Origin of the sequence: Streptomyces specialis, from assembly GCF_001493375.1 — a bacterium.
Taxonomy (GTDB): Bacteria; Actinomycetota; Actinomycetes; order Streptomycetales; family Streptomycetaceae; genus Streptomyces; species Streptomyces specialis.
On sequence record NZ_LN929895.1, the window covers coordinates 523485 to 580694 of the forward strand.

Genomic DNA, 57210 nt, shown 5'->3' on the forward strand with positions numbered 1-57210 from the left:
GACCGGCGCCGAATCCCCCCTGCCCGGGCGGAAGTCCTTCGTCGTCGTCCGCGAGGGCGGGGCGGGCCCGGGGGCCCCCCCCCCCCCCCCCCCCGCCCCCCCCCGGGCCCCCCCGCCCCCCCCCCCCCCCCATCCCCCCTTCCCACCCGCCGCGTTCACACGGTTCGTCACGGGCGTGGCCGCCGGTCGGCCGGCATAAGGGTCAACGCGACCGCCGCCGCGACGAGGAGCAGGCCGCCCGCCACGGTGATCGGGCTGGTGAGCGTGGCGAGTACGGCCAGGCCGATCGAACCGCCGACCTGCCGTGAGCTGTTGATCACCCCCGAGGCCATGCCCGCCTCGCGGCGGTCCACGCCCGCCGTGGACGCCGTGCCGAGCGGCACGAAGCACATGCCGATGCCGACGCTCGCGATCAGCGTGGGGCCGAGGATGGCCGCCAGGAAGCCGCCGTTCGCGTCGAACGCGGCGCCCATCCACAGGAATCCGAGCGCGGCGAACGTTCCGCCGAGCGTCAGCAGCAGTCGCAGGCCGAACCGGGCGGCGGTCCGCGCCGAGAAGGCCGAGCCGATCACGATGCCGACGCAGAACGGCAGGAACGCGAGGCCGGTCCGCGCCGGTCCGTAGCCGAGGGTCTCGTGCAGGTAGAGCGACGTGTAGTAGAACGCCGCGAACTGGGCCGAGAACAGCAGCATCATGAACAGGTTCGCGGCCAGCACCGGCCGCCGCCGCAGCAGGCCTATGCGCAACAGCGGCTCGGGGGACCGCCGTTCGACCGCCACGAACGCCGCCCGCAGCACGGCCGCCGCGCCCAGCGTGAGCAGGGTCTCCGCCGAGCCCCACGCCACGGTGCCGGTGCGGACGACCCCCAGCCCCAGCGCCGCCGCGCCCGCCGTCACCAGCAGCGCGCCGCCCAGGTCCATCCTCGGTGCCGGGCCCTCGCGCCGGTCCGGTGCCAGCCGCAGGCCCGTGACGAGGGCGAACGCGACGATCGGGACGTTGACGAGCATCACCGCCCGCCCCCCGAACCCCTCCGCCAGCACGCCGCCCGCCAGCACGCCGACCGCGCCGCCCGCCGCCGCCGTCGCGCCCCACAGGCCCAGCGCGCGGCTCAGCGCGGGGCCGGGCGGGAAGCCGGTGGTCAGCAGCGCCAGCGCGACCGGGGTCAGCGCCGCGGCGCCCATGCCCTGCACGGCGCGGGCGGCGATCAGCGCGGCCGGGTTCTGCGCCAGGCCGCCCGCGAGGCTGGCCAGTCCGAAGACGGCGAGCCCGCCGAGCAGCGTGACGCGGCGGCCCGCGATGTCGCCGAGCCGGCCGCCGAGCATCATCAGGCCGCCGAAGGTCAGCGCGTAGGCGTTGACGACCCAGGTCAGGCCCGCGTCGTCGAAGCCGAGATCGGTCCTGACGTCGGGCAGCGCCACGTTCACCACCGAGACGTCGAGCGCGACCATGAACTGCACGGTCAGCACGACGGTCAGCAGTTTTCCGCCCAGCGTCGCCGGGCGTTCGGCCACAGCCATGAGGAGTCCCCCTCGTTCCGGAAGCCATATCACGTACGGCGTACGTAATCTCTTCCCCAGCTCAACACGTACGATGTACGTACGTCAAGCAGCGAGAGGGAGGGGCGTCATGGCCGCACCGCGCAAGTTCAGTGAGGACCGGCTGCGGGCCGCCGCGCTGGCGCTGGTGGACGAGAAGGGGCTCGCGGCCCTGACCATGCGGAACCTGGCCGCCGCGCTCGGCACCGGCGCCATGACGATCTACAACTACGTGGACGGGCGCGACGGTCTCGAACGCCTCCTCGTCGAGGCCGTGATGACCGCCGTCCGCCCGGTGCCCGGCGTCCCGTCCCCGGACTGGCGGGCCGATCTGCGGGCCGTCGCGGAGGCGCACTGGCGGGCGTTCCGCGCGCACCCGGACGTCATCCCGCTCGTCATGACCCGGCGCAGCCTCGACCTGCCGACGCTGGCCGGTGCCGAGGACATGCTCGACGCGCTCGCCCGTGGCGGCCGGTCCGGCGCGCGGCTGCTGATCGCGTTCCGGCTGGTGTCGGGGTTCGTCATGGGGTTCGCCCAGGCGGAGCTGGCCGGACCGTTGTCCATCGCGCCGGAGGAGACGGCCGAGGAGGTCATCGCCCGGGTGCGGGCCCTGCCCGCCGACCGTTTCCCCCGGCTCATCGAGATCGCGGAAGCGGCCCTGGACAGCGGACCCGAGGCGGAGTTCCACGCCGGGCTGGACCTGATCATCACCGGATTGACGAGCGGCTGACCAGCATGTGAGACCGGTGTGTGAGCCTGACCACGTTTCTGTGGTGTTTCCGCGTGTCACGGCCTCCGGGTGGGCATGGCTGGTCGCGGAGACGGGTGACGCGGGGGTCCGCCTCGGTAGAATTCAGCCGATCGTGACCGGTTTATCGGTCACGGAGAGTAAGAGACACGAGGAGCGAGCAGACGTGGGCCTTGTCGTGCAGAAGTACGGCGGCTCCTCCGTTGCCGATGCCGATGGCATCAAGCGCGTCGCCAAGCGGATCGTCGAGGCCAAGAAGAACGGCCACCAGGTGGTCGTCGTGGTCTCCGCGATGGGCGATACGACGGACGAGCTCATCGACCTGGCGAGCCAGGTGTCCCCCGTCGCCTCCGGGCGCGAGATGGACATGCTGCTGACCGCCGGAGAACGCATCTCCATGTCGCTGCTGGCGATGGCCGTGAAAGCCCTGGGCCACGAGGCGCAGTCCTTCACCGGCAGCCAGGCCGGCGTCATCACCGACTCCGTCCACAACAAAGCGCGCATCATCGACGTGACGCCGGGCCGCATCCAGAGCTCCGTGGACGAGGGCAACATCGCGATCGTCGCGGGCTTCCAGGGTGTCTCGCAGGACAAGAAGGACATCACCACCCTCGGCCGGGGCGGCTCCGACACCACGGCCGTGGCGCTCGCCGCCGCGCTCAACGCCGAGGTCTGCGAGATCTACACCGACGTGGACGGCGTGTTCACCGCCGACCCGCGCGTGGTGAAGAAGGCCCGCAAGATCGACTGGATCTCGTTCGAGGACATGCTGGAGCTGGCCAGCTCCGGCTCCAAGGTGCTCCTGCACCGCTGCGTCGAGTACGCCCGGCGCTACAACATCCCCATCCACGTCAGGTCGTCCTTCTCGGGGTTGCAGGGCACCTGGGTCAGCAACGAGCCGCTGGGAGCGAAGCCGGTGGAGCAGGCAATCATCTCGGGTGTCGCCCACGACACCTCCGAGGCCAAGATCACGGTCGTCGGCGTCCCGGACAAGCCGGGCGAGGCCGCGACGATCTTCCGGGCCATCGCGGACACCGGGATCAACATCGACATGATCGTCCAGAACGTGTCCGCCGCCGCGACGGGGCTGACCGACATCTCCTTCACGCTTCCCACCAGCGAGGGGAGCCGGGCGATCGAGGCGCTGGAGAAGCACCGCGACACCATCGGGTTCGACAGCCTCCGGTACGACGACCAGATCGCGAAGATCTCCCTCGTCGGCGCGGGCATGAAGACGAACCCGGGCGTCACGGCCACGTTCTTCGAGGCCCTGTCCGACGCCGGGGTCAACATCGAGCTGATCTCCACCTCCGAGATCCGGATCTCGGTCGTGACCCGCGAGGACGACGTCGCCCAGGCCGTCCGCGCCGTCCACTCGGCGTTCGGACTCGACAGCGAGAGCGACGAGGCCGTCGTCTACGGAGGCACCGGCCGCTGATCACCTGCACCGACCGAATTCGGCCGTATGTGAAGCTTCCGTGACCAACTCGTAGGCCAGAACGGGTTGCTCCCGGTCGATCGGCCGGGAGACCATTTCACTCCCCGCACCGCTTCGTGGAACCAGCGCGGTGCGGGGAGCGTCTTTGTGCCCGCTGCGAGGTCTGCGGCACTCGCATCAGACAGGACATATACGGCAGGCGGTTGGAATGAGATCGAGAGCGACGAACGCCCCCGTCCCGACCGCTCCGTACAACCTTTGCGGGGAAAAGCGTGTCCAACTGGCGTGGCAGAGGTCTTCGAGTTCCCGGCAGCGCTCCCGCGACGCCTTCCGTTCCCCGCGTCGTCGTCCCGAGCAGGAGCCGGGAGCACGCCTGTGACGGCACCGCTGCCCGCGCCCAGGCCGGCCCGTATCCACGCCCCCGCCGCCGAGGATGCGAACGACGCGATGACTGAGGTCGCCGCCGGCACCACGATCGACCACCTGACCGAGACGTACCGCGCGCACTACCGCTCGCTCCTCGGGCTCGCCGCCCTCCTGCTGGACGACACCGCGTCCTGCGAGGACGTGGTGCAGGAGGCGTTCATCCGCGTCCACTCCGCGCGCACCCGGGTCCGCGACCGCGACAAGACGCTCGCGTACCTGCGGCAGACCGTCGTCAACCTCTCCCGCTCCACGCTGCGCCGCCGCATCCTCGGCCTGAAGCTGCTGTCCAAGCCGATGCCGAACATGGCGAGCGCCGAGGAGGGCGCGTACGAGCAGTTGGAGCGCGCCGACCTGATCCAGGCCATGCGCGGGCTCCAGCGCCGCCAGCGCGAGGTGCTCGTCCTGCGGTACTTCGCGGACATGACCGAGGCCGAGGTCGCCAAGGCCCTCGGCATCTCGGCGGGGTCGGTGAAGGCGTACGGCTCGCGAGGCATCGCCGCACTACGGGTGGCCATGGAGGCCGCGCGATGACCGAGCACGAACCCGGCCCGGGGACCCGCCCCGAGCCGGCCCCCGAGTCCGTACCCGAGCCGGTGGCCGACGCCGGGCCGGCGCCGTCCCCGCTGGACGACGAGGAAGCCCTGCGGCAGTTGCTGCGGGACATCGTGGACGACCTCGAACCCTCCGCCGCCTCCCTGGAGCACCTGCGGGCCGCCGTGCCCGCGCGCATGCGGCGCCGCCGCCAGGTGCTGGCCGGCGCCACCGCCTCCGTCGCCGTCGTCGCCGTGGGACTCGTCCTGGTGGTCTCCGCCGTGGCCGACGTCACCGGCGGGGACGACGGGACCACGCTCGACGCGGGCGAGGGACACGCCGCCACCGGCGACCTCGGCCAGTCCGACACCGGCGGCGAACTCGGCGGCTACCCGTCCGGCGGACTCGCCTCCGGCGACGACGCCGAGGCCGGCGGCGACTCCGGCGGCGGCGAGCCCACCGGCGAGGAGGCCGGCGCCGCCGAATCCACGCCCGACGCCTGGGAGACCATGGGCGTCACCTCCCCGTCCTGCGACCGGGGCCAGCTCGGCAGCGTCCAGACGTCGATGTCCCCGCCCGACGCCGAGGGCCGCGTCTACGGCCTGATCCGCGTCTCGAACGTCTCCGACCAGCCCTGCCGCGTCGAGGGCAACGGCGACATGGCCGCGCTGCCGCTCGGCGCCGTCGCGTCCGCCGCCGAGGTGCAGATCGTGGACCGCACCGAGGGCGACGGCGCGCCGCTGCTGCCGCCGCCGGACGAGACCCTCGAACAGCTCGTCCTCCCGCCGGGCGAGGCGTACGAGGTGCGGTTCGCGTTCGTGCCCGACACCGGCGTGGGCAGTTGCGAGGTCGAGGCCCTGCCCGCCGCCGGCTCCGGCGAGGAGCCCCCGCCGCTCGCCGCCGACGACCCCGACACCGCCGTCTCTCCCAACCTGCGCCGCGCCGCGGACGGGGGCGCCACGCTCAGCGACGACAGCGGCTCCGGCGGCGACACCCCCGCCGGATCGGGCGAGGGCGGCGCCACCGAAGGCGGCACCGGGGGAGTCGGCAGCGAGCCGACCGAAGGCCCCACCGAGGAGCCCCCCGGCGACACCGGCGGCACCACCGGCCCCGACGAGGTCGTCCTCCTGCGCTACACCCCGGCCGCCGGCGAGCCGGAGGCGGCCGAGATCCGCCTGGAGGGCGACTGCTCCGGAACGATCTACCGCACGGGTGTGCTGGAGGCCCCCACGGCGTAGCGGTCGCGGCGGCGGAAGTACCGTGGACGCCGTGTACCGGTTCCTCCTGACACCCCGCTGGTGGGCGATCAACCTCTTCGTGATCCTGTCCATCCCCGTCTGCCTCGCGGCGGGCATGTGGCAGCTCGCGCGGTTCGAGGACCAGGTCGATCAGCACAACGAGCAGCGGGAGAAGAGCCGCACGGCCGACGAGGCCCAGGCCCGCCCGCTCGCCGAGTTCCTGCCGCTCACCGCCGAATCGGTCGGCGAACAGGCCGCCGTCACCGGCACCTACGACACCGGGCACCAGCTCCTGGTCCCCGACCGTGAGCTGGAGGGCGAGCGCGGGTTCTACGTGCTGACGCCGCTGCTGCCCTCCGACGGCTCACCGGCCGTGCCCGTCGTCCGGGGCTGGCTGCCCGGCGCGGCCGACGCCGCCGCCGCGCCCGCGCCACCGGCCGGCGAGGTGACCGTCACGGGCGCCGTCCAGGCCGCCGAGTCGCCCAGCGAGGTCCTCACCGCGACCACCGGCCTGCCCAGCGGCCAGCTCGGCGTGATCGGCGCGGCCTCCCTCATCAACGTGCTCCCGTACGACGTCGCGGACGCGTGGATCACCGTCCGCGACGCCGACGAGCCGATGACGGCCGTGCCCGCCACCGCGCCCACCGGCACGGGGCTGGACATGGACGCGTTCCAGAACCTCGGCTACACCGCCGAGTGGTTCGTCTTCGCCGCGTTCGCCGTCTTCATGTGGTTCCGCCTCTTCCGGCGGGAGGTCGAGACCCGGCACGACGCCGAGCTGGGCCTCATCCCCCCGCAGCCGGCGTCGGCTTCGGCGGAAGGTGCCGTTGCGCGAACCGGATCTCCTGCGCCACCTGCTTGATCCGCTCCTCCACGACCAGCGAGCCGTGCCCCGCGTCGTACCGGTACACCTCGTGGACCGCGCCGCGCGCCGCGAGCCGCTCCACGTAGTTCTCGATCTGCCGGATCGGGCAGCGCGGATCGTTCACCCCCGCCGAGATGTAGACCGGCGCCCGCACCTGGTCCACGTACGTGATCGGCGACGACGCCGCCCACCGCTCGGGCACCTCCTCCGGGGTGCCGCCCAGCAGCGTGCGGTCCATCGCCTTCAGGGCCTCCATCTCGTCGTCGTACGCCGCCACGTAGTCCGCGACGGGCACGGCGGCGACGCCCACGGCCCACGAGTCCGGCATCGTGCCGACGCCCAGCAGCGTCAGATAGCCGCCCCACGAGCCGCCGGTCAGCACCAGGCGCTCCGGATCGGCCAGCCCGTACTCCAGGCACCAGTCCCGGACCGCCGCGATGTCCTCCAGCTCGATCAGCCCGACCCGGTGCTTCAGCGCGTCCGTCCACGCCCGGCCGTACCCCGTGGAACCCCGGTAGTTGACGCGGACCACCGCGAAACCGTGATCCAGCCAGGCCGCCGGACCGGCCGCGAAGGCGTCGCTGTCGTGCGCGGTCGGACCGCCGTGGATGTCGAACACCGTGGGGAACGGGCCGTCACCGCCGCCCGGCGGCTTCTGCACCAGCGCGTGCACCGTGCCGCCCGGACCCTCGACCCACACGTCCATCACGGGCACCGAGCCCGGCGCCCGTATCCCCGGCGGGTCCAGCACGATCCGCCCGGCCGTGGACCGCACCTGCGGCGGCTCGGCGGCCGACGACCACAGGTACTCCACCGTGCCGTCGGGGCGGGCCGTCGCGCCCGAGATCGTGCCCGTCGGGGTGTCCAGCCGCACCAGCTCGCCGCCGGACGGATCGTCCCCGGTCAGGTCGTACCGCCAGAGCTGGCTGCGCGCCCGGTGGTCGTGGGCGATCATCAGCCCGCTGCCGTCCGGGAACCACTCGGCGTGCACATCGCCCGGCAGGCTCGACGGCAGCTCCGTCTCCTCGCCGGTCAGCGGGTTCCAGATCATCGGCTGCCAGCGGCCCAGCCGCTGATGCCCGATGAGCAGCCGGGGGTCCCCGGCGACGGGCGCGAAGCCCAGCACCGACAGGCCCAGCTCCTTCGTGCCGCCCTCGGTGTCGTCCAGCTCCGCGACGACACTGCCGTCCAGCCGCGTCACCCGCACCGCCGAGTGCATCGCGTCGCCGTGCTCGGTGTGCTCGATCGCCAGCAGCGTGCTGTCGTGCGACAGGTCACCGACGCCCGCCGACTGCCGGTGCCGGTACACCTCGACCGGCTCGCCGCCCGGCCGCACCACGTGGATCGTGGTCCCGGCCTCGTCGGTCATCCGCCCGACCACGACCGTGCCGTCCCGGCCCATCGCCAGCCCCGCCGGATACGCGGGGTCGAGACCCGGCACCGCCGGCTCGTCGGGGCCGCCGCCGAACGGCTGCCGCATCCACACGCCGAACTCGTCGCCGTCCGTGTCGGAGAACCACCACAGCCACGCGCCGTCCGGGGACAGCGCGCCGTCCACCGTGCCGTTCGGCCGGTCGGTGGCCTGCCGCTGCTCGCCCGTGGACCGGTCCCACGTGTACAGCTCGAACGTGCCCGTCGCGTTCGACACGAAGACGGAACGATCCGGCGCCTCCGGCGCCCAGTGCGGCAGCCCGACGCGCGGCGCCCGGAACCGCTTCTCCCAGTCCGGCATCGACCCCTCGGCCGGGCCGTTCCCCGTCTCGCCCGTCCCGCCCGTCGCGCCCGTCGTGTCAGTCATCGGCCAGCTCCACCTGGATCTCGACCTCGACCGGCGCGTCCAGCGGCAGCACCGCCACCCCGACCGCGCTGCGGGCGTGCCGCCCCCGCTCGCCGAGGACGGCGCCCAGCAGGTCGCTGGCGCCGTTGATCACCTGCGGCTGGCCGGTGAACTCCGGGACCGACGCCACGAAGCCCACCACCTTCACCACCCGCGCGATCCGGTCCAGGTCCCCGGCGACCGACTTCACGGCGGCCAGCGCGTTCAGCGCGCAGCCCCGCGCCAGCTCGTTCGCCTGCTCCGGCGTCCCCTCCGCGCCGACCTTCCCGGTCAGCGGCAGCTTGCCGTCCACCAGCGGGACCTGCCCCGCCGTGTACACGTACCGGCCGGAGCGCACGGCCGGGACATAACTGCCCGCCGGGGTCGCCACGGCGGGCAGCGTCAGACCCAGCTCGCCCAGCTTCGCCTCGACGGCGCTCATGCCGGGGACTTCTCGCGCTTGAGATACGCCACGAGCTGCTCGGGGTTCGGGCCGGGGACGACCTGGACCAACTCCCAGCCGTCGTCCCCCCAGTTGTCCAGGATCTGCTTGGTGGCGTGCACGAGCAGCGGAACGGTCACGTATTCCCACTTCGTCATGGGCCTCACTCTAGCGATCACGCCCGTCCCCGGACCGGCCCCCGGCACCGGCCGCGGAGGCGTTCGCCTAGGCTCGGCGGGGTGAGCAGCAGCAACAGCGCGCGCACCCGGCTGCACGTGGTCAGCGGCAAGGGCGGCACCGGGAAGACCACCGTCGCCGCGGCCCTCGCGCTCGCGCTCGCCGAGCAGGGGCGGCGCACCCTGCTGGTCGAGGTCGAGGGCCGCCAGGGCATCGCCCAGCTCTTCGAGACCGAGGCCCTGCCCTACGAGGAGCGCCGCATCGCCATCGGCCCCGGCGGCGGCGAGGTGTACGCCCTGGCCGTGGACGCCGAACGGGCGCTGCTGGACTACCTCCAGATGTTCTACAAGCTCGGCGGCGCGGGCCGCGCGCTGCGCCGCCTCGGCGCCGTCGACTTCGCCACCACCATCGCCCCCGGCCTGCGCGACGTGCTGCTCACCGGCAAGGTCTGCGAAGCGGTCCGCCGCCGCCCCGATGGCGGCGGGTGGGCGTACGACGCGGTCGTCATGGACGCGCCCCCGACCGGGCGCATCACCCGCTTCCTCGGCGTGAACGATGAGGTCGCCGGGCTCGCCCGGGTCGGACCGATCCACCACCAGGCACAGGCCGTGATGCGGGTGCTGAAGTCGGCCGAGACCGCCGTGCACCTCGTCACGCTGCTGGAGGAGATGCCGGTGCAGGAGACGGCCGACGGCGTCGCGGAGCTGCGCGCCGCCGGGCTGCCGGTCGGCTCGGTCGTCGTCAACATGGTCCGGCCGCCCGTCGCGGACGGCCTCCCGCCGGCCGGGGACCCTTCCGGCTCCGACGCCGACCGGCCGGTGCTGGCCGCCGCCCTGGAACGGGCCGGGCTGCGCGGCACCACGGCCCTGGCCGGGCCGCTGCTCGCCGAGGGCCGCGCCTACGGGCGGCGGCTGGCGCTGGAGGCGGCCCAGCGCGCCGAACTGGCCGGGCTCGGCCTGCCGGTGCGCGAACTGCCGCTGCTGCCCGACGGCGCCGACCTGGCCGGCCTGTACCGGCAGGCGCGCCGCCTGCGCGACCTGGAGTGGTGAGGGCGGTGAGCGATTCGGTGACCGATGTGGCGAGCGGAGGCGCGGAGTTGAGCGAGGACACCCCTGCCGCGGGCGAATCCCCCGTGCTGGCCGTCGATCCGCTGCTGGACGACCCCGGCATCGGCATCGTCGTGTGCTGCGGCGCGGGCGGCGTCGGCAAGACGACCACCGCCGCCGCGCTCGGCGTGCGGGCGGCGGAGCGCGGGCGGCGCGTGGTGGTCCTGACGATCGACCCGGCCCGGCGGCTGGCGCAGTCCATGGGCCTGACCGAGCTGGACAACGTGCCGCGCCCGGTGCCCGGCATCGACCGGTCGGCGGGCGGCGAACTGTTCGCGATGATGCTCGACATGAAGCGGACGTTCGACGAGATCGTGGAGGGCCACGCGGACCCCGCGCGGGCGCGGGCGATCCTGGACAACCCCTTCTACCAGTCCCTGTCGGCCGGTTTCGCGGGCACGCAGGAGTACATGGCGATGGAGAAGCTGGGCCAGCTCGCGGCGCGCGGCGAGTGGGACCTGATCGTGGTGGACACCCCGCCGAGCCGGTCGGCGCTCGACTTCCTCGACGCGCCGCAGCGGCTCGGCTCGTTCCTCGACGGGCGCTTCATCCGCGTGCTGATGGCCCCCGCCAAGGCGGGCGGCCGGGCCGGGCGGAAGGTGATGAGCCTGGGGATGGCCGGGCTGTCGCTGTTCACCGGGACCATCGGCAAGATCCTCGGGACGGCGCTGCTGCGGGACGTGCAGACGTTCGTGGCCGCCATGGACACGATGTTCGGCGGGTTCCGCGCCCGCGCCGACGCCACGTACCGACTGCTCCAGGCGCCGGGCACCGCGTTCCTCGTCGTGTCGGCGCCGGAACGCGACGCGCTGCGGGAGGCCGCGTACTTCGTGGAACGGCTCGCCGCCGACCGCATGCCGCTGGCCGGGATGGTCCTCAACCGCGTCCACACCTCGGGCGCCGCGCGGCTGAGCGCGGAGCGGGCGGAGGCGGCGGCCGAGGTGCTCGACGCGCGGAAGAACCCGGCGCCGGACGGCATGGTGGATCACCCCGCCGGGCAGGATGCCGGTGCCGGTCCCGGTGCCGGTCCTGGTGTCGGCTCCGGCGTCGGGGCGGGCGTCGAGGAGGACGCCGACCGGTTCGCGTCCGCGCTGCTGCGCGTGCACGCCGAGCGCATGCGGCAGATCACGCGCGAGGAGCGCATGCGGGCCCGCTTCACCGCCCTGCACCCGGACGTGCCGGTGGCCGAGGTCGCGGCCCTGGCCGAGGACGTGCACGACCTGGCCGGGCTGCGCGCGATAGGCGACCTGCTGGCGTCGTGAGGCGCGGTGGGGGAGCGGCCGGGGGAGTGGCTGTCTGTGTCGTGGAGTCGTAGCGGAGTATAAGAGACAGGGGGAGCTGAGGGGGCTCGCGGGGGCTCGTTCAGCCGACGTGCGCCAGGTCAGCCGACGTGCGCCAGGTCCTCGAACTTGCCGAAGTCGTCGAAGTCGCCGAACCGGCCGGTGCTGCGTTCGTACTCGGAACGCGCGGTCTCCAGCAGCCGCCGCCAGGACGTGACGGTCGGGCGCCTGCGCAGCAGCGCGCGCCGCTCGCGTTCGGTCATGCCGCCCCAGACACCGAACTCGACGCGGTTGTCCAGGGCGTCCGCGAGGCATTCGGTGCGCACCGGGCATCCGGTGCAGACCGCTTTCGCCCTGTTCTGCGCCGCCCCCTGGACGAACAACTCGTCGGGGTCCGTGGTGCGGCAGGCGGCCTGCGCGCTCCAGTCGGTGATCCAGCTCATGCAGGTGCCGTCCTCTCCCGAAATCGAGGCTCCCCCACGGCGGCAAGTGGCATATTCCGGCTTGCCAGTTGAGGACGTTACGGAAGGGAGGGCAGGCACAACACCCCCAGGGGGTCCATTCTTGGATGGCCCGATCGGACTATGGGCAGCGCGAAGTCACTCTTGTGAGTGACAAAGAGGTGCCTGGTCACCGGGGTGCCGGCGTTTCACGCCTCATCCCCGCGATCTCACTCGTTCGGAGGAGGGCGTACTTGACTCGGCCGAAGCCTTATGTGAACCCGTTAGTAGCTTAGGCGAACGGTTGGCTCCTTGTCCGGCTTTTAAGAACGTAGGCTGTTCGTATGGTGAGAAGGCGTCCGGGCGGCGGAACCAGCGCGGCCCAGCAGGCGGCAAAGCTTCTGGGGGTCAGCGTCCTGTCCGGCGCGGTGCTGGCGGGCCTCGCCCTGCCCGCCGTGGGGGCGCTGGGTCTCGCGGCCCGGGGCACCATGGCGGGCTTCGACGAGATCCCCGCCATGATGGAGCAGCCCCCGCTGAGCCAGAAGACGACGATCCTCGACGCCGAGGGCGGGACGATCGCCGAGGTTTACTCGCGGAACCGGACCGTCGTTCCGCTGGAGGACATGTCCGAGCACGTCCGCGAGGCCATCGTCGCGATCGAGGACGCCCGGTTCTACGAGCACGGCGCCGTCGATCTGCGCGGCATCCTGCGCGCCCTCACCCGGAACGTCGAGGAGGGCGGCGTCGCCGAAGGCGCCTCGACCCTCACCCAGCAGTACGTGAAGAACGTCTTCGTCGAGGCCGCCGGCGAGGACGAGGAGGCCGTGGCCGAGGCGACGACCCAGACCGGCGCCGCGGGCGTGGGCCGCAAGATCCGGGAGATCCAGTACGCGATCCAGGTCGAGCAGGAGCTGACCAAGGACGAGATCCTGGAGAACTACCTCAACATCACCTATTTCGGGCAGCAGGCGTACGGCATCGAGGCCGCCGCCCAGCGGTACTTCTCCAAGCCCGCCGCCGAGCTGGAGCTCCACGAGGCCGCCCTGCTCGCCGGGCTCGTCCAGTCCCCGACCGCGTACGACCCGCTCAACGCCCCCGACGCCGCGCTCGAACGCCGCGACACCGTGCTGACGCGCATGGTCGAGACCGGCGACATCACCCAGTCCGAGGCCGACGAGGCCATGGCCCACGACCTCGGACTCGACGTGAGCGAGCCGCGCAACGGCTGCATCACCGCCGTCAACGACGCGGGCTTCTTCTGCGACTACGTCAAGCAGGAGTTCCTCAGCAACCCGGCCTTCGGCGAGACCCCCGAGGAGCGCAACGCGCTGTGGGCGCTGGGCGGCCTCACCATCCAGACCACGCTCGACCCCGGCGACCAGCAGGCCGCCGCCCAGGCCGCCCGTGACCACGTGTACGAGGACGACGAGGTCGCCGCCGCCGTCGTCCAGGTCGAGCCCGGCACCGGCCACATCCTCTCCATGGCCCAGAGCCGCCCCTACGGCAACGACGCCGAGCAGCACGAGACGGTCATCAACCTGAACGTCTCCCACGACATGGGCGGCAGCACCAGCGGCTTCCAGCCCGGCTCGACGTTCAAACCGTTCACCGCCGCCGCCGCGCTCGAACAGGGCATCTCCCCGGCGCAGCAGTACACCACCGGGTACGAACACTCCGTCCCCTACGCCGACTTCCGCACCTGCGACAACACGCCGTACCCCTCGCCCGACGGCGACCCCGAGTGGACGGTGGTGAACGAGCGCGAGGACGAGACCGGCACCTGGGACATGACCTCCGCCCTCGCCCAGTCCATCAACACGTACTTCGTGGAGCTGGAACGCGAGGTCGGCCTCTGCGAGACCATCACCATGGCCGGCGAGCTGGGCGTCGAGCGCGGCGACGACACCCCGCTGGAGGCCCGCCCCTCCGTCACGCTGGGCGGTCAGGAGACCACCCCGCTGATGATGGCCAACGCGTACGCCACGTTCGCCAACCGGGGCACGTACTGCGAACCGGTCGCCATCACCGCCGTCACCGACGCGGACGGCGTGGAGATGACCGTTCCCGAGTCCGAGTGCACCCGCGTGATGTCCGAGCACACCGCCGACAGCATCAACGTGATGCTCGGCGGCGTGGTCGAGGACGGCACCGGCGCGGCGGTCGGCCTCCAGGACCGGGACAACGCGGGCAAGACCGGCACCACCGACGACCGCGTGGACGTGTGGTTCGTCGGCTACACCCCCGACATCTCGACCGCCGTCCACGTCGGCAGCGACACCGGGCGGCTGCCGATGGAGAACATCTACATCGGCGGACGGTACTTCGAGCAGGCCAGCGGCGCGGGCGTGGCCGGCCCCATCTGGAGCCAGGCCATGACCGGCGCGCTCGCCGACGTCCCGGCATCCAACTTCACCGACGTGGACGTCCCCCGAGGCACCGACCGCCGCGCCCCCGACAATGGCGGCGACGACAACCCCGACACCGACCCGGGCAACGGCGACAACGACACCGGCGGCGACACCGGCGACATCTTCGGCGACGACCCCGGCACGGACACCGGCGGCGACATCTTCGGCGACGGCAACACGGACTTCGACGACTGGCCCGACTTCGACTGGCCGGACGACTGGAACAACGGCAACAGCAACGGCAACACCAACGGCCCATGACCCACCGCCTGCCCGGCCTTCTGCGAACCCGCTGACGGCGGTGAGGCGTTGGCCGCCGTTCCCGGGTATCGACCCGTGCGGGTTGGGCGCGGGCGCGTTGGCTGCCGTTCGGCACGGTCGCACATCCGCTGCCGGCTGCTGTCGGCCACCGTCCCGGCCATGGACCCACGCGGAGGCGGCACCCGCTGACGGCCGTTGGGCGCGGCGCGTTTGTCGCCGTCCCCGTGCGGACTCGGACCCGCCGGCACCTCAGTATCCGGGTCGGTGAAGTGGGCCTGCATGCGCTCGGCGGGGACGCGAGCCGGTCGGCGTCCTCCTCACCGCCCCCGGAGCCTCACCCCGCGTGGCTGCGTCGGCCGCCGCCCGGCGTGGTCGCGTATCCGCTGACGACTGCTGTTGGCCGCCGCCCCGGCCATGGACTCGCGCGGAAGTCCACCCGCTGACGGCTGTTGGGCGCGGGTGGGTTGCTCGCCACTGCCCCGCGCGGCGCGTACCGGCTGACCGCTGCTGGGCGTTGGCCGCCGTTCCCGGGTATCCACCCGCGCGAGGCGCACCCGCTGACGGCTGTGGGGCGTGGCCGGTTTGTCGCCGTCCCCGTGCGGTCTCGACCCCGCCGGCACCTCGGGGTGTGGGGTGGCGAAGCGGGCCCGCACGCACTCGGCGCGGTCGCGAGCCGGCGGCGTCCTCCCCACCGTTCCCCGGCCTCGCCCCGCGCGGGCGCGTCGGCTGCCGTCCGGTGTGGTCGCGCATCCGCTGACGGCCGCCGTTGGCCGCCGCCTCGGCCATGGAACCCGCGCGGCTGCGCACCCGCTGACGGCTGTTGGGCGTTGGCCGCCCTCTCGGGTAACGGTCCGCGTAGTCGCGCACCCGCTGGTGGCTGTTGAGCGTGGCGGGTTTGTCGCCGTCCCCGTGCGGTCTCGAACGCTCGGCGCGGACGGCGAGCCGTTCGGCGTCCTCGCCGCCGCTCCCGGGGGCTCGCCCCGCGCGGCTGCGCTGGGCGCCGTCCCGACCGCTGACCGCTGGTTCGGCCGCGGTCGGCCGTTGACCGTTGAGGGCGGCGGACACACCGTTCCCGGTGGCACGGCAACGTCAGGGCGGCGGAGAGCCGTTGGTCGTTCTCCCCGGAGTCGTCCGCCGTTCCCGTCCGCGCTCCTGGGCGACGGCGAGCGGTGACCGTTGATCCGCCGGGCGGCGTTACTCCGCCAGGGCCCGCTTGACCGACGCCGCGACCCGGCCGCCCTCGGCCCGGCCGGCGACCTTCGGGTTGACGATCTTCATCACGGCACCCATCGCCCGCGGCCCCTCGGCGCCGCCCGCCCGCGCCTCCGCCACGGCCTGCGCGACGAGCGCGTCCCACTCCTCGTCGCCGAGCTGCTGCGGCAGGTACGCCGCCAGCACCTCCCCCTCGGCCCGCTCCCGTTCCGCCTGCTCCGGCCGCCCACCCGTGTCGAACGCCTCGGCCGCCTCCCGCCGCTTCTTCGCCTCCCGCGTGATCACCTTCACGACCTCGTCGTCGGACAGCTCGCGGGCCGCCTTCCCCGCGACCTCCTCCATGGTGATCGCGGCCAGCGTCATCCGCAGAGTGGCGGAACGCAGTTCGTCGCGCTCCTTGATCGCTGCCGTCAGGTCGTTCTGCAGCCGGGACTTGAGGGTCGTGGTCATGGGCCCATTGTGACAGCCGGTACGTACAGGCTCGCCGACTCTGGGACCATGGACCCATGCGCGCCCGATACCGCATTCCCCTCAACGCCGCCCTCACGGTGACCGCGCTCTCCGCCGCCACAGCGGCGTACGCGGCCGGCTACGAGGTCCGCTCGTTCCGCCTGCGCCGCGCGTCCGTCCCGGTCCTGGCCCCGGGCATGAGCCCGCTCCGCGTCCTGCACGTGTCGGACATCCACATGGTGTCGGGGCAGCGGAAGAAACAGCAGTGGCTCCAGTCCCTCGCGGCGCTCCGGCCGGACTTCGTGGTCAACACCGGGGACAACCTCTCCGACCCCGAAGCGGTCCCCGAGGTCCTCGACGCGCTCGGGCCGCTGATGGAGTTCCCCGGCGCGTATGTCTTCGGCTCGAACGACTACTACGCCCCGGTGCCGCGCAACCCCGCCCGTTACCTGGCCGAGCGCGTCTCCGGCCGCCACGGCCTCAACGGCAACGCGGCGCCCCGCAACGTTCCGCGCAACCCCTGGTGGGAGCTGCGCGATGCCTTCGACCAGGCGGGCTGGGCGAACCTCACCAACACCCGCGCCCGCCTCAAGGCGGCCGGCGCCGAGATCGCCCTGACCGGCCTGGACGACCCGCACATCAAACGCGACCGCTACCACGAGGTCACCGGCGGCCCCGACCGCGACGCCGACCTCGCCCTGGCCGTGGTCCACGCGCCCTACCTGCGCGCCCTGGACGCCTTCACGGCGGACGGCTACCCCCTGATCCTGGCCGGCCACACCCACGGCGGCCAGATCTGCGTCCCGTTCTACGGCGCGCTGGTCACGAACTGCGACCTGGACGCGGCCCGCGTGAAGGGCCTCTCCACGCACGAAACGGCAGGCCACCGCACGTACCTCCACGTCTCGGCCGGCTGCGGCACGAACCGCTACACCCCGTTCCGCCTGGCCTGCCCCCCGGAGGCGACCCTGCTGACGCTGACCCCGCGAGAAAGCTGATTTCCCGTACGGCCAACAGGTCGGCTAGAGTAGTGCCCGCTGCACCGGGGTGTGGCGCAGCTTGGCAGCGCGCTTCGTTCGGGACGAAGAGGTCGTGGGTTCAAATCCCGCCACCCCGACACAGGTCAGAGGCCCATTCGCTTAATCGCGAATGGGCTTCTTTCATGCCTGGGGGCCGAACAGAGGCCGAACGGACCTGGTCAGGCCACCGTGTCGCCCTCTTCGTCGGTCTCCGTGTCCTCCCCTTCCTGATCTTCGGCAAAGATGCCATCCCCTCTGCCCCTGGCGCGCGGTGAGACTCGGAGTAGGCACATGACCGACGACAGGCCCGCATGGGCGCGGCGCATCGCTGTCGAACGAGCGGCCCGTGACTGGTCGCAGCGTGACACGGTCAGGGCGCTGCGGGCGCACGCTCCGGCGGAGTTGCCCGCAGAGGGCAGCATGATTCGCCAGTGGAAGCGCTGGGAGTCGGGGCAGATGCCGAACGACTTCTACCAACCGATCATTGCGGCCCTGTTCGGCACCGTAACGCGCGCGCTCTTCCCAGCACCCACGCGGCGGGACGGGAACGCGGAGATCCTGGCAGCGTCCGGCATGGAAACGCTGGAGATCGTGAGCCGTCTCAACCGGTCCGACGTCGACAACGCCACTCTCGATGCCCTGCGAATCACCACGGACCGGCTCGCCTCGGAGTACCCGTTCATGCCGAGCGAGCAGCTCCTCATAGAGGGGCGGCAGTGGCTCCGTCGTGTCGTCGACCTCCACACGAAGAGCCTCACGCTCGCGCAGCACCGCGAGGTGCTGGCACTGTCCGGTTGGCTGGCACTGCTGGTCGGCTGTGTCGAGTACGACGCGGGCGACCGCCACGCTGCTGAGTCGACGCGACAGGCGGCGCTCTCGCTCGCGACCGAGGCTGATCACGCAGAGGTCGCCGGGTGGGCGCATGAGATGCGGGCGTGGTTCGCTCTCACGACCGGCGATTACCGCGGTGTCATCGCAGCGGCGCTGGCCGGAGCCGAGACGGCGGCGCACCACGGCGTTGCCGTGCAGCTCGCAGGCCAGGAGGCCAAGGCGGGGGCGGTTGCTGGAAGGGATGCCGCACCCCGAGAACCTGGACAACCACTTCGTGGTGGACCCTGCCAAGTTCGACTTCTACGCGATGGACTGCTACCGCCTGGTCGGCGAAGACAAACTCGCACGCACGCTCGCCGAAGAGGTGCTGAGAGCGGGAACAGACTTCGACGGCACCGAGCGCTCGCCGATGCGCAATGCTGAAGCCCGCGTCACGCTCGGAGTCACGGCGGCGCGTGAGGGCGACTTGGATCAGGCACTCATCATGGGCGACCGGGCCCTCGAAGGGGACCGTCAGTCGGTGCCGTCGCTCATCATGACCAGCCGCGAACTTGCCGCTGAGATGAAACAGCGGTACGCCGCCGAACCGGCAGCGAGGGATTACTTGGCCCGCTTGCGAACCCTTGGCAGGGAAAAGCCTGGTTTTCTGCCTCAGTAATTGGGCTGCCTCCATACTTGAACCAGACGCTATCTGGCCTGCGGAGATCGCCCCAACCATCTCGTCAAGCTAACTGGTTTGCTTGGCAGTTACCTGCTCAACTATTCGCCAAACTCTGGTGCTCGGGTTGACACCAGGCTCCGAGCTATTGCCCCTGTCGCGAATTTCCGCCCTGACTACCGCTTCCTCAACGCCATCAGCATAGTCGCTAAACCTTAGCCGAGTCTTATCATAATTCGGCAAGTGCTTCCGCACATTGATTAGTGCATTCCTCGTTGTGATGCTCCCCGGATGCTCACAGAAATGCAACAGTAGCCAGTATTCGAAGCAGGGATTGGAGATCGCCAGATTCACATTCCCCCTCTTCGCTTCTGCTACAGCAGTAGATACATCGAAGTCGTCAACATCAAAAACAGCCCAACATTCGTCAAAATCATCACTATTATTTCGGAATGATGAGGCCGCTTTCCTTACGACATGCAGCGGGGACCGCGCATCCGTATCGACCTTGATGGTGACGTTAGGGCTGCGAAAGTGATCCCGCATCCCGTGAAAGTAGTCCTTCTCTGTCTTTACTCCACCGCAGACAATGAGAAGCCTCTTTCGCAACTCTCGGCGAGCCCTGTCGGCTGTTCTCCTCGAAGGAGAGGATCTTCGAAAGTTGGGGCTCACGCAGTATCCCTTCCCCCTGATGCTACGTTCTCGAAGTCTCGTTGATTAATATACGGAACGGCCCCGACGGCTCCGCCGAGATAGCGCTTTTCCCAGTTCAAGCCTGCACGCGGTTTGAAGTCGGTCAAAGGATAGAGCTCCGTACTTCCAGTACTAGCATCCTTCTGCGTGAACCAAATCTCGTCGCGCCGCAGCAACTCTTCGCCACCATGCCTGCCCATGAGAGAAGCATCATGAGTCGTAAAAATCAACTGAGCGCCGGTGCCGTTCGACTCGGCGTTCTGGAAAAGGCGAATCATTTGGGCTAGCAATAGAGGATGAAGGCTTGTATCCAGCTCATCAACAACAAGCGTCCACCCATTTTCCAAAGCTCTCACAACAACACCTGAAATATCAAACCAGGTCTTCGTGCCGCGAGACTCTTGAGAAAGAGTGAAATCCATTGGGGTCTCACCCAGGTGCTTGAATTGCACCAAAATCTCAGACTCCAAGAGATTGCGCAGTCCAGCAGTTAGTTCCGGAGGTGTCCCCCTGTAAAGGATTGCGGTTCGACCACTCCTGTCCCTGCGGATCGTAAGCGATCCATCTTCTACTAGATTCTCAGTATCTTCCTCGAAGTGGAATGTCGAAACATCCTCGGCTCGCGTCTCCTCAATCCCCAGGTCTGCAGCCTTCAAAAGGCTCTGAATCCGCGGAGCCATAGCAGCATCGAGCAAGACTTCGCGAGTGATATGCCGTTGTAGCTGACGACTTTCGTCCTCATCACTCACGAACCATAGAGATTCAGAGAACCAAGCGAATACAGCTGCGGCTTCAGATTGCTTGGCTTTCGCGGCACTAGACAGATAGAGGCTTTTACTGTCCGTGATTTCTTTCAGTAGATTGGCGCGAGCCGAGGCAAAACTCGGACCAAAATAATACTCGTCCCCTTCTCGCTCAAACAGTATCCGCTTCTTCTTTTTAGGAAAGGAGTGAAGCCACTCCTCCACTACCCTCTCTTGAGTCACAGAAAAGCCGTACACATACCGCACACCCTGAACAAGCAAGTCAACGCTAAACGACGATGGCTCATCCTTTGAGGTGTCGTCAAGCAAGAACGGTTCAACGCGGATGCGACCGCGCGTCTTCCAATCGGAATGGTCGAGTACCGCGTCATGCATAAAGCGCAGCCCGCGCAACAGGTTGGACTTGCCTGACGCATTGGCTCCATAAACCGCGGCCACGTTTAGGGCAGGTTCCTGCTGGCCTCCGTAGACGGCCCGCAGGTCGAACTCTTGCGGCTCCTTCAGGGACCTGAAGTTGGCAATCCTGAAGTTGAGCAACATCGTCTTCCTCGTCTCTAGCTGCATCCCCTGCTTGTGAACAAGTGAATTGCACGGATGGCGCTGAAGCCACACTATGACTGCTGGGTGCGTGCGTAAAGATGAACCCGCTCAACGGCAGCCGTCCGAGTGACCTGCCGGCGGTCTGCCGACCTGGCCCACTTCCTCGGAGCGCTCTGGTACGCATCCCCGGCAAGGCTGCCGGGGGCAGGCACGAGGCTCAAGCGCTGACCTGCGCTGACGGGCAACGCTGCGACGGGGCGCTGAACCAACACTCTGGGCTGCCTGACGTCTGAGATGATCCGCTACTGGCCCCTCGGGCATCGGTGCTGTCTGTCCCTGTCGGCAAGAGGCCTTCACAGGCTCCTCTCATCCAAACCGACCCTAGGCGCCACCGCTGCGGTGCCTACCAGCCTCGCCGGGGGCCAAACAGGGGGCCAAAAGCGGCGCCCTGTTGCCGACGGCTATGGACGCCTGTGGACTCTGCCGGAGGCCGTTCGGCCAGGTCGGTGACCGGAGACGCAGGCCACCCGGCGGCTGCTCGCGTTCGGGACGAAGAGGTCGTGGGTTCAATCCCGCCACCCCGACAGAGAAACACCAGGCCAGGGGCCTGACCTGCTAAGGCGGGTCAGGCCCCTGAGTGGTTTCTCGCCCTGTCCGGGGAGCCGTCAGGGATGCGTGTTCGTGTAGCGGCGGACTCACACGACCGGCGCGGGTGGGAACCGAGGCGACCTGGCAGCGCCAGTGGAGCTGAGAACTGCGGCAGCAGTGGGCGAGGATGCTTCGTACACCGCGCGGCCACGCGCTGTATCGAGGTTCATGAGAGCGGCAGCGTCGCTCATGGCGACGATCGGGGCGCATACGGGCGCGCCGTCGCCGGAAGGTCGCGACTGTTCGCCGTCCGGCCCGGCGGGTGGTCGAGCCACCTCTTCGGGGACTGAGGCGACGGGCCGTGAGGCCCCGATGCTGGGACGTGCTGCCGCGGCGGGAACAGGGGGGCCGGTCGGTGCTGTTGCATCGATTGAGGGGACGGTGCTGTGCGGGCGGAGGGTCGTCCGTTCTGGTACGCCTGCCGTGCGCTCGGACCAAGACGTACTTCTGCGGGAGGACTTGTTACATGACTGACCGGCCCTTGACGCTCATGGCGGTGCACGCTCATCCCGACGACGAGGCCACCGGAACCGGCGGGGTCCTCGCGCGGTACGCGGCGGAAGGCATCCGCACGGTTCTCGTGACGTGTACCGACGGCGGTTGTGGTGACGGACCGGGGGGCATCAAACCGGGCGATCCCGGGCACGATCCGGCGGCGGTCGCCCTGGTGCGCCGTAAAGAACTGGAGGCGAGCTGCGAGGTCCTGAAGGTCAGCGACCTGGAGATGCTGGACTACGCCGACTCCGGGATGATGGGCTGGCCGAGCAACGACGCCCCCGGTTCCTTCTGGCGGACCCCCGTGGAGGAAGGCGCGGCCCGGCTCGCGGAGCTCATGCGGCACTACCGGCCCGATGTGGTCGTCACCTACGACGAGAACGGCTTCTACGGCCACCCCGACCACATCCAGGCCCACCGCATCACGATGGCGGCGGTGGAGATGACCGAGCTGACACCGAAGGTGTACTGGACCACGATGCCCCGCTCGGGGATGCGGCGGTTCGAGGAGATCATGCGCGAGTTCTATCCGGACATGCCGGAGCCGGACCCCGCCGAGGCAGCCGCGATGGCCGAGATCGGCCTTCCCGACGACGAGATCACCACGTGGGTGGACACCACCGCGTTCAGCGGTCAGAAGTTCGACGCGCTGGCCGCGCACGCCAGTCAGGGCGAGAACATCTTCTTCCTCCGGATGGGCAAGGAGAGGTTCGGCGAGTTGATGGGCATGGAGACGTTCCTGCGCGTCCAGGACACCACCGGCGCGGCCGTACCCGAGAACGATCTCTTCGCCGGACTGCGCTGACCCACCGCCCGGGGCGGAGCCCGGGAGAGCGGTGGCCGGTACCGGCCGGTGCGGTCCAGCCCGGCGGATTCGGGCTGGATCGCGGGGTGTTGAGCCGTAGACTTCGGCCGTCAACGCCGACGAGGTCCGGCCGACGCGCGTGCTCGCGGGGGAGGAGATCGCATGCAGGACCCTTCGGACCCGGGGGAGATCGCTGAGCCTGAGGAGAACGGCCGGAGCGATACCGCCGACTCACCTGCTGCGGACGATCCGACGTCCGACCCGGACACCGACCCGGCGACGGCGTCGACGGTTCTGGCGGAGGTGCTCCCAGGGGTGGCCGTCGTCGCCGGTGAGGTCCCGCCGGAGCTGAAGCCGGATCTGATCGACTTCGGGATCGTGCCGGCTGCCGACCGCGAGCAAATCTCGGCGATCCTCGCCTCGATCGGGAACGCGGCGACCGTGATCGGCAATCTCGGGAACGCGTTCGTCGGCGTGCGGGGGCTCTACAGGATCGGCGACACGGCACAAGCCCTGCTGAAGAGCGGCGCGACGCTCGCCGTCAAGGACGGCGGGAACCTCGGAACGGTGATGGTTCCCGGCCGCATCCTGCATGCGGCCCGCTTCTACCCCGTGGAAACGGTGAGCAAGGCGCAGACCGCGGCCTCGATCGGGCCGGCGCTGGCCATGGTCGCCCTACAGGTGATGCTGAGCGCGGTCTCGGGTCTCGTCAGGACCAACCTCGCGGTGACAAGCCAGGTGCTCACCACCCTCCGCAAGGAGCAGTGGGCCGAACTGACGGGCCTCGTCGCCGCCATCGATCGCGCTGTCGACCAGGCGCGAGAGATCGAATCGGTCCCGACGTCCCTCTGGGAGGACGTCGCGGGCAGCGGAGCGCTGCTGCAGAAGCAGCTCGAACTCTACCGAGGGAACGTACGCGACCACGTCACGCGGATCGGTCGGTCCGACGCACGCCACCATCGTGAGTATCTGCGGACGAACGCCGAGGCGATCACCTTCGACGCCCACGCCCTCCTGTCCTCTCTCAAGGCTTGGACCGGGTATCACGCGCTCCGGGCCGCGAGGGCGAGAGCGGCTGGGCGCGAAGACGCCGCCGAGGCGCAGTATGCCGAGGTCATCGCCCGTGACACCCGCGCGGAGTTCGACTCCGCTCTCGCCGCGTCGACGAGGCTCATCGACGCGCTGGCGCGGGAGCTGCGGATCACCGCCGAACTCCCCGGCCCCGACGCATGGCAACTGCCGGGGAAGCGGAAGGACGTGAAGGCAGCCCGCGGAATCTCCGCCCGTCTCCTGGAGGCGATCGAGCCTCTTGCCGACGCCCTCCACCCGCCGGCCCCTCCGCTCAAGGCTCCGGGCGTCGTCTGCACACCCCGGTCGCTGGATCTCGCGCCGTACCTGCGCATCCTGCGATGGCTCCTCGCGGACGGCGAGACGCTCCGTGTCCTCGGCTTCCCCGACCAGCTCGACGCCCTCGGTCCCCTTTCCGCGATCGTCGGCGGAGCGAAGGAGAAGCTGGCGGTGGTGAGGGACAGAGCCGCGGCAAGGACACTGGTCGCCGTCACGGACCGCCGCGTCATCACGGCCAGGACGAACGCGTTCCTGGAGCAAGCCGAGATCCGGCAGGACATCCCGCTCGATCACGTGCGATACGTCCGGGCGACGACCACACAGGACAGAGGTGCGCGCTTGGCGATCGACCTCATCACGCGCGACGAGGACATCCGGTGGCTCTTCCCCGCCGACGTGGACACGACTCAGGTGGACGCGCTCGCCGCCGTACTCGCCGAGTCGATGACGATCCCGGACGCCGAACGCGAAGAGCTGCGACGCCGGCACCACGCCGCCATCGAGGCGGGCGAGAAGAGCGAGAGTACTGACACGAGGTCTACCGAACCGACTGACCGGTTCGCGGCCGGGGCTGATGGGGGAACAACCACCGCGTGATCACCGGAGGCCGTGTGGCCTCCGAAGCCGATGCGGCGGACGTGGGCCGGCGTCCCTCACCGCGCGGGGTCGTCCGGGGGTTTGTGGTCGGGGTGGTGGCGGGTGTGCCAGGTGTTCACGAACAGGCGTTCCGCCGGGGTCAGGTCGTTGTGGACGTCCGTCGGGACGTCGTCCACGTACCACGCCGTGCCGGGGGCGTCTCTTATACACATCTCCGAGCCCACGAGACAGGCAGAAATCTCGTATGCCGGCTTCTGCTTGTAAAAAAAAAAAAAAAGAATAGACGATACGTGTTCGTATGTAATTTTGCACGTGCTCTGCTAGATTGGGGAGGGCGGGAACGAGACGGCCGGGGAGGCGTTCTCGCAGGAGTTGATCAGCTCGCTGATGGCGGCGTCACGGCTGGTCGTGGCGATGTCCGCGCGGGCGTTGATCACCGTGGACGAGACGCTGACCTTGACGCTGCCGCAGTTGCGCGGGCTGGTCGTGCTCGACACGAGCGGGCCGGTGCCGCTCTCCGCGCTGGCGCGGGATCTCGGCCTGAGCACCGCCACCGCGCTGCGCATGGTCGCGCGGCTGGAGTCCGCCGGGCTGGTGGAGGGACGGATCGAGCCGGACGCCGGGCCGGAGGTTCTGTTGCGGCTGACGCCCGCGGGGGCCGAACTCGTGGCCGGCTTCTTCGCGCACCGGCGGCGCGAGATCGCCGTGCTGGTCGACCGGCTGCCCGCCGACACCCGGCGCGGACTCGCCGAGGGCCTGCGGGCGTTGACCGCCGTCGCCGACGCCCCGGACCTGCCGACGGTGGCACGGTTCAGCGACGTGCTGGCCGTGCCCGACGGCGGCGGCGACACGGGCGAGCGCGGGTCTTTCTGACCGGGGGAAGGAGCACACGCGTCGTCCCGTCCGTACGTTCCGCGCGGGCGTTCCCGGTCGGCCGCGCCGTCGCGCGGGGTGGGGCCTGGCTCTTATACACATCCCCGAGCCCACGAGACAGGCAGAAATCTCGTATTTCGTCGGCGGAGTCGTATGGGGCCAGTCGCGGGGGGAGGACCTGGGTCACCGTGGCCAGGGTGCGGAGTTCGTCGATCACGATGTCGAAGTCGTGGTCGCCGACGAGGACGAGTGTCTCCATGGCGGGCCGCCTCAGAAGCGCCGGGGCTGGTTGTCGGTGCCGCTGCCTTCCGGGTACGCGCTCGTCGGCACGGGTGGTGCCGTCGTGCCGAGGCGGGGGGCCGCGGTGGACGTGGGCACGACGGTTCCGCGGCCGGGCATGTCCCAGCGCTCGCCGTCGCGCCGGGTCGGGTCGGCGACGACGTACACGCCGCCGGGCGTCGCCGGCGGGGAGGCGGCGGCCGGGGCGGCCGTGGCTCGTTGGTTGATACCGAGATCGCTTGCCATGGGAACTCCCGTGTCGCGGCGGGGCGGGCGGAGCGCGGTTCCGCGGTGAGGGCTGGGACCGACATCCAGTACCCGGACATAAGCCGCGTATTCCCCCGGCGGGTCGTTCCGGGGAACGGGTCTGGCGCGGTCACGTCGGGCCGGTTACGGTGACGCGGTGAACGGTGCGGGGGAGGGCGGGAACACATGTCTGGACGTGGCGGAGAAGAGGGCGGTGGGAAAGTGACGGGGGACCGGGAGTGGGTAACAGGGGAGAGTGCTGAAGGTCAGTCAGTGGAGAGAGTCTTCTACCCCGCCCGCCCAGCTGTCTCGCCACTCGCCTCTCCTCCGCCAGCGTCGTCTGTGTATAAGAGCCAGGCATGGAATCGAACGCCGGCCGGTGGTTCCCGGCCGACTGGCCGGGGCGGATCCGGGCCTTCGTGCGGGGGGAGCTGACGCCCGTGGAGGCGCGCCCGGCCGCCACCGTGATGTTGCTGCGGGACGGGCCGGCCGGTGTCGAGGTGTACCTGTTGCGGCGCCGCGCGTCGATGGCGTTCGCCGGCGGGGCGTACGCGTATCCGGGCGGGGCCGTCGATCCCCGGGACGTGGCGGCGGTCGGCGCCGGGGGCGCGGTCGTCCGGGCGGCGGTCCGGGAGACGTTCGAGGAGGCGGGGGTACTGCTCGCCGGGGACCCGTCCGGCGGGATCGTCGCCGACGTCACGGGCGAGGACTGGGAGGCGGACCGGGCGGCGCTGGTGGCGCGGGAGCTGTCGTTCACCGCGTTCCTGGCCCGGCGCGGGCTGACCGTGCGCACCGACCTGCTCGGGCCGTGGGCGCGGTGGATCACGCCGGAGTTCGAGGAGCGGCGGTATGACGCGGGGTTCTTCGTCGCCGCCCTGCCGCCGGGGCAGCGCGGCCGGAACGCTTCGACCGAGGCGGACCGCGCGGTCTGGATCCCCCCGCGCGAGGCGCTCGCCGGCTACGAGCGCGGTGAGCTGCTGATGCTGCCGCCGACCGTCGCGACGCTGCGCGAGCTGGCGCCCTGCGACACGGTCGCGCGGGCCCTGGCGGCGGCGACCGCGCCCGCCCGCGAGGCGACCGCCGCGCTGCCCGTGATGGCACGGGTCACACTCGTGGGAAACGAGGTGGTGGTGAGCTGGCCGGGGTATGACGAATTCGAACGTCGCGTGCCCGTGGCGGCTCCGGACGGCCCGGGCCAGGCACATACTCGGCATTTCGAGGGGGAGCGGACATCATGAGCGAGTCACTGCGGGCGGGGGAGACTCCCGAGGAGGCCCCCGGCGGGGCCCCGGTGGCGCCGGGGCGGCCGATGCCCCAGCCGCCGGACGGCCCCATCACCGAACGGGCCACGGCGGTGCGGGCGCCCAACCCGTCGCCGATGACGCTGGACGGCACCAACACGTGGGTGCTGGCCGAGCCGGGCTCGGACCTCGCCGTCGTCGTCGATCCGGGCCCCGACGACGAGGGCCACCTGCGGAACGTGCTGGACACGGTGGCGAGCGCCGGACGCCGCGTCGCGCTCACGCTGCTGTCGCACCACCACCCGGACCACGCCGGCGGCGCGTTCCGTTTCGCGGAGCTGACCGGTGCGCCGGTGCGCGCGCTCGATCCGGCGCTGCGGCTGGGCGACGACGGGTTCGTCCAGGGCGACGTGATCACCGTGGGCGGTCTGGAGCTGCGCGTGGTGCCGACGCCGGGGCACACGGCGGACTCCCTGTCGTTCCACCTCGTGGCGGACGGCGCGGTCCTCACCGGGGACACGGTGCTGGGCCGGGGCACCACCATCGTGGCGCACCCCGACGGCCGGCTGGGGGACTACCTGGACTCGTTGCGCAGGCTGCGCGCGCTGACCGTGGACGACGGCGTGCGGACGATCCTGCCGGGGCACGGCCCGGTCCTGGGCGACGCCCAGGGCGCCCTCGACTACTACCTGGTGCACCGCGCGAAGCGGCTGGCGCAGGTGGAGACGGCGGTGGAGAACGGGTTCCGCACGCCGGAGGCGGTCGTGGCGCACGTGTACGCCGACGTGGACCGGGGGCTGTGGCCGTGGGCCGAGCTGTCGGTGCGGGCCCAGCTCGACTACCTCGGCGAGCACGGGCTCCTCTGAACACGGTCCGGGCCGGGAGCGCGACCGTGGGGGCGACACGTGGGTGTAGCACGCACCCGGCCCGTTCCACCGCCGCCTTGACCGCGGGGTGGAACGCGCCGGGGTACGCGCGGCCGGAGGTGCGGCCGGTCGCCGGGAGGACGCCGCTACCGGGAGCGGCGGGCCAGACGCTCGATGTCCAGCAGGATGACCGCGCGGGCCTCCAGCCGGAGCCAGCCACGGGCCGCGAAGTCGGCCAGCGCCTTGTTCACCGTCTCGCGGGAGGCGCCGACCAACTGGGCCAGCTCCTCCTGCGTCAGGTCGTGCACGACGTGGATCCCCTCGTCCGACTGGACGCCGAAGCGGCGCGACAGGTCGAGCAGCGCCTTGGCGACGCGGCCGGGGACGTCGGAGAAGACCAGGTCGGACATGCTGTCGTTGGTCCGGCGCAGCCGGCGGGCGACCGCGCGCAGCAGCGCGGCGGCGACCTCCGGACGGGCGCTGAGCCAGGGCTGGAGGTCGCTGTGCCCGAGGCCCAGGAGCCGCACCTCGGTGACCGCGGTGGCGGTGGCGGTGCGCGGGCCCGGGTCGAACAGGGACAGCTCCCCGATCAGCTCACCCGGACCGAGCACTGCCAGCATGTTCTCCCGGCCATCGGGAGAGGTGCGGTGCAGCTTGACCTTTCCGTCGGTGACGACGTAGAGCCGGTCGCCCGGGTCTCCCTCGTGGAAGAGGGTGTCGCCACGGGCCAGCGTCACCTCGGACATGGAGGCGCGCAGTTCAGCGGCCTGCTCGTCATCGAGCGCCGCGAACAGCGGGGCTCGCCGCAGAACGTCGTCCACGTGTTCCTCTCCTTGTCGGCCGGGGTTCGGCAAGGTGCGGCAAAGGGGCCGCCCCTCATGATGCCGGACACCTCGGCAGTGCTATCAGTCACAAGTTTGACCTACCGGGACTGCCGCGCCCACGCCAGGTCCCCTTTCGCCGGCCGATTCCTCGGTGGGCCGGGCGAATGTCGGTGGGGCCGTTTACGCTGGCCGGGTGGTCAACAGGCACGTGGTGCGCATGAGACAGGACGTGACCACGATGCGAGAGAGGGAGGGCCGGGCGGGTGAGCGCAGCCCAGGATTCCGCTGAGAGCGAACGACCGGCGGCCAGGCGGGTGAGCGGGGCGACCGCGGTGAGCGCCGCCCCGGGCCGGGCGGCGAAGCCGGAGACCCGGCTCGGCATGGTCCGCAGAGCCCGGAAGATCCACCGGGTGCTGGCCGACGTCTATTACTACGCGCACCCCGAGCTCGACTTCGAGAACTCGTTCGAGCTGCTGGTGGCGACGGTCCTGTCCGCCCAGACGACCGACCTGCGGGTGAACCAGACGACCCCCGCGCTGTTCGCCGCCTATCCCACCCCGGAGGACATGGCGGCGGCCGACCCGTCGGCGCTGGAGGCGATCATCCGGCCGACGGGCTTCTTCCGCAGCAAGTCCAAGGCGCTGATAGGGCTGTCGGCCGGGCTGCGCGACCGGTTCGGCGGCGAGGTCCCCGGCCGCCTGGAGGATCTGGTGACGCTCCCCGGCGTGGGCCGCAAGACGGCGCACGTCGTGTTGGGCAACGCGTTCGGCAGGCCGGGCATCACCGTGGACACGCACTTCCAGCGGCTGACGCGCCGCTGGAAGTGGACGGAGCAGAAGGACCCGGAGAAGATCGAGGCCGATGTCGCCGCGATCTTCCCCAAGAAGGACTGGACGATGCTCTCGCATCGCGTCATCTTCCACGGCCGCCGCATCTGTCACGCCCGTAAGCCCGCGTGCGGTGCCTGCCCCGTCGCGCATCTGTGCCCCTCCTACGGCGAGGGCGAGACGGATCCGGAGAAGGCCAGGAAGCTGCTGAAGTACGAGATGGGCGGGCAGCCGGGCCAGCGGCTCAAGCCGCCCGCCGACTACCCGGGCAAGCCCGCCCCGCCCCTAGGAGCCGCATGACCAGTGCCCGCGAGGCCGACCGCGCGCCCATCGGCCCGGACGAGGTCCCGGACTGGCTCCGGCCGCTGGCGGTCGCGGCCCGCACCATCAGGCCGCGCCAGCTCAGCCGCTTCCTGCCGCCCCCGTCCGGCGGCCGGCCGGCGGCCGTGCTGGTGCTGTTCGGCGAGGGGCCCGAGGGCCCCGAGCTGCTGCTGCTGGAGCGGGCCACCAGCCTGCGCGCGCACGCCGGGCAGCCCTCGTTCCCCGGCGGCGGCCTCGACCCGGAGGACGGCGACCCGGAGGGCGAGGGCCCGCTGGTGGCCGCCCTGCGGGAGGCGGAGGAGGAGACGGGCCTCGACCCGACCGGGGTGCGCGTCTTCGCCACCCTCCCGAAGCTGTACATCCCGGTGAGCGACTTCGTCGTCACGCCCGTCCTCGGCTGGTGGGAGCGGCCGTCGCCGGTGGCGCCCGTGGACCCGGCCGAGACGGCCCGCGTCTTCACCGTTCCCGTCGCCGTGCTGGCCGACCGGCACAGCCGCGGCACGGCGATCCACCCCAGCGGGTTCCGCGGCCCGGCCTTCGAGGTGGCGGGCACCCTGGTGTGGGGCTTCACCGCCGGGGTGATCGACCGCGTCCTGCACTACGCGGGCTGGGAAGCGCCCTGGGACCCTCACCGGGAGATCTCGCTCGACCACAGGGCGTGAGACCGTATCGGGCATGAACGGGCTCGACATCCTGCTGCTGCTCGCCGCCGTCTGGTTCGCGGTGGTGGGGTACCGGCAGGGGTTCCTCGTCGGCGTGCTCTCCGTCACCGGCTTCCTCTGCGGCGGGCTGCTCGCCGCCCAGGCCCTCCCGCTGGTGTGGCGGGAGGCCCGCGACGCGGGCGAGCCGGCGGTGATCGGCGCGGTCGGCGCCGTCGTCGTCTGCGCCACGGTCGGCCAGGCCCTCACCACCCACCTGGGCAACCGGCTGCGGCGCCACATCACCTGGTCCCCGGCCCGCGCCCTGGACGCCACCGGCGGCGCCCTCGTCCACGTGCTGGCCATGCTGCTCGTCGCCTGGCTGCTCGGCTCCGCCCTCGCCACCACCACGCTGGGCACCGTCGGCCGCGAGGTCCGCGGCTCCCAGGTCCTGCTGGGCGTCTCGCAGGTCGTGCCCGAGCGGGCCGACGGCTGGTTCACCGACTTCGGCTCGGTCCTCGCCGAGCAGGGCTTCCCGCAGGTCTTCTCGCCGTTCGCCACCGAGCCCATCACCGAGGTCCCGCCCCCCGACCCGGAGGCGGCGGACGGCCGGGCCGTCGCCGAGGCGAAACGGTCCGTCGTGAAGGTGACCGGCACCGCCCCCGGCTGCGGCAAGGTCCTGGAGGGCACCGGCTTCGTCTTCGACGACGGGCGGGTGATGACCAACGCGCACGTCGTCGGCGGCGTCGCCGAGCCCACCGTGCAGGTCGGCGGCGAGGGCCGGATCTACCGGGCCCAGGTCGTGCTCTACGACTGGGAGCGCGACGTCGCCGTCCTCGACGTGCCGCGCCTGGACGCGCCGCCGCTGGAGCTGAGCGACGGGGACGCCATCACCGGGGACGACGCGGTCATCGCCGGGTTCCCCGAGAGCGGCCCGTACGACGTCCGCCCGGCGCGCGTCCGCGAACGCTTCCAGGCGGAAGGCCCCGACATCTACCACCGGGGCACGGTGAGCCGCGACGTCTATGCGCTGTACGCGACCGTCCGCCCCGGGAACTCGGGCGGCCCGCTCCTCACGCCGGACGGCGAGGTGTACGGCGTGATCTTCGCCAAGTCGCTCGACGACGACCGCACCGGGTATGCCCTGACCGCCGACGAGGTCCGCGAGACGATCACGCGGAGCCGCACCGCCGACCGACCGGTCGACAGCCAGGGGTGCGCTATGTGAGTCCTCGGCGGCGGCTCAGCCGCGAGGATGCCGCAGCCGCACGCTGACCCAGCGTGCGCGTCGGCGCAGGATATCCGGAAAACCGATGTGGGGGTCCACCAAGGGGCCGCCCTGGATCCGCCCGACGGCGCCGCGCGCCCGGGCGGCGGCGCCATCGCCGCGTCGATCACGTACCACGTCACGGTAGTCGTGCGTCCAGCCCATACCCACGTCCCTGCCCGGGCTCCAAGGTCAGTAACCTCCCGGGAGCGAACTCGGTCGGCCTATGCCGGAGGCAGGTCGCGAACGGGCCGGGCGCGCCGTTCTACCGGTCCGGTTCGGGGTCCCGCAGCCAGTCGATCAGCTCGGTGCTGAACGCCACCGGGTCCTCCTCGTGCGGGAAGTGCCCCAGGCCGTCGAAGAGCCGCCAGCGGTAGGGGGCCTCGACATACTCGCCGGAGCCGGCCGAGCTGCGCGTGCGCATCACCGGGTCCAGCGAGCCGTGCAGGTGCAGCGTCGGCACCAGCACCGGCCGCTTCATCCGCCGGTTGAACTGCACCCCGTCCGGGCGGACGATCGAGCGGATCAGCCACCGGTACGGCTCGATCGCGCAGTGCGCCGTGGACGGGATCGTCATCGCGCGCCGGTAGACCATCACATCGTCGGATTCCGGCTGGCGCGGGCCCGACCAGTCGCGCAGCAGGCGGCCGACCGCCTCCGCCTCGTCGGCGACGAGCTGCCGCTCGGGCAGCCAGGGGCGCTGGAACCCCCACACGAAGGCGCTGGCGGCGGTCTGCCGCGGGTCGCGCAGCATCGACGCGCGCCAGCTCCGCGGATGCGGCATCGAGACGACGGCGAGCCGCCGTACGAGCTTGGGCCGCATCACGGCGGCCGTCCACGCCAGATACCCGCCCAGGTCGTGCCCGACGAGCGCGGCGTCCGGCTCGCCGAGGGAGCGGATCACCCCGGTCACGTCGAGCGCGAGGTTGGCCGGGTCGTACCCGCGCGGCGTGCGGTCGCTGCCGCCGACGCCGCGCAGATCCATCGCCACCGCCCGGAACCCGGCGCCGGCCAGCGCGGTCAACTGATGCCGCCAGGCCCACCAGAACTGGGGGAACCCGTGGAGCAGCAGAACGAGCGGGCCGTCGCCGATCTCCGCGATGTGGAACCGCGCGCCGTTGGCGGCGACGTCCCGATGCGTCCAGGGACCGTCCCGGAGGATGACCGAGGACCGCGTCCCCGACTGATCGGGATGGGTCATGGGGCGGAGCCCGCCCTGTCCGCCGGAACGGCCCGCGGGTGGGGCTTGACGTGGGTCAGCACGGCGGCCGACGACTGGGCGGACCGGACGGCACGCCCCGAACTGCCCAGGCGGCCGAACTTCCGCACCGCGAACACGACCAGCCCCGCGGTCGCCGCGAGGTACACCCCGCCGACGAGCGCCAGGGTCACGCCGATCGGCCAGCCCCACCACTCGTGCAGCCCCTCCGCCACGGCGAAGCTGAGCAGCGCCAGCGCGAACAGGGCGAGCACGGCTCCCACGGCGACCGCGATGATGCCCCACAGGGCCCGCTGCACGTCCTGCTTGATCTGGGCCTTGGCCAGGGCGATCTCGTCCTGCACCAGCCCGGACAGCTCTTCGGCGGCCGAGGCGACCAGCTCCCCGAGACTGCGGCCCTCTTCCGCTGCGCTCATCGCGTTCTCCCTCTTTCCTCTCCCGGAGGCGGATTCTGTTGTGGTGCACGTGACAGTAGTGGCGCGAGGGTGCGGCGTCAGTAGCTGATATCTCACCGTCGCTCAAGGGGAGTGATGCCGCAAATGGTATAGGGGCGCCCGACGAGCCGTCGGGCGCCCCCGCCTCACCGGCAACCTCGCCGGTCCCCGGTGTGACGCGGCCTCAGTCCTCCGAGGCGGCGGTCGGCAGCTTGGCCTGGATCAGCTCCATCACCGAGGAGTCGGTCAGCGTGGTGACGTCGCCCAGCTCGCGGTTCTCCGCGACGTCCCGCAGCAGCCGGCGCATGATCTTCCCCGACCGGGTCTTGGGCAGCTCGTCCACCGGCAGGATGCGCTTGGGCTTGGCGATCGGCCCCAGCTCCTTGGCGACATGCGCCCGCAGCTCGTCCACCAGCCCCTCGTCCTCGGCCGCCCCGCCGCGCAGGATGACGAACGCGCAGATCGCCTGCGTGGTCTGCGGATCGGTGGCGCCGACGACGGCCGCCTCCGCGATGCGCGGGTGCGACACGAGCGCGGACTCGACCTCGGTGGTGGAGATGTTGTGCCCGGAGACCAGCATGACGTCGTCCACCCGGCCCAGCAGCCAGATGTCGCCGTCCTCGTCCTTCTTCGCGCCGTCGCCCGCGAAGTACTTGCCCTCGAACCGCGACCAGTACGTGTCCAGGTACCGCTGGTCGTCGCCCCAGATCGTGCGCAGCATCGACGGCCAGGGCTCGGTGAGCGTCAGGTAGCCGCCCGAACCGTGCGCCACCTCCGCCCCGTCGTCGTCCACGACGGTGGCCGCGATGCCCGGCAGCGGCACCTGCGCCGCGCCCGGCTTGGCGACGGTGACGCCCGGCAGGGGGCTGATCATGATGGCGCCGGTCTCGGTCTGCCACCAGGTGTCCACCACGGGCGTGCGGTCCGCGCCGATGTGCTTGCGATACCAGATCCACGCCTCGGGGTTGATCGGCTCGCCGACCGAGCCCAGGATCCGCAGGCTGGAGAGGTCGAACTTGGCGGGGATGTCGTCGCCCCACTTCATGCAGGTGCGGATCGCGGTCGGCGCGGTGTAGAGGATGGTGACGCCGTACTTCTGGACGATCTCCCACCACCGGCCGTTGTGCGGGGTGTTGGGCGTGCCCTCGTACAGCACGCCGGTGGCGCCGTTGGCCAGCGGCCCGTACACGATGTACGAGTGGCCGGTCACCCAGCCGACGTCGGCGGTGCACCAGTACACGTCCGTCTCCGGCTTCAGGTCGAAGACGGCGTGGTGGGTGTACGCGGTCTGGGTCAGGTAGCCGCCCGAGGTGTGCAGGATGCCCTTCGGCCTGCCGGTGGTGCCCGACGTGTAGAGGATGAACAGCGGGTGCTCGGCGGGGAACGCCAGCGGCGTGTGCTGCTCCGGCTGACGGGCCACCAGCTCGTGCCACCACAGGTCCCGCCCCTCCGTCCACGGGATGTCCTGGCCGGTGCGGCGCACCACGAGCACGCTGCGGACGCGGGCCGCGCCGGGGCGGGTGAGGGCCTCGTCCACGGTCGGCTTGAGGGGGGACGGCGCGCCCCGGCGGTATCCGCCGTCGGAGGTGATGACGACGCGGGCGTCGGCGTCCTCGATGCGGGTGGCCAGGGCGTCGGCGGAGAACGCGCCGAAGACGACGGAGTGCGGGGCGCCGATGCGGGCGCAGGCCAGCATCGCGACGACGGTCTCCGGGATCATCGGCATGTAGATCGCGACACGGTCGCCGGCCTCGACGCCGAGCTCGGTCAGCGCGTGCGCCGCCTGGGACACCTCGCGCAGCAGCTCGGCGTAGGTGAGGGACCGGGAGTCGCCGGGCTCGCCCTCGAAGTGGAGCGCGACCCGGTCGCCGTGACCGGCCAGCACATGCCGGTCCACGCAGTTGTACGCCACGTTCAGCCGGCCGTCGGCGAACCACTTGGCGAAGGGCGGGTTCGACCAGTCCAGCGTCTGGGCCGGCTCGGTCTCCCAGTGGAGTCGGCGCGCCTGCTCGGCCCAGAAGCCGAGGCGGTCGGCGTCGGCGGCACGGTAGGCGTCGGCGGTCACGTTCGCGTCGGCGGCCACCTCGGCGGGGGGCGCGAACCTGCGCTTCTCCGTCATGAGATTGGCCAGGCTCTCGTTGGTCACGGCGTCTCCTCGGCACGGCGTCAGATGTGTCCCGCAGCACAGCTCATCAGTACGGTCGCCCGTTTGACAAGGCCGGTAGGGCAACTGGTGTAGACCTGTAGAGCCGCCGTGCGAACGGCCGGGACGCCGGAACGCGACGGGCGGTCGCCGGCCGGGGCCGGCGACCGCCCGGAGGGCGCGGACGCGCGTCAGGCGGTGAGGATCTCCTCCCGCTCCTCCGCGGCCTCGGGCCGGACCGCAGTGAACACCGGCTCCGAGCCGTCGACGGGCCGGCTCAGCACGTACGCCTGCGCCGCGCCGACGTCGAAGTACATGCCGCGCAGGTCCAGCGTGCCGTCGGCCAGGCGCTCGGCCACGCACTCGTGCAGCGCCAGATGGTCGAGCTGCTGCAACACGTTGGCCAGGCAGAGCGTCTCCAGCTCGTCGGCCGCCGGACGGCAGTCGACGCGCGGCAGGGACACCGACGGCCGGTCCAGCCGCTCCAGGCTGGGGCGCCCGTGTCGCAGCCAGCGCTCCAGCGAGCTGGCCGGACCGCCGGGCCGCTCCCCGCCGGACGCGGAGTGCAGCGCGTGCATCGCGCCGCAGCCGGAGTGCCCGCAGACCGTGATGGAGGAGACCTGAAGGACCTTCACCGCGTACTCGATCGCGGCGGCCACGGAGTGGTCGCCCGACTCGGTGCCGGGCGGCGGCACGAGATTCCCGACATTCCGCACGGTGAACAGGTCGCCGGGACCGCTGGAGGTGATCATGCTCGTCACCAGCCGGGAGTCGGCGCAGGCGAGGAAGAGCTGCGTCGGGCGCTGCCCCTCCTCCGCGAGCCGGGCCAGCTCCTGCCGCATCCGGGGCGCGGTGGTCCGCTGGAAGTTCCGCACGCCGCTGAGGAGCTGGTCGTGCTCGGGGCGCGGAACGCCCTGGGCGACCGGGACGGCGTCGGTGCACTGGTGGTTGCGCCAGGGCTGCCACGGGCGGCAGTGGTGCTCGGGCTCGTCGATCGGCCGGCCCGCGTCGCCGGTGACCTCGACCCGGCCGCCCTGCGCGGTGTGCGCGGCCTGCCAGTCGTGCAGCGTCTCGTACGCCGCGTGGTCCATGAACGTGCCGTCCAGCTCGACGGTGACGTCCGCCCCGTCCGGGACCTGGCCGAGGACCCGGCTGAGCCGGGGCACCGCGAGGAACGTCAACTGGCCGCGCACGCGCACCTGGTGACCGCCGTCCGGGAGCCGCTCGTGGGTCACCCGGGTGTGGGCCAGGCGGTGCAGGGAGACCGCGACCGCCACGCCGATGCCGATCGCCACGCCCTCCAGCACGCCCAGCAGTGTGACACCGGCGGCGGTCGCCACGTACACCACGACCTCGCGGTGCTTGGTGACGCTGCGGATGTGCGTGATGTTCACCATCTGGATGCCGACCACCATCACCAGGGCGGCCAGCGCGGCGAGCGGGATGAGCTGGAGCGGGCCGACCAGCAGGCCGGTGGCGATCAGCACCCAGGTGCCGTGCAGGATGGTGGAGCGGCGGCTGACGGCGCCGGCCGCCACGTTCGCCGAGCTGCGGACCGCGACGCCGGTGACGGGCAGTCCGCCGAGCAGGCCGGACACCACGTTGGCGGCGCCCTGGCCGCGCAGCTCGCGGTCGAGGTCGGCCTTGGGCACGCGCGGTCCGCCCGCGCGCTGCCGGGCCGCCGCCAGCTTGTCCACGGCGACAGCGGAGAGCAGGGACTCGACGCTGGCGACCAGCGTGACCGTCAGCACGGCGGCGATCAGCCCGAGCACCGGGCCCTCGGGCATGTGCGGCAGCGAGTGGCTGCTCCAGGTCGGCAGATCGACGCGGGGCACGTCCGTGCCGACGGCCCAGGGCAGGACGGTGGCCAGCAGGACGGCGGCGAGGGCGGCGGGCGCGAACTTGCGGAGCGTGACGCCCGCGCGGCCCGGGATCCGTGGCCACAGCAGCAGCACGGCGATGGTCAGGGAACCGACGACGATGGCGGCCCAGTGGGGCTCGGCGAGCTGGCTCGGGAGCTGTCGCGCGTTCTCCACGGCGGAGCTCTCGGGGGAGCCGCCGAGGACGATGTGGAGCTGGGACAGGGCGATGGTGACGCCGATGCCGGCGAGCATGCCGTGCACGATCGCGGGGCTGACGACCAGCGCCGAGCGGGCCACCCGCAGCGCGGAGAGGCCGAGCTGGGTGAGTCCGGCGAGCGCGGTGATGGCGCAGGTGGTGCGCCATCCGTACTGCTGGATGATCTCGGCCGTGATCACGGTCAGGCCCGCGGCGGGGCCGCTGACCTGAAGGGCCGATCCGCCGAGCGATCCGGCGATGATGCCGCCGACGGCCGCGGCCACCAGACCGGCCTGGAGCGGGGCGCCGGTGGCGAGGGCGATGCCGAGCGAGAGCGGCAGGGCGATCAGGAACACCGAGATGGACGCCGACAGGTCGGCGCGGAACCCCGGCGTGCGGAAGCGTGAAGGGGAATGTGAAGAGGAGGGGGCGCAGGCGGACATGTTCCGTCTCCGTCCGTTCTGTATGGGAGGCAAACAGTGGTGGCGTGTATCGCGTCTCTCAAGCGTTGGTAAATGAAGAGTAATGCCACGTAAAGCGTTCGGCTAGCGCGCCCTCTTCTTCTCCCCGCCCCTTACTCCGATCCAGCGAAATAGTCATCTAAAACTCTTGTCCTTCCATCTTTTTTCACGATCGGGAGGGAGGTTTGTCTGGTTATGTGAGGACCGGACGAACCCCTTCGGGGGTGGTGGGAGGACCGATGGCGGCTGTGCGCGGCGGGCGGCGGCGGGCGGCGGGAGCGGCGATCGCCGTGCTCACGCTCGGGGTGACGGTGCTGGGCCCGGTCACCGGCTGTTCGGGCGGTGACGACGGGACGGCGCCGGCGGAGGACAAGGCGGGAAAGGCGGGAAAGGCCGGGAAGACGGGGCGGAAGGAGTCCCGGGTCCGGCTCATCGGGGACGGCTCCACCGCGTATACGGGACGCCAGCCCCATCAGCCGAAGGCGACCCGGCTCGCGCCCGGCGAGGAGCCGCCGCAGTTCGTCGTCTTCTCCTGGGACGGCGCGGGTGAGGACGGCAATGAGCTGTTCTCGCGATTCCGCCAGATCGGCGAAAAGTATGACGCACACATGACCTATTTCCTCTCCGGCCTCTATCTCCTCCCGGAGTCCGAGCGCGCCACCTATCGCCCGCCGGGCCGCTCACCGGGCGAGTCGGACATCGGTTATCTCAAGGACGAGAACATCGAGGCCACGCTCGAACAGTTGCGCGCGGCATGGCTCGACGGCAGCGAGATCGGCACCCACTTCAACGGGCACTTCTGCGGCTCGGAGGGCGTGGCCGCCTGGTCCGTCGAGGACTGGCGCAGCGAGATCGACCAGGCCAGGTGGATGGTGCGGAACTGGAAGACCACCACCGGCTTCGAGGACCTCGAACCCCTGCCGTTCGACTACGAGAAGGAGCTGGTCGGCGGGCGCGCGCCCTGCCTGGAGGGCCAGGACAACCTGCTGAAGGCGGCGGCGGAGGAAGGCTTCCGCTACGACTCCAGCGGCAACGGCCTCCAGGTCTGGCCCGATAAGCGGGAGGGCGTCTGGGACATCCCGCTCCAGTCGGTCCCGGTGCCGGGCCGCTCGTTCGAGACGCTCTCCATGGACTACAACTTCTACGTCAACGACGCCGACGGCGACCAGATGCGCGACGGCCTGCTGGCCGCGTTCGACCGGGCCTACGACGGCAACCGGGCGCCGCTGATCGTCGGCAACCACTTCGCGGAGTGGAACGACGGCGCCTACGTGGACGCCGTCGAGGACGTCATCAAGGAGCTGTGCCCGCGCGACGACGTGCACTGCGTGTCGTTCCGCCAGCTCGTGGACTGGCTCGACGCCCAGGATCCGGCGGTGCTGGAGAAGCTGCGGACCCTGGACGTCGGCGAACGGCCCGAGGACGGCTGGAAGGCGTTCCTCGGTGGCGACGAGGCCGCCGAGCGGGGGAGGTGACGGGAAGTCAGGCGGGCTGCGGGCTCGGCGCGGCCTCCCGCAGCACGAACTCCGGGTCCACCTGGGCCGCCAGATCGGTCCCGGTCCGCTCGTTGCCCCAGCTCGCCGCGTTCTTCAGGTGGAAGTGCACCATCTGCCGCGTGTACCGCTCCCAGTCGCGGCGGGCGTAGGCGGCGTCGGCCGTCTCGTGGAGCGTGGCCAGCGCCGCCGTGTCGGCCGGGTCCAGCTCGCCGAACGGGCGCGGCCGGCCGCGCTCCAGGGCGCGCACCCAGTCGGAGTGGCCGAGGGTCACCACCAGGTCCTCGCCCACCTCCTGCCGCAGGAACTCCAGGTCCTCCGGGCCCTGCACCTTGTTCCCCACCACGCGCAGCGCGACGCCGAAGTCCCGGGCGTACTCCCGGTACTGCCGGTATACCGACACGCCCTTGCGGGTCGGCTCGGCGACCAGGAACGTCATGTCGAAGCGGGTGAACATGCCGGAGGCGAACGAGTCGCTGCCCGCCGTCATGTCGACCACGACATACTCCCCGCGGCCGTCCACCAGATGGTTCAGGCAGAGCTCCACCGCGCCGGTCTTGGAGTGGTAGCACGCCACGCCGAGGTCGTCCTCGGTGAACGGGCCGGTGACCAGCAGCCGCGCGGACGCGCCGCCGTCGAACGCGACCCGGCGGGCGCAGGCGTCGAAGACCGGGTTCTCCTCGTCGAGCCGCAGCAGGCGTGAGCCGGAGCCGGGCGGCGTGGTCTTGATCATGGCCTCGGCGGAGGCGATGCGCGGATTGGCGCCGCGCAGGTAGTCCTTGATGAGCGGCAGCCGCCCGCCCAGCGGGGGGATCGCGGCGGCCTCCTCCTCGTCGAGCCCGAGGGCGACGCCCAGGTGCTGGTTGATGTCGGCGTCCACCGCGGTCACCGGGATGTGCTGTGCCGCCAGATACCGGATGAACAGCGAGGACAGCGTGGTCTTGCCGCTGCCTCCCTTTCCCACGAAAGCGATCTTCATGTTCATTAGGTTAGCGGGGTGCGGCGACCACCCCACCGCGAGGAGTGAACAAGTCCACTCGGACGTGTCGCTCCTGTGTGGCATACCGGGCCTAGGCTCGGGGCCATGGGTGCGAACAACGCCGACACGACCACCGATCCCCTGGTCCCCCTCGCCGGTCTGCCCGGCGTCGCCGAGGCCGTCGACGCCGTGCGCAAGGCGGTCGACGGGGTGTACGGGCACCGGGTGATGCGCCGCCGCAGCCCGGAGATCGCCGCCGAGGCGGCGCTGCGCGCGGCGCGCGGTTCGGCCGCGCTGTCCGGCGCGGACTGGGCGCTGGAAGAGGCGCGCCGGCGCAGCGACTTCGGGAGCGAGGAGGAGGCGCGGACCGTCGGTGCCGCGCTGCGGCTGACGGCGGAGGCCGGGCAGCTCCTGTCCGTCTGGCGCGATTCCCCGCTGCGGGTGCTCGCCCGGCTCCACCTGGTGGCGGCGGGCGGAACCGTTCCGCACGACACCGTGGGCCGGCCCCGGCTGGCGGGCGAGACCGTCGACGAGCCCGGGCTCACGGCCCTCGCCGCCCCGGCGCCCGGGGCCGAGGAGGTCGCGGCGCGGCTGGACGCCCTGAGCGGGCTGATCGTGCGCGGCTCGGCGGCACCGGCGCTGGTGACGGCCGCCGTGGTGCACGGCGAACTGCTGGCGCTGCGGCCGTTCGGCACCCACAACGCCCTGGTGGCGCGGGCCGCGGAGCGCATCGTCCTGATCGGCGCCGGTCTCGACCCCAAGGGGGTGACCCCGGCCGAGGTCGGTCACGCGGAGCAGGGTTCGGCGGCCTATCTGGCGGCGCTGGACGGCTACGCGACCGGCACCGCCGAAGGCGTGGCGGGCTGGATCGCGCACTGCGGGCGGGCGGTCGAGCTGGGCGCGCGCGAGTCGGTCGCCGTGTGCGAGGCGCTCCAGCGCGGCGCGGCCTGACGCGGGAGCGGCGGCGCGGTGGTGCCGCGCCGCCGAGGGCTCACGCCGTCCCGATGAGCGAGCGCGCGGACACCGGCGGCCCCGGCACGCGGCGACGGCTGGCGTACCAGACCAGACCGGCCGCGCAGGCCGCGGCGGCGACGGCGGCGCCGGCCGCGAGCGCGGGGCGCGGCGGCATCCCGAGCGCGGGCAGCCGCTGGCGCAGCCGGACCGGGCGTTCGAACGCGAGCACCGGCCAGCCGCGGGCGACGGCCTCGCGGCGCAGGGCGCGGTCGGGGTTGACGGCGTGCGGGTGGCCGACGGCCTGAAGCATCGGGAGGTCGGTGACCGAGTCGCTGTACGCGTAGCAGCGGTCCAGGTCATAGCCCTCGGAGACGGCCAGCGCGGCGATCGCCTCGGCCTTGGCGGGGCCGTAGGCGTAGTAGTCCACCTCGCCGGTGTAGCAACCGTGTTCGACGACCATCCGGGTCGCCACCACGCGGTCGGCGCCGATGAGTTCGCCGATGGGCTCCACGACCTCGGCGCCCGAGGAGCTGACGATGACCACGTCGCGCCCCGCGGCGTGGTGCTGCTCGATGAGGGAGGCGGCCTCGTCGTAGATGATCGGATCGATCACCTCATGGAGGGTTTCCGCGACGATCTCCTTGACCTGGCTCACGTTCCAGCCCCGGCAGAGCGACGAGACGTACTCCCGCATCCGTTCCATCTGGTCGTGGTCGGCGCCGCCGAGCAGGTAGACGAACTGCGCGTAGGCGCTGCGCAGAACGCCGCGCCGGTTGATGAGCCCACCCTGGTAGAAAGACCTGCTGAAGGTGAGGGTGCTCGACTTCGCGATGACCGTCTTGTCCAGGTCGAAGAAGGCGGCGGTCCGCGGCTGGGCCAGGATTTTCACGATCCGAGCATATGCCCGCCATTCGGCGTACGCTGGTGCGCGTGGGTTTGCCTGAGCGGCCTGTCGGGTACACCATGGAAGTCACGGATCGTTCGCGACCGTGTTAACCCGGTCCGACTCCTCCCCCCCCGAGTCGGCCGAGGAAAGACGACCCCCGCTCTCCCCCCCGGCGGGGGTCGTCGCATGTCCGGGGGCAGTTCCCCCCAGTTCGCAAGCGGTGCGCCGCTGCCCCCGCGCGGTCGGCCCCGGCTTTTCCGCAGGCCGCCCCGCCGCTGCCCCCCGCCGTTCCCCGACTGTCGTCCGTGCCGCGTTCTCCGTCGACCTTGGCCTGACATGTCACTGTCCGTCATGAGCGATGTCGTGTGCGCAACCGTTGCGGTGGCGCATGCGCGGGGCGCGTGTCGGCGCGGGTGAGCGAGTTATCCACAACGCCGGAGTTGTCCACAGATTTCGGCTGAGGCGCCTGGGGGGCGGCGGGAGGAGGCACCGTAAGGGCATGGCTGTCGATGCGCTCGGTGACCGTCCGGGCGCGGTGTGTGAAGGGGGATGGCCGTGGCCGATTCCATTCTGATCCTCACGGAGGACGAGGAGCTTCTCGACGATCTGCTGCGGCTGTGCGCCGCGGCGGGTGCCGAGGCCGAGGTCGCGCACGGGGCGCCCGTGTCGGCCGCCCGGTGGGAGCGGGCCCCGCTCGTGCTCGTCGGCGACGACCGGGCCGCGGCCCGGCCGGCGGCGGGCCGGTGGCCGGGGCGGCGCCCGGGCGTGCTGCTCGTCGGGCGCGACCTCGACGACCACACGATCTGGGCGCGCGGCGGGGCGCTCGGCGCCGAGCAGGTGCTGCACCCGCCCGGTGACGAGCCGTGGCTGGCGGACCGCATCGCGGACGCCGTGGACCATCCCGGCGTCCCGGCGCTGACCGTCGGCGTGCTCGGCGGCCGGGGCGGCGCCGGAGCCTCGTCGCTGGCCTGCGCCCTGGCGGTGACGGCGGCCAGGCAAGGGCGGCGGACCGTGCTCATCGACGGCGACCCGCTGGGCGGCGGGCTGGACGTGCTGCTCGGCGGCGAGCGCGCGCCCGGGCCGCGCTGGCCGTCGTTCGTCACCGCCCGGGGGAGGCTCTCCGGCGCGGCGCTGGAGGAGTCGCTGCCCCGGCTGCACGGGCTGAGCCTGCTCAGCCACGACCGGGCGGACGCCACCCGCCTCCCCGCCGAGGCGATGTGCACGGTGCTGACCGCCGCCCGGCGCGGCGGCGGCGTGGTGGTGCTGGACCTGCCGCGCGCCGCCGACGAGGCGGCGACCGAGGCCCTGGCCCAGCTCGACCTCGGGCTGCTGGTGGTCCCGGGCGAGCTGCGCGCCGTGGCCGGCGCCCGGCGGGTGATCGCCACCTCGGGCTCCCTTGTGCGGGACCTGCGGGTCGTCTCCAGACCGCCGGGACCCGGCGGTCTCGCGGGCCCGGAGCTGGCCCGGCTGCTCGGGCTGCCGCTCGCCGGTGAGCTGCCCGACGAGCCGCGCCTGTCCGCCGCGACCGAGGCGGGCGAGCCACCAGGGGCGAACGCCGGGGGAGCCCTCGCTACGTTCTGCGCCACCCTGCTGGAGCGGGCCCTGCCCGCCTCCGGAGCCGCCGCGTGAACGCCGGGGCCCGGGCCGCCGCGCCGCCGGGCCGGGAGTTGCCGGCCGTGGCACCCGAGCTGCTGGACGCCGTGCGGCTGCGGCTGGCCGAAGAGGGAGCCGAGCCGACCCCGGGCCGGGTCGCCGCGGCCCTGCGCGGCCAGGGGCTGCCGATGGGCGACAGCGCCGTCCTGTCCGTGGTGCGCGCCCTGCGCTCCGAGCTGGTCGGGGCCGGGCCGCTCCAGCCGCTGCTCTCCGAGCCGGACGTCACCGACGTCCTGGTCAACGGACCCGACGAGGTGTGGGTGGACCGCGGACGCGGCCTGGAACGGGCCGCGGTGCGCTTCCCCGACGCCGCCGCCGTCCGCCGCCTCGCCCAGCGGCTCGCCGGGGCGGCCGGCCGCCGCCTGGACGACGCCAGCCCATGGGCCGATGTGCGGCTTCCCGACGGGACGCGGCTGCACGCCGTGCTGCCGCCGGTCGTCGTGGGCCCGCCCTGCCTGTCGCTGCGCGTGGTCCGGCCACGGGCGTTCACCCTGGCCGAGCTGGGCGAGGCCGGCACCGTTCCGCCCGGCGGGGAGCGGCTGCTGCGGTCGCTGATCGCGGCGCGGCTGTCGTTCCTGATCAGCGGCGGCACCGGATCGGGCAAGAGCACGCTGCTGGCGGCCCTGCTCGGACTCGCCGGGCCGGAGGAGCGGATCGTGCTGGTCGAGGACTCGGCGGAGCTGCGACCCGCCCACCCCCACGTGGTGCGACTGGAGACCCGGCCGGCCAACCAGGAGGGCGCGGGCCGGGTGACACTGCGGGACCTGGTGCGCCAGGCGCTGCGCATGCGGCCGGACCGGCTGGTGGTCGGCGAGTGCCGCGGCCCCGAGGTGCTGGACCTGCTCGCCGCGCTCAACACCGGCCACGGCGGCTGCGGCACCGTTCACGCCAACGCCGCCGCCGATGTCCCGGCGCGGCTCGAAGCCCTCGGCAGCACGGCGGGGCTGACCAGGGACGCCCTGCACAGCCAGCTCCGCGCGGCGCTGTCGGTGGTGCTGCACCTGGCGCGGGACCGCGCCACCGGCCGGCGCGTGATCGCGGAGGTCCACGTCCTGGGGCGGGACGCCACCGGCCTGGTCCGCACGGTGCCCGCGGCCCGCTGGACGCCCGGCGGCTTCGCCCCGGAGCCGGGCTGGGACCGGCTGGCCCGGCTCTGCGCCGAAGGCGGGTGCGCGCTGTGACCGGGCAGCTCCCGCAGTTCGCGGCGGCCCTGTGCGCGGGCGCGGGCGCGTGGCTCCTGGCCGACGGAACGCCGTGGCGGCGCCGGCCCCGCACGCGGCCCAGGGGCGCCGGGGTCGCGCCCGCCGCCCGCCGTCGTCGCCCGGTGACCCGGCAGCCGGACCCGGCCGCCGTGCGCGTCGCGCTGTGCTGCCTGGCGGCCGGCGGGCTGCTGGCCCTGTGGGCGCGATCCGTGCTGCCGCTGGGGGCCGCCGCGCTCGCGGCGCCGCTGGCCGTGCGGTGGTGGCGCTCCGGCGTCGCGGAGCGCGCCGCCGACCAGCGGCGGAACGCGGTCATCACCTTCTGCGCCTCGCTGGCCGGCGAGATGCGGGCCGGGCGCCCGCCGGGGGCGGCGCTGGCCACCGTGGGCACCGCCGGACTGGGCGTGCCGGGCGGCGCGGTGCTGGCCGCCGCGCGGTACGGCGGGGACGTGCCCGCGGCGCTGCGGGCCGCCGCGGACCGGCCCGGCGCCGAAGGGCTGCGCGGTGTCGCCGCCTGCTGGGCGGTGGCCGTGGACGGCGGCGCCTCACTCGCCTCCGGCCTGGAGCGGGTGACGGGCGCGCTGCGCGCCGAGCGCGAGCAGCGGGAAGAGCTGCGGGCCCAGTTGGCGGGCCCCAGGACGACGGCGATGGTGCTCGCGGCGCTGCCGCTGTTCGGCCTGGCGCTGGGGGCCACGATGGGTGTCCAGCCGCTGCGGGTCCTCTTCGGCACCCCGGCCGGGCTGGGCTGTCTCCTCGTCGGGTCGCTGCTGGAGTGGGCGGGGGTGGCCTGGGTGCGGGCCATCGTCCGGTCCGCCGAGCGGGAGCCGGCGTGAGCGCGGCCCCCGGCCCGTGGACGCGGGCACGGCGGACCGTCCGGTCCCTCCCGGCCCGGTCGCGGTTCCGGCGGAGCCGCGCGCCGGACGCCCCCGGGCTTCCGCTGGCGGCGGAGCTGCTGGCCGCCTGCCTCGCCGCGGGGGCCACACCGGGCGCGGCGGCCGAGGCGGTCGGAGCCTCGCTCGGCGGCCAGGTCGGCGAGCACCTGTGCCGGGCCGCCACCGAGCTGCGGCCCGGCGGCGAGCCGGCCGTGGTGTGGGAGCGGTTCGGTGGCCTGGCGGGCGCCGCGACGCTGGCCCGCCGCCTGGAGCTGGCCGGGACCAGCGGCGCGCCCGTGGTGGTGGCGGTCGCCGCCGAGGCCGCCGAGTGCCGCGCACGCCGCCGCCGGGCCGCCCAGGCCCGCGGGCGACGGGCCTCCGTGCTCGTCACGGCACCGCTGGGGCTGTGCTTCCTGCCCGCGTTCCTGCTGATCGGCGTCGCCCCCGTGGTGATCGGCCTGGCGTCGGAGCTGCTGTGACGCCCACCCGTGCCACCCCGTCAACCCCTCGCGGCCCACCGATCCATCAAACCCATCAACGCCGATCAACGCCATCGAAGACAGCTCGATTCAACACACCCATCAAAGGCATCAAGGACTTCAAAGGCATCAAAGCCTTCGACACACACACAGGAGGTCGGCCCATGCGGCCAGTCACTCGTTACCGGAAGCCGCTCGCCCGGTGGCGGCGGGACGCCGGGATGTCCACCGCGGAGTACGCCATCGGCACCATCGCGGCGGCGGGATTCGCCGCCGTCCTGTATCAGGTCGTCACCTCAGGGGCGGTGATCGACGCCCTGCGGGAGCAGGTGGAACGTGCGCTCAGCACCTCGCCGTGACCGCCGCGCGGACGGGGGTTATGTCACGGCGGAGAGCGCGATCGTCGTTCCCGCACTCGTCCTGCTGCTGGGGATGCTGCTGTGGGCCCTGGGCGCCGTCGGCGCGCAGACCCGGTGCGGCGACGCCGCGCGGGCGGGGGCCCGCGCGGCGGCCCGGGGCGAGGACCCGGACGCCGTCACCGGCGTGGCCCGTGCCGTGGCCCCGGACGGGGCGCGGATCCGGGTGGCGCGCGAGGGCGAGCTGTACCGCGTGTCCGTCGAGGCCACGACCCCGGGACCCGGGCCGCTGGCCGTCCCGGTGTCCGCCGATGCGGTGGCCCATGCGGAGCCCGAGTGACCACGGCGACCGGGGCTCCGCCACGGTGTGGGCGGCGACGAGCGCCACGCTGCTCTGCCTGGTGTTCGCCGCCGTCCTGGCCCTCGGGCAGGTGGCCGCCGCCCGGCCGCGGGCCGCCGCCGCGGCGGCCCGGGCGGCGCGGGCCGCCGCGGACAGCGCGCTCGCCGGGGCGGAGACCGCCTGCGGCCTGGCCCGGCGGGTGGCCGAGGCCCAGGGCGCCGGGCTGACACGCTGCCATGTGGCGGGCGAGATCGCCGATCTGACGGCCGAGGCCAGGGCCGGACCGTACGCGGTCCTGGCCAGGGCCCGCGCCGGGCCTAGTGACGCAGCAGTTCCGTGAGCAGGCGGAGCGCGCCGGCCTTGTGCAGCGGATCGTTGCCGTTGCCGCACTTGGGCGACTGCACGCACGAGGGGCAGCCGCTCGCGCACTCGCAGGCCGCGATCGCGTCCCGGGTCGCGGTCAGCCACCGCCGCGCCGTGTGGAAGGCCCGCTCGGCGAAGCCCGCGCCGCCCGGGTGGCCGTCGTGGACGAAGACCGTGGGCAGCAGCGTGTCGGGGTGCAGCGCGGTGGACACCCCGCCGATGTCCCAGCGGTCACAGGTGGCGAACAGCGGCAGCATGCCGATGGACGCGTGCTCCGCCGCGTGCAGCGACCCCGGCAGGATCTCCGGGCCGATCCGGGCGGCGTCGAGATGATCCTCCGTCACCGTCCACCACACCGCCCGCGTCCGCAGCGTGCGGCGCGGCAGGTCCAGCCGCGTCTCGCCCAGCACCTCGCCGGTCAGCAGCCGGCGCCGAAGGAAGGAGACCACCTGATGCGTGACCTCGACCGAACCGAAGCACAACCGCGCCGCCCCCCACGGCACCTCCGTGTCGGTCTCCAGCACGGAGATGTCCGTCACCTCGCGGGCCGACGTCGACCACGGCGGGCTGGCCTCGTCGACCAGCGCCACCGACCCGTCGAGGTCCAGCTCCCGCACCACGAAGCTCAGTCCCTGGTGCAGGTGGACGGCGCCCTCGTGGACCGAACTGTGCGCGGCGGCGGCGTCCACGGTGCCCAGCAGGCGGCCGGTGTCCGCCTCCACCACGCGCACCTGCTCGCCGCTCTGGCCCCGGATGCCGACCATGTCGGCGGGCCGCTCCCGCCGCGTCCAGTACCAGGAGGTGCCGCGGCGGCGCAGCAGCGCGCGCTCGGTCAGCTTCGGCAGCAGCTCGGCCGCGGCCGGGTCGAACAGCGCCTGCCCCCCTTCGAACTCACTTTCCGCAAGGGGGAGTTCGGCGGCGGCAGCGCACAGGTGCGGAGCGAGCACGTAGGGGTTGCCCGGATCGAGGACGGTGCTCTCGACCGGCTGCCGGAACAGCGCCTCGGGGTGGTGCACCAGATAGGTGTCCAGCGGGTCGTCCCGCGCCACCAGCACGGCCAGCGCCCCCTGCCGCTGCCGCCCGGCGCGCCCCGCCTGCTGCCACAGCGACGCCCGGGTGCCGGGGTAGCCCGCCAGCAGCACGGCGTCCAGCCCGGCGACGTCCACGCCCAGCTCCAGCGCGGTCGTGGCGGCCAGACCCAGCAGCTCCCCGTCGTGCAGCGCGCGCTCCAGCGCCCGGCGCTCCTCCGGCAGGTAGCCGCCCCGGTAGGCGGCGACCCGCCGCCCGTCGGCGCCCCCGAGCCGCTCCTGCGCGATCAGCGCGATCAGCTCCGCGCCGCGCCGGGACCGGACGAAGGCGACCGTGCGCACCCGCCGGGAGACGAGATCCGTGAGCAGGTCGGCGGTCTCGGCGGGCGCGGTGCGGCGGACGGGCGCGCCCCGCTCGCCCACGGCCTCGGTCAGCGGCGGCTCCCACAGCGCGAAGACCAGCTCGCCGCGCGGCGAGTCGTCCTCGGTCACGGCCGCGACCGGCAGCCCGGTCAGCCGGGACGCGGTCGTGCCGGGGTCGGCCGTGGTGGCGGAGGCCAGCAGGAACACCGGTTCGGCCCCGTAGTGGGCGCAGACACGCCGGAGCCGGCGCAGCACCTGGGCGACGTGCGAGCCGAAGACCCCCCGGTAGACGTGGCACTCGTCCACCACCACGTACCGCAGGGCCCGCAGGAAGGACGACCAGCGGCGGTGGCCGGGCAGCAGGCCGCGGTGGAGCATGTCGGGGTTGGTGAGCAGGAGATTCGCGTGCTCCCGCGCCCAGGCCCGTTCCTCGGGCGCCGTGTCGCCGTCGAAGCCGGCCGGCCGGACGGCCGTGCCCAGCGGCGCGGCCAGCCGCCGGACGGCCCGGAGCTGGTCGGCGCCGAGCGCCTTGGTCGGCGCCAGATACAAGGCGGTGGCGCCGTGCCTGGCCTGCTCCGTCCGGCCGTCGAGCAGGGCGGTGAGAACCGGCACCTGATAGGCGAGGGACTTGCCGGAGGCCGTTCCCGTGGAGAGCACGACGGACTCGCCGCGCAGAGCGAGCTCGATCGTGCGAGCCTGGTGAGCCCAGGGTTGTTCGATGCCGGAAGCCCGAACGGCGTCGATCACCTCGGGGTGTATTCGGTCCGGCCAGGGCGCATGGCGGCCGGGGCGCGCGGGAAGCTGCTCCATGTGGGTGAGCCGCCCGGCCCGTTCCGACTGTCCGCGCAGGAGTTCGAGCACCTCCCGTGGTGACGGGCGGTGTGCCTGGGTGTCGCCCGCTTCGTGCGGCCGGTTCGCGTCGGACATCGGCACCGAGTCTGTCACTGGTCCGACGGACAATGGCTGTAAGACGTCGTCCTGGGCAGGCGGTAAGTGGTTGAATGCCCTGGCGGCTGCCGATCCATGGGGGGCGACCGCTCGTTAGCAAGGTGCTGGAGGATCCGTGGACCTGTCCCTGTCGACCCGAACCGAAGGCGACCGTACGGTCGTGGAGGTAGGCGGCGAGATTGACGTATACACCGCGCCCAAGCTGCGCGAACAGTTGGTGGAGTTGGTCAACGATGGCAACCACCACCTCGTGGTGGACATGGAGCGCGTCGACTTCCTCGACTCCACCGGGCTCGGTGTGCTGGTCGGCGGCCTGAAGCGGGTGCGGGCCCAGGAGGGTTCGCTGCGTCTGGTGTGCAACCAGGAGCGCATTCTGAAGATCTTCCGGATCACTGGCCTCACCAAGGTGTTCCCGATCCACGAATCCGTGGAAGAGGCCATCGCGGCCACCGACTGAAGACACGCCGGGCTCGGCCGTCCGAGCCCGTGGTCGGCAAGAGATCAACACCGCGACCGCCCCGTGCGACGGTGGCGTCGGCAGACGCCGCCGCCGTGGCCCGGGGCGGTGTCTCCGCACGATCAAGGGGGATGGCCATGGCCACCGTCGAACTTCGCTTCAGCGCGTCGCCGGAGCATGTGCGCACCGCCCGGCTGGTGGCCGCGGCGGTCGCCCGGCGCGCCGGAGTCGAAGAGTCGGTGCTCGACGAGCTCCGGCTCGCGGTCGGTGAGGCGTGCAGCCGCGCGGTGGGCCTGCACACCGTCCACGGCCTGGCCACCCCGGTGCGGGTCGTGCTGACCGAGGGCGAGAAGACGTTCTCCATCGAGGTCGGGGACGACGCGCCCAGCGTCGTCCCCTCACCCCGGGACGAGGCGGCGGCCGAGGCCGCCGAGGAGACGGACGAGCTGGGGCTGGCCGTGATCAGCGGACTCGTCGACGACGTCGAGGTCATCTCCGACTCCCACGGCGGCAAGATCCGCATGACCTGGCCGACGGCCACCGCCGCCTTCTCCTGACCGCGTGACGCGCGAGGAGCTGCTGGCGGCCCTGGCCGGCCTGCGGCGGGCGCGGGTACGCGGCCGGCGGGCGCCTCACAAGCCGCTGCTGGTGCTGTGGCTGCTGGGCCGTTTCGCGAGCCGGGGCAGCACGGCCGTCGCGTACGACGAGGCCGAGGAGCCCGTCAGCGGCATGATCAACGACTTCGGGCCGCCCGTCGCGAGCGCGGGCGCGGCCCGGCAGCGCGCCGCCATGCCGTTCGTGCATCTGGAACGCGCCCTGTGGGACCTCCGCGACCGCGACGGCCGGCCGCTCGGCGCCGACGCGCCCGACCGAGGCGCCTGGCTGCGCGCCCGCGGCGCCCACGGGCGGCTCCGCCCGGAGGTCGAGCGGCTGCTCGCCGACCCCGCGACCCTGGCGGCGGCGGCCCGGGTCCTGCTCGACCGGCACTTCACGCCCGCGCTGGAGCCCCCGATCCGCGAGGCGGCCGGGCTGGGCGACCTGACCGCGCTGGAGGAGTCCGCCTACCGGCTGGTGACGGCGCGCCGGCCCCGGGCCGCCGGGTTCGCGGAGGCGGTGCTGCGGGCCTACGCGTACGCGTGCGCCATGTGCGGGTTCGACGGCCGGCTGGGCCGCCACCCGGTCGGCCTGGAGGCCGCGCACATCCGCTGGCACAGCCAGGACGGGCCGGACGAGGTGCGCAACGCGCTGGCGCTCTGTTCGTTGCATCACACCCTCTTCGACCTCGGGGTGCTGGGTCTGACGGACGGCCGCCGGGTCCGTGTCTCCGGCCTGTACGTGGCCGGCAGCGCGGCCGGGCGGACGGTGGCGGATCTCGACGGCAGGCCGCTGGCGGAGCCGCAGCGCGGGAAGCCCGCGCCGGCCGCCGAGTTCGTCGCGTGGCACGGCGCCGAGGTGTTCAAGGGCGAGGGGTCGGTGGCCGCGTGACCCCGCGTGACGAACATCCTGTCAGAGGTGGGACGCACGGGTGAAATTCCGGACAATAGGCCCGGCCGTCACTCGGAAGAGGGATGAACGACGTGTAAGTTCCCGCCCTAGCGGCACCCGGAAGGACAAGGAACGGGGAACGGGGAACGGTGAACAAGAAGCTCGCGGTCACACTGTCGGGTTGCGCGACGCTCGTCGCCCTCACGCTGTCGGCGTGCGGCGGGGACAGCGGCGACGACACGGACGAGTGGGCCAGAAACGTCTGTGAGCAGTTGCAGCCCCAGGTCGAGCGGATCGAGGCCGCCAACGCGGCCATCACGGAGGCCAGCGAGGGCAACCGCTCCCCGGAGGAGGTGCAGGAGGCCGACTCCACCGCGTTCCAGGACGTCTCGGACGCCTACGCCGCCCTCGCGGACGCGGTCGACCAGGCCGGTGACCCGCCCGTCGACAACGGCGCCGAACTGCGCGAGAACGCCGTCGGCGCCCTGCGCGGCCTGTCCGACTCCTACGCCGAGCTGAAGCAGGACATCGACGGTCTGGACACCTCTGACCAGGGCGAGTTCGCCGAGGGGCTGCGGGGCATCGCGGACCAGTTGCAGGAGCTGGGCCAGAGCGGTGACGAGGCGTTGAGCGAGTTGCAGACCGGCGAGCTCCAGGAGGCGATGGGCCGTCAGGAGGGCTGCCGCAGCCCGTCGGCCTCCGCCTCCGCCTCCGCCTCCGCGTCCGAGGGGGAGTGACCGGCCGCCGGAACGGGACGCCGCGGGCGGCGCGGACAATGGTGCGGTGAGCAGCTCTCCGTTTCCGCCGCCCGCCGCCGGTCCCGCCGCCCCCCGCCTGCGGGAGGCGCTGCTGGCCGCCTCGTTCACGCCGGACGGTCTCCTCGACCTCCTCGGCGCCCCCGCCTTCGCCGCCCTGGCGCGCGGCGAGACCGTCCCGGCCCGGCGCGCCACGCGCCGGGACGACACCCCGGCGGCCGTGCTGACCCGGCTGTTCCTGCTGCGGCGGCCCGTCCCGTTGGCCGAGGCGCGGCTCGCCCTGCCGCTCGACGCGGCGCTCGGCGACGGCTGGCTGGCGCGCGACGGCGACGAGGTGCGCGCGACCGTGGACGTGCGCCCCTACGCGGGGGACGACGGCGCGAACTGGTTCATCGTCTCCGACGGGCCGTCGCACCGGGGCGAGGCGCGGGACGTCGTGCTCGGCGTCGGCGGCGCCTCCACCACCCTCGCCGGCCTGACGCCCCGCCGGCCGGTCGGCCGCGTGCTCGACCTCGGCACCGGCTGCGGTGTCCAGGCCCTGCACGCCACCCGGCACGCCGGCCGCGTCACCGCCACCGACGTCAACCCGCGTGCCCTGGCCATGGCCGCGGCCACCCTCGCCCTCTCCGGCGCCCCGGCCGCGGACCTGCGCGAGGGCTCCCTGTTCGAGCCGGTCGGGGATTCCGGAGACGGCGGGGAGGACGCGTTCGACCTCATCGTCTCCAACCCCCCGTTCGTCATCTCCCCCGCCCGTGCCGGAAACGGTGACGGCCTGACCTACCGCGACGGCGGCATGGCGGGCGACGAACTGTGCCGCACGGTCCTGCGCGAGTCGGCCGCCCACCTCGCGGACGGCGGCCTCTGCCAGATTCTGGCCAACTGGCAGCAGACCGACGGCCAGGACTGGCGCGAACGCGTCGCCGCCTGGGTTCCTCCCGGCTGCGACGCGTGGATCGTGCGCCGCGAGGAGCAGGACGTCACCCAGTACACCGAGCTGTGGCTGCGCGACGCCGGTGCCCACCGGGGCGACCCGGCCGCCTACGAGGAGGCGTACGCCGCCTGGCTGGAGGAGTTCGCCGCCCGCCGCACCCACGCGGTCGGGTTCGGCTGGATCACCCTGCGCAGGACCGGCGCCGAACGCCCCTCCGTGGTCGTCGAGGACTGGCCGCACACCGTCGAACAGCCACTGGGCGAAACGATCCTGGCGCATTTCGCGCGGCAGGACTTCCTGCGCGCCCACGACGACGCCGCGCTGCTGCGCGCCCGTTACGTCCTCGCGGACGGCGTCGTCCAGGAACAGATCGGCGCCCCCGGCGACGAGGACCCCGAGCACGTCGTCCTGCGGCAACGCCACGGCATGATGCGCGCCCGCGCCATGGACACGATCAGCGCGGGTCTCGCCGGAAGCTGTGACGGGACACTCACCGCGGGCACGATCCTGGACGCGATCGCACGGTTGCTCGACACCGACGAGGTCGCGGTCCGTAGCGGAGCGCCCCAGTGGCTGCGGCCCCTCGTTGAGCAGGGGTTTCTGATCCCGGAGGAGTGAGCGGCGGAGCGCGCGGGCCGCCCGCGCGGCGACCCGCGCACACCGTGGGTGACTGTCCATGGACAACGCGCTGGCGTCATCGGGCGGCGGGAACGGCGGATCTCGGGTTACCGTTCGAGATGCGGTCGCGGAGTTTTCCCATTTGACACGGAGCAGGGATGTACCGTCACACTCCGCACCGTCAGTACTTTCCCTCTGGGCTGGAGAGAAGAGCGAGAAGAAGTTGTCCCCGACCAGCGAGACCGCGAACGGCGGCCGCCGACTCGTCATTGTCGAGTCGCCCGCCAAGGCCAAGACGATCAAGGGCTACCTCGGCCCCGGATATGTGGTCGAGGCCAGCGTCGGGCACATCCGCGACCTGCCCAGCGGCGCCGCCGAGGTGCCCGCCAAGTACAAGGGCCAGCCCTGGGCCCGCCTCGGCGTGAACGTGGACGAGGACTTCGAGCCGCTGTACGTCGTCAACAGTGACAAGAAGGACCAGGTCAGGAAGCTCAAGGAGCTGCTGGCCGACTCCGACGAGCTCTATCTCGCGACGGACGAGGACCGCGAGGGCGAGGCCATCGCCTGGCACCTCAAAGAGGTCCTCAAGCCCAAGGTGCCCGTGCGCCGCATGGTCTTCCACGAGATCACGCGCGACGCCATCAGAGCCGCGGTGGACAACCCCCGCGAGCTGAACCAGCTTCTGGTCGACGCCCAGGAGACGCGCCGCATCCTCGACCGCCTCTACGGGTACGAAGTCTCGCCCGTGCTGTGGAAGAAGGTCATGCCCCGCCTGTCCGCGGGCCGCGTCCAGTCCGTGGCGACCCGGCTCGTCGTCGAGCGGGAGCGCGAGCGCATCGCGTTCCGCTCCGCCGAGTACTGGGACCTGACCGGCACCTTCACCCCCGTGCCCGGTGACGGGTCGTTCGAGGCGCGGCTGACCGCCGTGGACGGCCTGCGCGTCGCGCAGGGCCGGGACTTCGGGCCGGACGGCCAGCCGCGCAACCCGGGGCAGGTCCAGCAGTTGAGCGAGGACAGCGCCCGCGCGCTGGCCGCCGCGCTGGCGGACACGGCGTTCGCGGTCCGTTCCGTGGAGTCCAAGCCGTACCGCCGCTCGCCCTACGCGCCGTTCCGCACCACCACGCTCCAGCAGGAAGCCTCCCGCAAGCTCGGCATGGGCGCCAAGGCCACCATGCAGGTCGCCCAGCGCCTGTACGAGAACGGCTTCATCACCTACATGCGGACCGACTCCACCACCCTGTCGGACACCGCCGTCTCCGCCGCTCGCGCCCAGGTCACCCAGCTCTACGGCGCCGAGTACCTGCCGGACCGGCCGCGGGTCTACGCGAGCAAGGTGAAGAACGCGCAGGAGGCCCACGAGGCGATCCGCCCCTCCGGCGACCGCTTCCGCACCCCGGCCGAGACGGGTCTGACGGGCGATCAGTACCGCCTGTACGAGCTGATCTGGAAGCGGACCGTCGCCTCGCAGATGAAGGACGCGGTCGGTCAGTCCGTCGCCGTCCGGGTCGCGGGCACCAGCGCGGACGGCCGCGACTGCGAGTTCGGCGCGAGCGGCAAGGTCATCACGTTCCACGGCTTCCTCAAGGCGTACGTCGAGGGCGCCGACGACCCCAACGCCGAGCTGGACGACCGCGAGCGGCGGCTACCCGCCGTCGCCGAGGGCGACCCGCTCGACGCGCGGGACATCACGGCCGACGGCCACGCCACCAAGCCCCCGGCCCGCTACACCGAGGCATCGCTCGTCAAGGAGCTGGAGGAGCGGGAGATCGGCCGCCCCTCCACCTACGCCTCGATCATCGGCACCATCCTCGACCGGCGGTACGTGTTCAAGAAGGGGACCGCGCTCGTCCCCTCCTTCCTCTCCTTCGCCGTCGTCAACCTCCTCGAACAGCACTTCGGGCGGCTGGTCGACTACGACTTCACCGCGAAGATGGAGGACGACCTCGACCGCATCGCGACCGGTGACGCCGAGGCCGTGCCGTGGCTGCGCCGCTTCTACTTCGGCGAGGCCGGCGGCGAGGCCGTCGGCGGCGGCGCGGCGGACGCGGGCAACGGCGACGGCGACCACCTCGGCGGGCTGAAGGAACTGGTCACCGACCTGGGCGCGATCGACGCGCGGGAGATCTCGTCGTTCCCGGTCGGCGAGGGCATCGTGCTGCGCGTCGGCCGGTACGGGCCGTACGTGGAGGCGCCGCCGGAGCCGGACGGCGAGCCCGGCGAGCCGGGGAAGCGCGCCGACGTGCCCGACGACCTGCCGCCGGACGAGCTGACCGTCGACCTGGCGAAGGAACTGCTGGCCAAGCCCAGCGGCGACTTCGAGCTGGGCACCGACCCGGACACCGGCCACCAGATCGTCGCCCGCGACGGGCGGTACGGCCCCTACGTCACCGAGGTGCTGCCCGAGGGCACGCCGACCACCGGGAAGAACGCGGTCAAGCCGCGCACCGCCTCGCTGCTGAAGTCGATGGCGCTGGACGCCGTCACGCTCCAGGACGCGCTGAAGCTGCTGTCCCTGCCGCGCGTGGTGGGCACCGACCCCGAGTCGGGCCAGGAGATCACCGCGCAGAACGGGCGGTACGGGCCG

Annotated in this window: 52 protein-coding genes and 1 tRNA gene (1 of these 53 cut by a window edge); 34 read left to right on the plus strand and 19 right to left on the minus strand. The window is 72.4% G+C overall.

Going from position 1 to position 57210, the window contains the following annotated elements; all coding sequences use genetic code 11:
• Positions 1-167: 167 nt before the first annotated feature.
• On the minus strand, positions 168-1517 hold the full coding sequence (locus tag BN2279_RS17135) for an MFS transporter (RefSeq protein WP_059010512.1): 1350 nt from the start codon (positions 1515-1517) through the stop codon (positions 168-170).
• 109 nt (positions 1518-1626) lie between these two features.
• Here BN2279_RS17135 and BN2279_RS17140 point away from each other — a divergent pair, with 109 nt between their 5' ends.
• The 5 genes from BN2279_RS17140 to BN2279_RS17160 all read left to right on the plus strand — a co-directional run bounded on the left by BN2279_RS17140 (position 1627) and on the right by BN2279_RS17160 (position 6778).
• The gene (locus tag BN2279_RS17140; RefSeq protein WP_059010514.1) at positions 1627-2265 is read left to right on the plus strand and encodes a TetR/AcrR family transcriptional regulator; all 639 of its coding nucleotides are present in this window, start codon (positions 1627-1629) and stop codon (positions 2263-2265) included.
• A gap of 184 nt (positions 2266-2449) precedes the next feature.
• Complete coding sequence (locus BN2279_RS17145; protein ID WP_059010517.1) at positions 2450-3721, plus strand: aspartate kinase; 1272 nt, start codon at positions 2450-2452, stop codon at positions 3719-3721.
• A 375-nt stretch (positions 3722-4096) separates the two neighbouring features.
• Complete coding sequence (locus BN2279_RS17150; protein ID WP_059010519.1) at positions 4097-4678, plus strand: SigE family RNA polymerase sigma factor; 582 nt, start codon at positions 4097-4099, stop codon at positions 4676-4678.
• Entirely contained in the window at positions 4675-5916 is a 1242-nt protein-coding gene (locus BN2279_RS17155; protein WP_059010520.1) for a hypothetical protein, read from the plus strand. The genes BN2279_RS17150 and BN2279_RS17155 overlap by 4 nt, the downstream gene beginning before the upstream one ends.
• Before the next feature lie 31 nt (positions 5917-5947).
• The gene (locus BN2279_RS17160) at positions 5948-6778 is read left to right on the plus strand and encodes an SURF1 family protein (RefSeq protein WP_059010937.1); all 831 of its coding nucleotides are present in this window, start codon (positions 5948-5950) and stop codon (positions 6776-6778) included.
• On the opposite strand, the gene BN2279_RS17165 is transcribed toward BN2279_RS17160, so the two are convergent.
• Genes BN2279_RS17165 through BN2279_RS29970 form a run of 3 tightly spaced genes read right to left on the minus strand, consistent with a single transcriptional unit; the run spans position 6702 to position 9197 of the window.
• Positions 6702-8513, minus strand: a complete 1812-nt coding sequence (locus BN2279_RS17165; protein WP_199827744.1) for a S9 family peptidase — start codon at positions 8511-8513, stop codon at positions 6702-6704. The genes BN2279_RS17160 and BN2279_RS17165 overlap by 77 nt on opposite strands.
• A 58-nt stretch (positions 8514-8571) precedes the next feature.
• Entirely contained in the window at positions 8572-9039 is a 468-nt protein-coding gene (locus BN2279_RS17170; RefSeq protein ID WP_059010525.1) for a RidA family protein, read from the minus strand.
• Positions 9036-9197: a Sp36 family protein gene (locus BN2279_RS29970; RefSeq protein WP_199827740.1), complete on the minus strand. Its 162-nt coding sequence runs from the start codon at positions 9195-9197 to the stop codon at positions 9036-9038. The genes BN2279_RS17170 and BN2279_RS29970 overlap by 4 nt, the downstream gene beginning before the upstream one ends.
• An 81-nt stretch (positions 9198-9278) precedes the next feature.
• On the opposite strand from BN2279_RS29970, the gene BN2279_RS17175 reads away from it, so the two are divergent.
• Together BN2279_RS17175 and BN2279_RS17180 are read left to right on the plus strand one after the other, a co-directional pair.
• On the plus strand, positions 9279-10265 hold the full coding sequence (locus tag BN2279_RS17175; protein ID WP_059010527.1) for an ATPase BagA: 987 nt from the start codon (positions 9279-9281) through the stop codon (positions 10263-10265).
• A 47-nt stretch (positions 10266-10312) separates the two neighbouring features.
• On the plus strand, positions 10313-11584 hold the full coding sequence (locus tag BN2279_RS17180) for an ATPase BagB (RefSeq protein ID WP_059010940.1): 1272 nt from the start codon (positions 10313-10315) through the stop codon (positions 11582-11584).
• Between the two features lie 119 nt (positions 11585-11703).
• Here BN2279_RS17180 and BN2279_RS17185 read toward each other — a convergent pair whose 3' ends face one another.
• Complete coding sequence (locus tag BN2279_RS17185; protein WP_059010529.1) at positions 11704-12045, minus strand: WhiB family transcriptional regulator; 342 nt, start codon at positions 12043-12045, stop codon at positions 11704-11706.
• 341 nt (positions 12046-12386) lie between these two features.
• Here BN2279_RS17185 and BN2279_RS17190 point away from each other — a divergent pair, with 341 nt between their 5' ends.
• Positions 12387-14711, plus strand: coding sequence for a transglycosylase domain-containing protein (locus BN2279_RS17190; protein ID WP_079032235.1), 2325 nt, complete (start codon positions 12387-12389; stop codon positions 14709-14711).
• Between the two features lie 1194 nt (positions 14712-15905).
• Here the strand turns inward: BN2279_RS17190 and BN2279_RS17195 are convergent.
• On the minus strand, positions 15906-16373 hold the full coding sequence (locus BN2279_RS17195; protein WP_059010532.1) for a GatB/YqeY domain-containing protein: 468 nt from the start codon (positions 16371-16373) through the stop codon (positions 15906-15908).
• Between the two features lie 56 nt (positions 16374-16429).
• On the opposite strand from BN2279_RS17195, the gene BN2279_RS17200 reads away from it, so the two are divergent.
• From BN2279_RS17200 to BN2279_RS30715, 3 genes are all read left to right on the plus strand, one after another.
• Positions 16430-17371 (plus strand): metallophosphoesterase, encoded by a 942-nt coding sequence (locus BN2279_RS17200; protein ID WP_059010534.1) that lies wholly within the window; start codon positions 16430-16432, stop codon positions 17369-17371.
• A 45-nt stretch (positions 17372-17416) separates the two neighbouring features.
• Positions 17417-17490, plus strand: a tRNA-Pro gene (locus BN2279_RS17205).
• Positions 17491-18452: 962 nt separating this feature from the next.
• Positions 18453-18881 carry a hypothetical protein gene (locus BN2279_RS30715; protein ID WP_234347970.1) on the plus strand — a complete coding sequence of 143 codons (429 nt, stop codon included), beginning with the start codon at positions 18453-18455 and terminating at the stop codon, positions 18879-18881.
• Between the two features lie 69 nt (positions 18882-18950).
• Here the strand turns inward: BN2279_RS30715 and BN2279_RS31525 are convergent, their stop codons facing one another.
• Positions 18951-19553 carry an RloB family protein gene (locus tag BN2279_RS31525; RefSeq protein ID WP_159037247.1) on the minus strand — a complete coding sequence of 201 codons (603 nt, stop codon included), beginning with the start codon at positions 19551-19553 and terminating at the stop codon, positions 18951-18953.
• A complete protein-coding gene (locus BN2279_RS27880; protein ID WP_159037248.1) occupies positions 19550-20878 on the minus strand; it encodes an AAA family ATPase in 1329 nt (442 codons plus the stop codon). Before BN2279_RS27880 ends, BN2279_RS31525 begins: the two co-directional genes overlap by 4 nt.
• Before the next feature lie 1114 nt (positions 20879-21992).
• Here BN2279_RS27880 and BN2279_RS17220 point away from each other — a divergent pair.
• Together BN2279_RS17220 and BN2279_RS17225 are read left to right on the plus strand one after the other, a co-directional pair.
• Positions 21993-22826: a PIG-L family deacetylase gene (locus BN2279_RS17220; protein ID WP_059010540.1), complete on the plus strand. Its 834-nt coding sequence runs from the start codon at positions 21993-21995 to the stop codon at positions 22824-22826.
• 162 nt (positions 22827-22988) lie between these two features.
• Positions 22989-24770 (plus strand): hypothetical protein, encoded by a 1782-nt coding sequence (locus BN2279_RS17225; protein ID WP_059010542.1) that lies wholly within the window; start codon positions 22989-22991, stop codon positions 24768-24770.
• A gap of 56 nt (positions 24771-24826) precedes the next feature.
• On the opposite strand, the gene BN2279_RS29425 is transcribed toward BN2279_RS17225, so the two are convergent.
• The gene (locus tag BN2279_RS29425) at positions 24827-24982 is read right to left on the minus strand and encodes a hypothetical protein (RefSeq protein WP_159037249.1); all 156 of its coding nucleotides are present in this window, start codon (positions 24980-24982) and stop codon (positions 24827-24829) included.
• Between the two features lie 160 nt (positions 24983-25142).
• Here BN2279_RS29425 and BN2279_RS17230 point away from each other — a divergent pair, with 160 nt between their 5' ends.
• On the plus strand, positions 25143-25643 hold the full coding sequence (locus BN2279_RS17230) for a MarR family winged helix-turn-helix transcriptional regulator (protein WP_234347971.1): 501 nt from the start codon (positions 25143-25145) through the stop codon (positions 25641-25643).
• A 270-nt stretch (positions 25644-25913) separates the two neighbouring features.
• Here the strand turns inward: BN2279_RS17230 and BN2279_RS17235 are convergent, their stop codons facing one another.
• Positions 25914-26168 carry a hypothetical protein gene (locus BN2279_RS17235; RefSeq protein WP_059010544.1) on the minus strand — a complete coding sequence of 85 codons (255 nt, stop codon included), beginning with the start codon at positions 26166-26168 and terminating at the stop codon, positions 25914-25916.
• A gap of 359 nt (positions 26169-26527) precedes the next feature.
• Between BN2279_RS17235 and BN2279_RS17240 the strand changes: the two genes are divergently transcribed.
• The gene (locus BN2279_RS17240; RefSeq protein ID WP_059010546.1) at positions 26528-27406 is read left to right on the plus strand and encodes an NUDIX hydrolase; all 879 of its coding nucleotides are present in this window, start codon (positions 26528-26530) and stop codon (positions 27404-27406) included.
• On the plus strand, positions 27403-28275 hold the full coding sequence (locus BN2279_RS17245) for an MBL fold metallo-hydrolase (protein WP_079032238.1): 873 nt from the start codon (positions 27403-27405) through the stop codon (positions 28273-28275). The genes BN2279_RS17240 and BN2279_RS17245 overlap by 4 nt, the downstream gene beginning before the upstream one ends.
• A 146-nt stretch (positions 28276-28421) precedes the next feature.
• Here BN2279_RS17245 and BN2279_RS17250 read toward each other — a convergent pair whose 3' ends face one another.
• Positions 28422-29096 (minus strand): Crp/Fnr family transcriptional regulator, encoded by a 675-nt coding sequence (locus BN2279_RS17250; protein ID WP_059010548.1) that lies wholly within the window; start codon positions 29094-29096, stop codon positions 28422-28424.
• 383 nt (positions 29097-29479) lie between these two features.
• Here BN2279_RS17250 and nth point away from each other — a divergent pair, with 383 nt between their 5' ends.
• The 3 genes from nth to BN2279_RS17265 are packed head-to-tail and all read left to right on the plus strand — an operon-like array spanning position 29480 to position 32113.
• Positions 29480-30226 carry an endonuclease III gene (nth, locus tag BN2279_RS17255; protein ID WP_104531062.1) on the plus strand — a complete coding sequence of 249 codons (747 nt, stop codon included), beginning with the start codon at positions 29480-29482 and terminating at the stop codon, positions 30224-30226.
• On the plus strand, positions 30223-30909 hold the full coding sequence (locus BN2279_RS17260) for an NUDIX hydrolase (protein ID WP_059010553.1): 687 nt from the start codon (positions 30223-30225) through the stop codon (positions 30907-30909). The genes nth and BN2279_RS17260 overlap by 4 nt, the downstream gene beginning before the upstream one ends.
• A 13-nt stretch (positions 30910-30922) precedes the next feature.
• Positions 30923-32113: a MarP family serine protease gene (locus tag BN2279_RS17265; RefSeq protein ID WP_059010555.1), complete on the plus strand. Its 1191-nt coding sequence runs from the start codon at positions 30923-30925 to the stop codon at positions 32111-32113.
• A gap of 15 nt (positions 32114-32128) precedes the next feature.
• On the opposite strand, the gene BN2279_RS27885 is transcribed toward BN2279_RS17265, so the two are convergent.
• The 5 genes from BN2279_RS27885 to BN2279_RS17285 all read right to left on the minus strand — a co-directional run bounded on the left by BN2279_RS27885 (position 32129) and on the right by BN2279_RS17285 (position 38449).
• On the minus strand, positions 32129-32317 hold the full coding sequence (locus BN2279_RS27885) for a hypothetical protein (RefSeq protein ID WP_079032240.1): 189 nt from the start codon (positions 32315-32317) through the stop codon (positions 32129-32131).
• A 100-nt stretch (positions 32318-32417) separates the two neighbouring features.
• Positions 32418-33353, minus strand: a complete 936-nt coding sequence (locus BN2279_RS17270; RefSeq protein ID WP_059010557.1) for an alpha/beta fold hydrolase — start codon at positions 33351-33353, stop codon at positions 32418-32420.
• Positions 33350-33787 (minus strand): phage holin family protein, encoded by a 438-nt coding sequence (locus BN2279_RS17275; RefSeq protein WP_059010560.1) that lies wholly within the window; start codon positions 33785-33787, stop codon positions 33350-33352. The genes BN2279_RS17270 and BN2279_RS17275 overlap by 4 nt, the downstream gene beginning before the upstream one ends.
• Before the next feature lie 202 nt (positions 33788-33989).
• Complete coding sequence (gene acs / locus BN2279_RS17280; protein ID WP_059010561.1) at positions 33990-35951, minus strand: acetate--CoA ligase; 1962 nt, start codon at positions 35949-35951, stop codon at positions 33990-33992.
• 188 nt (positions 35952-36139) lie between these two features.
• Complete coding sequence (locus tag BN2279_RS17285) at positions 36140-38449, minus strand: bifunctional SulP family inorganic anion transporter/carbonic anhydrase (protein ID WP_059010563.1); 2310 nt, start codon at positions 38447-38449, stop codon at positions 36140-36142.
• Positions 38450-38706: 257 nt separating this feature from the next.
• On the opposite strand from BN2279_RS17285, the gene BN2279_RS17290 reads away from it, so the two are divergent.
• Entirely contained in the window at positions 38707-39942 is a 1236-nt protein-coding gene (locus BN2279_RS17290; protein ID WP_059010565.1) for a polysaccharide deacetylase family protein, read from the plus strand.
• A gap of 7 nt (positions 39943-39949) precedes the next feature.
• Here BN2279_RS17290 and BN2279_RS17295 read toward each other — a convergent pair whose 3' ends face one another.
• Positions 39950-40939, minus strand: a complete 990-nt coding sequence (locus BN2279_RS17295; RefSeq protein ID WP_059010567.1) for an ATP-binding protein — start codon at positions 40937-40939, stop codon at positions 39950-39952.
• A gap of 105 nt (positions 40940-41044) precedes the next feature.
• On the opposite strand from BN2279_RS17295, the gene BN2279_RS17300 reads away from it, so the two are divergent.
• Positions 41045-41890: a Fic family protein gene (locus BN2279_RS17300; protein ID WP_059010569.1), complete on the plus strand. Its 846-nt coding sequence runs from the start codon at positions 41045-41047 to the stop codon at positions 41888-41890.
• Positions 41891-41930: 40 nt separating this feature from the next.
• Here the strand turns inward: BN2279_RS17300 and BN2279_RS17305 are convergent, their stop codons facing one another.
• The gene (locus tag BN2279_RS17305; protein ID WP_407702260.1) at positions 41931-42782 is read right to left on the minus strand and encodes an HAD family hydrolase; all 852 of its coding nucleotides are present in this window, start codon (positions 42780-42782) and stop codon (positions 41931-41933) included.
• Between the two features lie 546 nt (positions 42783-43328).
• Here BN2279_RS17305 and ssd point away from each other — a divergent pair.
• The 7 genes from ssd to BN2279_RS17340 all read left to right on the plus strand — a co-directional run bounded on the left by ssd (position 43329) and on the right by BN2279_RS17340 (position 48018).
• Complete coding sequence (gene ssd, locus BN2279_RS17310; protein ID WP_059010573.1) at positions 43329-44408, plus strand: septum site-determining protein Ssd; 1080 nt, start codon at positions 43329-43331, stop codon at positions 44406-44408.
• A complete protein-coding gene (locus tag BN2279_RS17315) occupies positions 44405-45613 on the plus strand; it encodes a TadA family conjugal transfer-associated ATPase (protein ID WP_407702261.1) in 1209 nt (402 codons plus the stop codon). Before ssd ends, BN2279_RS17315 begins: the two co-directional genes overlap by 4 nt.
• The gene (locus BN2279_RS17320; RefSeq protein WP_234347972.1) at positions 45610-46464 is read left to right on the plus strand and encodes a type II secretion system F family protein; all 855 of its coding nucleotides are present in this window, start codon (positions 45610-45612) and stop codon (positions 46462-46464) included. The genes BN2279_RS17315 and BN2279_RS17320 overlap by 4 nt, the downstream gene beginning before the upstream one ends.
• Complete coding sequence (locus BN2279_RS17325) at positions 46461-46982, plus strand: type II secretion system F family protein (RefSeq protein WP_059010579.1); 522 nt, start codon at positions 46461-46463, stop codon at positions 46980-46982. The genes BN2279_RS17320 and BN2279_RS17325 overlap by 4 nt, the downstream gene beginning before the upstream one ends.
• Positions 46983-47146: 164 nt before the next feature.
• Entirely contained in the window at positions 47147-47341 is a 195-nt protein-coding gene (locus tag BN2279_RS17330) for a DUF4244 domain-containing protein (RefSeq protein WP_059010581.1), read from the plus strand.
• Positions 47319-47678 carry a TadE family type IV pilus minor pilin gene (locus BN2279_RS17335; RefSeq protein WP_059010583.1) on the plus strand — a complete coding sequence of 120 codons (360 nt, stop codon included), beginning with the start codon at positions 47319-47321 and terminating at the stop codon, positions 47676-47678. The genes BN2279_RS17330 and BN2279_RS17335 overlap by 23 nt, the downstream gene beginning before the upstream one ends.
• A complete protein-coding gene (locus BN2279_RS17340; protein ID WP_234347973.1) occupies positions 47662-48018 on the plus strand; it encodes an Rv3654c family TadE-like protein in 357 nt (118 codons plus the stop codon). The genes BN2279_RS17335 and BN2279_RS17340 overlap by 17 nt, the downstream gene beginning before the upstream one ends.
• Here the strand turns inward: BN2279_RS17340 and BN2279_RS17345 are convergent.
• Positions 47996-50359: a DEAD/DEAH box helicase gene (locus BN2279_RS17345; RefSeq protein WP_059010587.1), complete on the minus strand. Its 2364-nt coding sequence runs from the start codon at positions 50357-50359 to the stop codon at positions 47996-47998. The genes BN2279_RS17340 and BN2279_RS17345 overlap by 23 nt on opposite strands.
• Positions 50360-50495: 136 nt before the next feature.
• Between BN2279_RS17345 and BN2279_RS17350 the strand changes: the two genes are divergently transcribed.
• The 6 genes from BN2279_RS17350 to topA all read left to right on the plus strand — a co-directional run.
• Positions 50496-50837: an STAS domain-containing protein gene (locus tag BN2279_RS17350; RefSeq protein WP_059010589.1), complete on the plus strand. Its 342-nt coding sequence runs from the start codon at positions 50496-50498 to the stop codon at positions 50835-50837.
• Positions 50838-50974: 137 nt separating this feature from the next.
• Positions 50975-51394 (plus strand): ATP-binding protein, encoded by a 420-nt coding sequence (locus BN2279_RS17355; protein ID WP_059010946.1) that lies wholly within the window; start codon positions 50975-50977, stop codon positions 51392-51394.
• A 4-nt stretch (positions 51395-51398) separates the two neighbouring features.
• Positions 51399-52322: a phosphorothioated DNA-binding restriction endonuclease gene (locus BN2279_RS17360; RefSeq protein WP_059010591.1), complete on the plus strand. Its 924-nt coding sequence runs from the start codon at positions 51399-51401 to the stop codon at positions 52320-52322.
• Between the two features lie 149 nt (positions 52323-52471).
• Positions 52472-53059 carry a hypothetical protein gene (locus tag BN2279_RS17365; protein ID WP_059010593.1) on the plus strand — a complete coding sequence of 196 codons (588 nt, stop codon included), beginning with the start codon at positions 52472-52474 and terminating at the stop codon, positions 53057-53059.
• 46 nt (positions 53060-53105) lie between these two features.
• The gene (locus tag BN2279_RS17370) at positions 53106-54626 is read left to right on the plus strand and encodes a DUF7059 domain-containing protein (RefSeq protein WP_059010595.1); all 1521 of its coding nucleotides are present in this window, start codon (positions 53106-53108) and stop codon (positions 54624-54626) included.
• Between the two features lie 223 nt (positions 54627-54849).
• A protein-coding gene (topA, locus tag BN2279_RS17375) for a type I DNA topoisomerase (protein ID WP_059010597.1) crosses the window boundary here: on the plus strand, positions 54850-57210 show its 5' portion. The gene runs 552 nt beyond the window's last position; only the first 2361 of its 2913 coding nucleotides appear in the window; it begins with the start codon at positions 54850-54852; its stop codon lies beyond the right edge, outside the window.

Coding starts and splice junctions, on each gene's coding strand:
- BN2279_RS17135 (WP_059010512.1), bottom strand. CDS start 1,517: ATGGCTGTGGCCGAACGCCCGGCGACGCTGGGCGGAAAACTGCTGACC.
- BN2279_RS17140 (WP_059010514.1), top strand. CDS start 1,627: ATGGCCGCACCGCGCAAGTTCAGTGAGGACCGGCTGCGGGCCGCCGCG.
- BN2279_RS17155 (WP_059010520.1), top strand. CDS start 4,675: ATGACCGAGCACGAACCCGGCCCGGGGACCCGCCCCGAGCCGGCCCCC.
- BN2279_RS17165 (WP_199827744.1), bottom strand. CDS start 8,513: ATGCCGGACTGGGAGAAGCGGTTCCGGGCGCCGCGCGTCGGGCTGCCG.
- BN2279_RS17170 (WP_059010525.1), bottom strand. CDS start 9,039: ATGAGCGCCGTCGAGGCGAAGCTGGGCGAGCTGGGTCTGACGCTGCCC.
- BN2279_RS29970 (WP_199827740.1), bottom strand. CDS start 9,197: ATGACGAAGTGGGAATACGTGACCGTTCCGCTGCTCGTGCACGCCACC.
- BN2279_RS17185 (WP_059010529.1), bottom strand. CDS start 12,045: ATGAGCTGGATCACCGACTGGAGCGCGCAGGCCGCCTGCCGCACCACG.
- BN2279_RS17190 (WP_079032235.1), top strand. CDS start 12,387: ATGGTGAGAAGGCGTCCGGGCGGCGGAACCAGCGCGGCCCAGCAGGCG.
- BN2279_RS17195 (WP_059010532.1), bottom strand. CDS start 16,373: ATGACCACGACCCTCAAGTCCCGGCTGCAGAACGACCTGACGGCAGCG.
- BN2279_RS17200 (WP_059010534.1), top strand. CDS start 16,430: ATGCGCGCCCGATACCGCATTCCCCTCAACGCCGCCCTCACGGTGACC.
- BN2279_RS27880 (WP_159037248.1), bottom strand. CDS start 20,878: ATGTTGCTCAACTTCAGGATTGCCAACTTCAGGTCCCTGAAGGAGCCG.
- BN2279_RS17220 (WP_059010540.1), top strand. CDS start 21,993: ATGACTGACCGGCCCTTGACGCTCATGGCGGTGCACGCTCATCCCGAC.
- BN2279_RS17225 (WP_059010542.1), top strand. CDS start 22,989: ATGCAGGACCCTTCGGACCCGGGGGAGATCGCTGAGCCTGAGGAGAAC.
- BN2279_RS29425 (WP_159037249.1), bottom strand. CDS start 24,982: ATGTGTATAAGAGACGCCCCCGGCACGGCGTGGTACGTGGACGACGTC.
- BN2279_RS17235 (WP_059010544.1), bottom strand. CDS start 26,168: ATGGCAAGCGATCTCGGTATCAACCAACGAGCCACGGCCGCCCCGGCC.
- BN2279_RS17240 (WP_059010546.1), top strand. CDS start 26,528: ATGGAATCGAACGCCGGCCGGTGGTTCCCGGCCGACTGGCCGGGGCGG.
- BN2279_RS17245 (WP_079032238.1), top strand. CDS start 27,403: ATGAGCGAGTCACTGCGGGCGGGGGAGACTCCCGAGGAGGCCCCCGGC.
- nth (WP_104531062.1), top strand. CDS start 29,480: ATGGTCCGCAGAGCCCGGAAGATCCACCGGGTGCTGGCCGACGTCTAT.
- BN2279_RS17260 (WP_059010553.1), top strand. CDS start 30,223: ATGACCAGTGCCCGCGAGGCCGACCGCGCGCCCATCGGCCCGGACGAG.
- BN2279_RS17265 (WP_059010555.1), top strand. CDS start 30,923: ATGAACGGGCTCGACATCCTGCTGCTGCTCGCCGCCGTCTGGTTCGCG.
- BN2279_RS27885 (WP_079032240.1), bottom strand. CDS start 32,317: ATGGGCTGGACGCACGACTACCGTGACGTGGTACGTGATCGACGCGGC.
- BN2279_RS17270 (WP_059010557.1), bottom strand. CDS start 33,353: ATGACCCATCCCGATCAGTCGGGGACGCGGTCCTCGGTCATCCTCCGG.
- BN2279_RS17275 (WP_059010560.1), bottom strand. CDS start 33,787: ATGAGCGCAGCGGAAGAGGGCCGCAGTCTCGGGGAGCTGGTCGCCTCG.
- BN2279_RS17285 (WP_059010563.1), bottom strand. CDS start 38,449: ATGTCCGCCTGCGCCCCCTCCTCTTCACATTCCCCTTCACGCTTCCGC.
- BN2279_RS17290 (WP_059010565.1), top strand. CDS start 38,707: ATGGCGGCTGTGCGCGGCGGGCGGCGGCGGGCGGCGGGAGCGGCGATC.
- BN2279_RS17295 (WP_059010567.1), bottom strand. CDS start 40,939: ATGAAGATCGCTTTCGTGGGAAAGGGAGGCAGCGGCAAGACCACGCTG.
- BN2279_RS17300 (WP_059010569.1), top strand. CDS start 41,045: ATGGGTGCGAACAACGCCGACACGACCACCGATCCCCTGGTCCCCCTC.
- ssd (WP_059010573.1), top strand. CDS start 43,329: ATGGCCGTGGCCGATTCCATTCTGATCCTCACGGAGGACGAGGAGCTT.
- BN2279_RS17330 (WP_059010581.1), top strand. CDS start 47,147: ATGCGGCCAGTCACTCGTTACCGGAAGCCGCTCGCCCGGTGGCGGCGG.
- BN2279_RS17340 (WP_234347973.1), top strand. CDS start 47,662: ATGCGGAGCCCGAGTGACCACGGCGACCGGGGCTCCGCCACGGTGTGG.
- BN2279_RS17345 (WP_059010587.1), bottom strand. CDS start 50,359: ATGTCCGACGCGAACCGGCCGCACGAAGCGGGCGACACCCAGGCACAC.
- BN2279_RS17355 (WP_059010946.1), top strand. CDS start 50,975: ATGGCCACCGTCGAACTTCGCTTCAGCGCGTCGCCGGAGCATGTGCGC.